The organism is Salinimicrobium sediminis (assembly GCF_900215295.1).
Lineage (GTDB): Bacteria > Bacteroidota > Bacteroidia > Flavobacteriales > Flavobacteriaceae > Salinimicrobium > Salinimicrobium sediminis.
In genome coordinates, this window is record NZ_OCMF01000004.1 from 115343 (window position 1) to 173013 (window position 57671).

General features: G+C 41.3%; 54 protein-coding genes (2 of these 54 running past the window's edge). 33 read left to right on the forward strand and 21 right to left on the reverse strand.

Annotated elements, in window-relative coordinates:
- The 8 genes from ypfJ to otsB form a co-directional block, all read right to left on the reverse strand.
- Positions 1-418: the beginning of a KPN_02809 family neutral zinc metallopeptidase gene (ypfJ, locus tag CRO16_RS13420; RefSeq protein ID WP_097056908.1), read on the reverse strand. Its footprint begins 425 nt before the window's first position; the window shows 418 of its 843 coding nt (coding positions 1-418); it begins with the start codon at positions 416-418; the stop codon falls past the left edge of the window.
- Between the two features lie 134 nt (positions 419-552).
- A complete protein-coding gene (locus CRO16_RS13425) occupies positions 553-1233 on the reverse strand; it encodes an ABC transporter ATP-binding protein (RefSeq protein WP_097056909.1) in 681 nt (226 codons plus the stop codon).
- A 2-nt stretch (positions 1234-1235) separates the two neighbouring features.
- Positions 1236-2498, reverse strand: coding sequence for an ABC transporter permease (locus tag CRO16_RS13430; RefSeq protein WP_097056910.1), 1263 nt, complete (start codon positions 2496-2498; stop codon positions 1236-1238).
- A 2-nt stretch (positions 2499-2500) separates the two neighbouring features.
- Positions 2501-3580 (reverse strand): efflux RND transporter periplasmic adaptor subunit, encoded by a 1080-nt coding sequence (locus tag CRO16_RS13435; protein ID WP_097056911.1) that lies wholly within the window; start codon positions 3578-3580, stop codon positions 2501-2503.
- 129 nt (positions 3581-3709) lie between these two features.
- A complete protein-coding gene (locus CRO16_RS13440; protein ID WP_097056912.1) occupies positions 3710-6124 on the reverse strand; it encodes a glycoside hydrolase family 65 protein in 2415 nt (804 codons plus the stop codon).
- Between the two features lie 22 nt (positions 6125-6146).
- Positions 6147-8924, reverse strand: coding sequence for a cation-translocating P-type ATPase (locus CRO16_RS13445; protein WP_218839740.1), 2778 nt, complete (start codon positions 8922-8924; stop codon positions 6147-6149).
- A gap of 37 nt (positions 8925-8961) precedes the next feature.
- Positions 8962-9387 carry a hypothetical protein gene (locus tag CRO16_RS13450; RefSeq protein WP_143544548.1) on the reverse strand — a complete coding sequence of 142 codons (426 nt, stop codon included), beginning with the start codon at positions 9385-9387 and terminating at the stop codon, positions 8962-8964.
- Positions 9388-9609: 222 nt separating this feature from the next.
- Positions 9610-11334, reverse strand: coding sequence for a trehalose-phosphatase (gene otsB / locus CRO16_RS13455; RefSeq protein ID WP_097056915.1), 1725 nt, complete (start codon positions 11332-11334; stop codon positions 9610-9612).
- A 175-nt stretch (positions 11335-11509) separates the two neighbouring features.
- Here otsB and CRO16_RS13460 point away from each other — a divergent pair, with 175 nt between their 5' ends.
- From CRO16_RS13460 to CRO16_RS13470, 3 genes are read left to right on the forward strand one after another with little or no spacing between them, the layout of a single operon-like run.
- Positions 11510-12289, forward strand: coding sequence for an MlaE family ABC transporter permease (locus tag CRO16_RS13460; protein WP_097056916.1), 780 nt, complete (start codon positions 11510-11512; stop codon positions 12287-12289).
- Positions 12282-13046, forward strand: coding sequence for an ABC transporter ATP-binding protein (locus tag CRO16_RS13465; protein WP_097056917.1), 765 nt, complete (start codon positions 12282-12284; stop codon positions 13044-13046). Before CRO16_RS13460 ends, CRO16_RS13465 begins: the two co-directional genes overlap by 8 nt.
- A 7-nt stretch (positions 13047-13053) precedes the next feature.
- Entirely contained in the window at positions 13054-14043 is a 990-nt protein-coding gene (locus CRO16_RS13470; RefSeq protein ID WP_097056918.1) for an MlaD family protein, read from the forward strand.
- Positions 14044-14096: 53 nt separating this feature from the next.
- Here the strand turns inward: CRO16_RS13470 and azu are convergent, their stop codons facing one another.
- Together azu and CRO16_RS13480 are read right to left on the reverse strand one after the other, a co-directional pair.
- Positions 14097-14663 (reverse strand): azurin, encoded by a 567-nt coding sequence (azu, locus tag CRO16_RS13475; RefSeq protein ID WP_097056919.1) that lies wholly within the window; start codon positions 14661-14663, stop codon positions 14097-14099.
- A 118-nt stretch (positions 14664-14781) separates the two neighbouring features.
- Positions 14782-15048, reverse strand: a complete 267-nt coding sequence (locus CRO16_RS13480) for a zinc ribbon domain-containing protein (protein ID WP_097056920.1) — start codon at positions 15046-15048, stop codon at positions 14782-14784.
- 224 nt (positions 15049-15272) lie between these two features.
- Here CRO16_RS13480 and CRO16_RS13485 point away from each other — a divergent pair, with 224 nt between their 5' ends.
- The 7 genes from CRO16_RS13485 to CRO16_RS13515 all read left to right on the forward strand — a co-directional run bounded on the left by CRO16_RS13485 (position 15273) and on the right by CRO16_RS13515 (position 21781).
- Complete coding sequence (locus tag CRO16_RS13485) at positions 15273-16310, forward strand: response regulator (RefSeq protein ID WP_097056921.1); 1038 nt, start codon at positions 15273-15275, stop codon at positions 16308-16310.
- 114 nt (positions 16311-16424) lie between these two features.
- The gene (locus CRO16_RS13490) at positions 16425-16892 is read left to right on the forward strand and encodes an Hsp20/alpha crystallin family protein (protein ID WP_097056922.1); all 468 of its coding nucleotides are present in this window, start codon (positions 16425-16427) and stop codon (positions 16890-16892) included.
- Positions 16893-17008: 116 nt separating this feature from the next.
- Positions 17009-17857, forward strand: a complete 849-nt coding sequence (locus CRO16_RS13495) for a universal stress protein (RefSeq protein WP_097056923.1) — start codon at positions 17009-17011, stop codon at positions 17855-17857.
- A gap of 12 nt (positions 17858-17869) precedes the next feature.
- A complete protein-coding gene (locus tag CRO16_RS13500) occupies positions 17870-18715 on the forward strand; it encodes a universal stress protein (RefSeq protein WP_097056924.1) in 846 nt (281 codons plus the stop codon).
- The gene (locus CRO16_RS13505; RefSeq protein ID WP_097056925.1) at positions 18712-19560 is read left to right on the forward strand and encodes a universal stress protein; all 849 of its coding nucleotides are present in this window, start codon (positions 18712-18714) and stop codon (positions 19558-19560) included. Before CRO16_RS13500 ends, CRO16_RS13505 begins: the two co-directional genes overlap by 4 nt.
- A 9-nt stretch (positions 19561-19569) precedes the next feature.
- Positions 19570-20418: a restriction endonuclease gene (locus CRO16_RS13510; protein ID WP_097056926.1), complete on the forward strand. Its 849-nt coding sequence runs from the start codon at positions 19570-19572 to the stop codon at positions 20416-20418.
- Positions 20408-21781 carry an MBL fold metallo-hydrolase RNA specificity domain-containing protein gene (locus tag CRO16_RS13515; protein WP_097056927.1) on the forward strand — a complete coding sequence of 458 codons (1374 nt, stop codon included), beginning with the start codon at positions 20408-20410 and terminating at the stop codon, positions 21779-21781. Before CRO16_RS13510 ends, CRO16_RS13515 begins: the two co-directional genes overlap by 11 nt.
- A 72-nt stretch (positions 21782-21853) precedes the next feature.
- On the opposite strand, the gene CRO16_RS13520 is transcribed toward CRO16_RS13515, so the two are convergent.
- Positions 21854-22144 carry a hypothetical protein gene (locus CRO16_RS13520; RefSeq protein WP_245859059.1) on the reverse strand — a complete coding sequence of 97 codons (291 nt, stop codon included), beginning with the start codon at positions 22142-22144 and terminating at the stop codon, positions 21854-21856.
- 143 nt (positions 22145-22287) lie between these two features.
- Here CRO16_RS13520 and CRO16_RS13525 point away from each other — a divergent pair, with 143 nt between their 5' ends.
- The 5 genes from CRO16_RS13525 to CRO16_RS13545 all read left to right on the forward strand — a co-directional run bounded on the left by CRO16_RS13525 (position 22288) and on the right by CRO16_RS13545 (position 25147).
- Positions 22288-22719: a hypothetical protein gene (locus CRO16_RS13525; protein WP_097056928.1), complete on the forward strand. Its 432-nt coding sequence runs from the start codon at positions 22288-22290 to the stop codon at positions 22717-22719.
- A 21-nt stretch (positions 22720-22740) separates the two neighbouring features.
- Positions 22741-23190 (forward strand): hypothetical protein, encoded by a 450-nt coding sequence (locus CRO16_RS13530; RefSeq protein ID WP_097056929.1) that lies wholly within the window; start codon positions 22741-22743, stop codon positions 23188-23190.
- A gap of 111 nt (positions 23191-23301) precedes the next feature.
- Positions 23302-23919, forward strand: a complete 618-nt coding sequence (locus CRO16_RS13535; RefSeq protein ID WP_097056930.1) for an SOS response-associated peptidase — start codon at positions 23302-23304, stop codon at positions 23917-23919.
- A gap of 72 nt (positions 23920-23991) precedes the next feature.
- Entirely contained in the window at positions 23992-24786 is a 795-nt protein-coding gene (locus CRO16_RS13540; RefSeq protein ID WP_097056931.1) for a HipA family kinase, read from the forward strand.
- Positions 24764-25147 (forward strand): DUF3037 domain-containing protein, encoded by a 384-nt coding sequence (locus CRO16_RS13545; RefSeq protein WP_097056932.1) that lies wholly within the window; start codon positions 24764-24766, stop codon positions 25145-25147. The genes CRO16_RS13540 and CRO16_RS13545 overlap by 23 nt, the downstream gene beginning before the upstream one ends.
- A 58-nt stretch (positions 25148-25205) precedes the next feature.
- Here the strand turns inward: CRO16_RS13545 and wrbA are convergent, their stop codons facing one another.
- From wrbA to CRO16_RS13565, 4 genes are all read right to left on the reverse strand, one after another.
- Entirely contained in the window at positions 25206-25811 is a 606-nt protein-coding gene (wrbA, locus tag CRO16_RS13550; RefSeq protein WP_097056933.1) for an NAD(P)H:quinone oxidoreductase, read from the reverse strand.
- 158 nt (positions 25812-25969) lie between these two features.
- A complete protein-coding gene (locus CRO16_RS13555; RefSeq protein ID WP_097056934.1) occupies positions 25970-27229 on the reverse strand; it encodes an aminotransferase class I/II-fold pyridoxal phosphate-dependent enzyme in 1260 nt (419 codons plus the stop codon).
- Positions 27230-27427: 198 nt separating this feature from the next.
- Complete coding sequence (locus CRO16_RS13560) at positions 27428-28468, reverse strand: PLP-dependent cysteine synthase family protein (protein ID WP_097056935.1); 1041 nt, start codon at positions 28466-28468, stop codon at positions 27428-27430.
- An 87-nt stretch (positions 28469-28555) separates the two neighbouring features.
- The gene (locus CRO16_RS13565; protein ID WP_097056936.1) at positions 28556-30625 is read right to left on the reverse strand and encodes a S9 family peptidase; all 2070 of its coding nucleotides are present in this window, start codon (positions 30623-30625) and stop codon (positions 28556-28558) included.
- Between the two features lie 126 nt (positions 30626-30751).
- Between CRO16_RS13565 and CRO16_RS13570 the strand changes: the two genes are divergently transcribed.
- The gene (locus CRO16_RS13570) at positions 30752-31081 is read left to right on the forward strand and encodes a YbaB/EbfC family nucleoid-associated protein (RefSeq protein ID WP_097056937.1); all 330 of its coding nucleotides are present in this window, start codon (positions 30752-30754) and stop codon (positions 31079-31081) included.
- A 145-nt stretch (positions 31082-31226) separates the two neighbouring features.
- Here the strand turns inward: CRO16_RS13570 and CRO16_RS13575 are convergent, their stop codons facing one another.
- Together CRO16_RS13575 and CRO16_RS13580 are read right to left on the reverse strand one after the other, a co-directional pair.
- Positions 31227-32255 (reverse strand): threonine aldolase family protein, encoded by a 1029-nt coding sequence (locus tag CRO16_RS13575; RefSeq protein WP_097056938.1) that lies wholly within the window; start codon positions 32253-32255, stop codon positions 31227-31229.
- Between the two features lie 38 nt (positions 32256-32293).
- Positions 32294-34693 carry a zinc-dependent metalloprotease gene (locus tag CRO16_RS13580; protein ID WP_097056939.1) on the reverse strand — a complete coding sequence of 800 codons (2400 nt, stop codon included), beginning with the start codon at positions 34691-34693 and terminating at the stop codon, positions 32294-32296.
- Positions 34694-34785: 92 nt separating this feature from the next.
- Between CRO16_RS13580 and prfB the strand changes: the two genes are divergently transcribed.
- The 4 genes from prfB (at position 34786) to CRO16_RS13600 (ending at position 39522) form a co-directional block, all read left to right on the forward strand.
- Positions 34786-35884, forward strand: a protein-coding gene (gene prfB / locus CRO16_RS13585) for a peptide chain release factor 2 (RefSeq protein ID WP_143544550.1) whose coding sequence is annotated in 2 segments (ribosomal slippage) — positions 34786-34848 and positions 34850-35884 — 1098 coding nt in all. Because the reading frame shifts where the segments join, the coding sequence is not laid out codon by codon here.
- Between the two features lie 155 nt (positions 35885-36039).
- Complete coding sequence (gene arsC / locus CRO16_RS13590; RefSeq protein ID WP_097056941.1) at positions 36040-36384, forward strand: arsenate reductase (glutaredoxin); 345 nt, start codon at positions 36040-36042, stop codon at positions 36382-36384.
- 76 nt (positions 36385-36460) lie between these two features.
- Entirely contained in the window at positions 36461-36850 is a 390-nt protein-coding gene (locus tag CRO16_RS13595; protein ID WP_097056942.1) for a hypothetical protein, read from the forward strand.
- Positions 36851-36987: 137 nt separating this feature from the next.
- Positions 36988-39522, forward strand: coding sequence for a TonB-dependent receptor domain-containing protein (locus tag CRO16_RS13600; RefSeq protein WP_097056943.1), 2535 nt, complete (start codon positions 36988-36990; stop codon positions 39520-39522).
- Positions 39523-39628: 106 nt separating this feature from the next.
- On the opposite strand, the gene CRO16_RS13605 is transcribed toward CRO16_RS13600, so the two are convergent.
- Entirely contained in the window at positions 39629-39859 is a 231-nt protein-coding gene (locus CRO16_RS13605; RefSeq protein ID WP_102016845.1) for a hypothetical protein, read from the reverse strand.
- A 138-nt stretch (positions 39860-39997) separates the two neighbouring features.
- Between CRO16_RS13605 and fumC the strand changes: the two genes are divergently transcribed.
- Together fumC and CRO16_RS13615 are read left to right on the forward strand one after the other, a co-directional pair.
- The gene (gene fumC / locus CRO16_RS13610) at positions 39998-41395 is read left to right on the forward strand and encodes a class II fumarate hydratase (RefSeq protein ID WP_097056944.1); all 1398 of its coding nucleotides are present in this window, start codon (positions 39998-40000) and stop codon (positions 41393-41395) included.
- Positions 41396-41532: 137 nt separating this feature from the next.
- The gene (locus CRO16_RS13615; RefSeq protein ID WP_097056945.1) at positions 41533-41934 is read left to right on the forward strand and encodes a hypothetical protein; all 402 of its coding nucleotides are present in this window, start codon (positions 41533-41535) and stop codon (positions 41932-41934) included.
- Here CRO16_RS13615 and hutH read toward each other — a convergent pair.
- Positions 41904-43409 (reverse strand): histidine ammonia-lyase, encoded by a 1506-nt coding sequence (hutH, locus tag CRO16_RS13620; RefSeq protein WP_097056946.1) that lies wholly within the window; start codon positions 43407-43409, stop codon positions 41904-41906. The two genes, CRO16_RS13615 and hutH, sit on opposite strands and share 31 nt — an antisense overlap.
- Entirely contained in the window at positions 43406-44938 is a 1533-nt protein-coding gene (locus CRO16_RS13625) for an NAD(P)H-hydrate dehydratase (protein WP_097056947.1), read from the reverse strand. Before CRO16_RS13625 ends, hutH begins: the two co-directional genes overlap by 4 nt.
- Before the next feature lie 140 nt (positions 44939-45078).
- On the opposite strand from CRO16_RS13625, the gene gcvT reads away from it, so the two are divergent.
- The 9 genes from gcvT to CRO16_RS13670 all read left to right on the forward strand — a co-directional run bounded on the left by gcvT (position 45079) and on the right by CRO16_RS13670 (position 52974).
- On the forward strand, positions 45079-46161 hold the full coding sequence (gene gcvT, locus CRO16_RS13630; protein WP_097056948.1) for a glycine cleavage system aminomethyltransferase GcvT: 1083 nt from the start codon (positions 45079-45081) through the stop codon (positions 46159-46161).
- Between the two features lie 3 nt (positions 46162-46164).
- Positions 46165-46983, forward strand: a complete 819-nt coding sequence (locus CRO16_RS13635) for a sugar nucleotide-binding protein (RefSeq protein ID WP_097056949.1) — start codon at positions 46165-46167, stop codon at positions 46981-46983.
- A 72-nt stretch (positions 46984-47055) separates the two neighbouring features.
- Complete coding sequence (locus CRO16_RS13640) at positions 47056-47346, forward strand: 4a-hydroxytetrahydrobiopterin dehydratase (RefSeq protein ID WP_097056950.1); 291 nt, start codon at positions 47056-47058, stop codon at positions 47344-47346.
- Between the two features lie 65 nt (positions 47347-47411).
- Positions 47412-48140 (forward strand): YebC/PmpR family DNA-binding transcriptional regulator, encoded by a 729-nt coding sequence (locus tag CRO16_RS13645; RefSeq protein ID WP_097056951.1) that lies wholly within the window; start codon positions 47412-47414, stop codon positions 48138-48140.
- 46 nt (positions 48141-48186) lie between these two features.
- Positions 48187-49074 (forward strand): cation diffusion facilitator family transporter, encoded by an 888-nt coding sequence (locus tag CRO16_RS13650; protein ID WP_097056952.1) that lies wholly within the window; start codon positions 48187-48189, stop codon positions 49072-49074.
- A 132-nt stretch (positions 49075-49206) separates the two neighbouring features.
- Positions 49207-49935, forward strand: coding sequence for an NYN domain-containing protein (locus CRO16_RS13655; protein WP_097056953.1), 729 nt, complete (start codon positions 49207-49209; stop codon positions 49933-49935).
- An 82-nt stretch (positions 49936-50017) separates the two neighbouring features.
- The gene (locus CRO16_RS13660; RefSeq protein ID WP_097056954.1) at positions 50018-50860 is read left to right on the forward strand and encodes a pirin family protein; all 843 of its coding nucleotides are present in this window, start codon (positions 50018-50020) and stop codon (positions 50858-50860) included.
- 296 nt (positions 50861-51156) lie between these two features.
- Entirely contained in the window at positions 51157-51543 is a 387-nt protein-coding gene (locus CRO16_RS13665; RefSeq protein WP_097056955.1) for a hypothetical protein, read from the forward strand.
- Between the two features lie 18 nt (positions 51544-51561).
- Positions 51562-52974 carry a PQQ-dependent sugar dehydrogenase gene (locus CRO16_RS13670; RefSeq protein ID WP_218839741.1) on the forward strand — a complete coding sequence of 471 codons (1413 nt, stop codon included), beginning with the start codon at positions 51562-51564 and terminating at the stop codon, positions 52972-52974.
- A 112-nt stretch (positions 52975-53086) separates the two neighbouring features.
- Here CRO16_RS13670 and ccsA read toward each other — a convergent pair whose 3' ends face one another.
- The gene (gene ccsA, locus CRO16_RS13675; RefSeq protein ID WP_097056956.1) at positions 53087-56299 is read right to left on the reverse strand and encodes a cytochrome c biogenesis protein; all 3213 of its coding nucleotides are present in this window, start codon (positions 56297-56299) and stop codon (positions 53087-53089) included.
- A gap of 126 nt (positions 56300-56425) precedes the next feature.
- Between ccsA and CRO16_RS13680 the strand changes: the two genes are divergently transcribed.
- Together CRO16_RS13680 and CRO16_RS13685 are read left to right on the forward strand one after the other, a co-directional pair.
- On the forward strand, positions 56426-57190 hold the full coding sequence (locus CRO16_RS13680; protein ID WP_097056957.1) for a Rossmann-like and DUF2520 domain-containing protein: 765 nt from the start codon (positions 56426-56428) through the stop codon (positions 57188-57190).
- A protein-coding gene (locus CRO16_RS13685; protein WP_097056958.1) for a KdsC family phosphatase crosses the window boundary here: on the forward strand, positions 57174-57671 show its 5' portion. The gene runs 15 nt beyond the window's last position; the window shows 498 of its 513 coding nt (coding positions 1-498); the start codon lies at positions 57174-57176; its stop codon lies off the right edge, out of view. The genes CRO16_RS13680 and CRO16_RS13685 overlap by 17 nt, the downstream gene beginning before the upstream one ends.

The following is a 57671-nucleotide window of genomic DNA, read 5'->3' on the forward strand; positions in this document are numbered from 1 at the left end:
CAAAAAACCGAAGATCCATGTACACTTTTTCATCTGCCGGACAATAAAATGGACCGGCAGCCGATGATGCTCCCCCACAGCCCGTGTTGACTGCCTCGCTGAACAATACCATTCCCGGTTCGGGATAATCTGAACCTTCCTGCTCAAAAAGCCGGTTCCAGACATCCTCTGTGTCGGCTAATACAATAGCCGAATAATCTCCAAGTTCTATTTCTTCTGAAGTTAATTCTCTTTCTTCCCCGGCTGGGGCTTGTTGCTGTTGTAACTGGTTGAGGATCTCTCCTGCATCTCCCCCCGTAAATAACTGGATAGCAATAAAGATAACGGCAATAATTCCGCCTCCCGCTGCTATTTTTCCGGTGGAACTACCTCTGCGATCCTCGACATTAGAACTTTTCCTGCGGCCTCTCCATTTCATCTTGTGTGATTTTCACCACAAATTATAATTTTTTTTCTCCTGATGTTGTTGGTGTTTTCTTAATTCTCCTGTTCAAGACGAATATCTGTAGCATAAAATTTTAGGATAACTTCCCAAATTATTTCTGCAAAACCTTAATTCAGGCTAATGATCCTGCCATCTTCCATGGTAATGATACGATCGGTTTGATTGGCAAAATCCAGGTCATGGGTTACAATAAGCAAAGAAAGCCCCTGTTCATCACTTAACTGCCTGAAGATCTTTAGTACATTATCTGAATTATGGCTGTCAAGGTTTCCTGTTGGTTCATCTCCCATGATGATGAGGGGATCATTAATTAGAGCCCGGGCAATAGCCACCCGCTGTTTCTCTCCTCCCGAAATTCGTGAAGCTTTTTTCTGCGCCAGGTGACTTATATGTAGCATTTCTAACTTGTGAAGTGCATTTGCCCTTATCTGCTGCGGGGAACATTCGGCAAGTTTGCGGGCGGGGAGCATGACATTTTCCAGAACACTAAATTCGGGTAACAAATAATGGAACTGAAAGACAAAACCTATATGTTTATTCCTTACAAAAGCAAGTTTGTTGGGTGGTTGTCCTGTGAGCAACTCTGCATTTAAAAATAATTCTCCCTGGTAATCCCGGTCCATGGTAGATAAAATGTAGAGAAGTGTAGATTTCCCGCAGCCAGATTTTCCCATAATTGAAACAAATTCTCCTGCTTTTACATCAAAGTTGATATCCTTAAGCACATGAAAATCTACCGGTTTCCTGAAATGTTTATCGATATGCCTGGCTTCAAGGATTGGTTTCATGACTATATTCCCGTTATGATCCTCACAGGATCAATTCTTTTAGCCTTGCGCGAAGGGAGATATCCGGCAAGAAAGGTAAAAAGCATAGCGAAACATATTCCCATCACATAAAAGCTGAGATCAAAATTGACGGGGTAAGTTTCTACAGTGGGCAGAGCTTCAGTTTCAAAGGGAGTATGACTTATTAGCAAAGAAATTCCGTAGCCAAGGAGAAGGCCTAATATTCCTCCCAGAAATCCTATGATCAACGCCTGACTCATAAAAATAAGCTGGACATCCCTTCCCGAAAATCCTGTAGCTTTTAAAATGGCAATATCATTCATCTTTTCATAGATCAACATATTTAAAATATTATAGATCCCGAAACCTGCGACAATAAGAAGAGTGATGGAAACAGCATAGGTAATTAAATTTCTAACGGTAGTTCCCGTTTCAAATTGGGCATTAGCAGTTTTGACATCAATTGCGGTAAGTCCAAACTGCTCTTCTATGAACCGCGAAATAGGAACGGCATCTTCAATATCGTATAACTTTACATTTATATCTGTGATGTAATTACCCGGTTCCCCAAGAATATTCTGAACGGTTTTAAGATTGGTGAAACTCTGCACATTATCTATCTCTATGATCCCACTCTGGTAGATCCCTACTATCTTTAAAGGAAAAATATCCCCTTTTACAGTGGTTATTTGTACCCGGTCTCCAATTTCCAGAGCTAATTTATCTGCCAGTCCCGCACCTAAAATAATTCCGTTGGAAGTATTATGAAGGTCTGAGGCACTCCCTTTGACAATATAATCCCCTAAATTAAAAAGCTCCTCCTCCTTTAAAATTTCGACTCCTGAAAGATTTCCACCAAGTTCAATAGAACCGGCTATATAGAAGACCTGTGTTTTTATTTGGGGAATTGCACCTCTTATCCTTTCGTCGGTATTCAGGAACTTCATTAGCGGTTCAGCATTGTGGATCTTCTTTTGAGACAGTTTCGGTTTTACAGAATGCACCACGTTGAACCCATTTTTAAGATCCTGAAAAAGGGTAACAGGTTGTTCTGCCGTGGGTTCGATTTCATTATAGATATGAATATGCGGAGTTTGATTAAGAATCAGTTCATCCAGCATCTGGTTAAGGCCGGTCATGAAACTAACAAGAGTAATATAGGAGCCTATTCCAAAGGTGACTCCCAGAGCTGCAATAAGCGTTTGCCTGAACTTGCTTAGCAGGTGCGTTTTTGCGATGCTGAGTATTACCCTGTAATTTCTCATTTTTAGGGAGATAGTATTTCTGTTTCTTTGGTGATCCCATTTAAAATTTCTACAGAATCTATACTTTGAAGGCCTGTATTTACAGGAATTAGCCCCTCCTTAGTTTTGACCCTGTTTTGTCCTATAAGATATTTGCGGGGAATTACCAGAGCCTTTTCCTTTTGAGCCACCAATATATTAGCTTCTCCTGATAATCCCGGAAGAAGCACCCCGGGAGCTTCTTTAAAAACTGCCTCCACCAAAAAGGTTTGATTTCGCTCATCTTTGCGGGGGTAGATCTTGAAAACCTCGGCCTTAAAAACCTCCTGAGGATAAGCATCCAGGCTCAAATAGACCAATTGCCCCTGCTTCACCTTTACAATATCTTCTTCATCTACCAGCATCTCCACAAGAAACCTGTCCACACTTCCCACAGAGACCAGCGGCTGCGTAGTATTTACTATCTCTCCCGGATTTTTATGAATAGCATACACTTTACCGTCTATTTTACTGCGAATAGTAAAGTCGGTAGTATTCACCAATGAAGCCGAATAGGAATTCTCTGCCTGTTTTAGCTGGGTTTCCAGTTCTTTTTGAGTCAAAACATATTTGTTCTGCAGCACTTCCAGGGCAGCTTTTGATCTATCCAAAGCCAGCTTTCTGCTCTCAAGATTGGAACGTGATCCAATTTGCTGCTGCCAAAGCCGTTCCTGTCTTCTGAAATTAACGGAATCATCCTGAAATTGATGCCTGGCAACCCTTATTTCCTCCTTAAGGTTGGACAAAACAGCCGCACCTCCGTTATAATTTTCTCTGGCTAATTGTAAGGCTAAAAAGGCATTTTTGGACACCAATTGTGGATTCGTATTGACGATCTCCAGCAGGATCTCTCCTTTTTTTACCGTATCCCCTTCCTCCACCAGGATCCTGTCAAGTATTCCGTTCACAACAGCGAATGCCTGGTACAGGCTATCGGGTTGAATAACAACTGAAGCATAAACAGATTCGGTGATGGTGGTTTCCACGGGATTTATGCTTTCCTGCTCATTATTGCAGGAAAGGAAAAAGATCATTACTGCTGCAGGTATCGTGCGCCAATTCATTGATTCGCTTTTGATCAAATTTAGCTGAAAATCATCCTTTTTTGAATGATATTCATCAGCTTAAGGAGTAAAGATCCCTGGTGTGATCTTCCCAACGAAAAAACATCACTAAGACTAACTTATCTTAAGCTAAACCTCCTTTTTCCGGTAGGTAAAAGTTTTCTCCTCCCCTTTTCTCATTTTGAATTCTTCCTCATTGACGACCACTCTAATATCGTCTTTCCAACCACCATTGCTCTTTAGGGAAAGGCTGTCCTGCGTAAGTGTTACTTCCAGCCAATGCCTGCGGTACCTGCATCTAAAACTTATCTGCTTTACGTTGGAAGGCAATCCTGGATTGAAATAAAGACGTTCCTTTTTGAATTCCATTCCGGTATAGCACCTGTGAATCAGATCAACTGTCCCGGCCATCGCTCCAAGATGAATTCCTTCAGCCGTAGTACCGCCCTGAATGTCTGAAAAGTCACTGAGCAAGGCTTCTTTGAAATCATGCCAGGATTCTTCGCGGTGAGACCTTGCGTACACCCAGGAGTAAACCACCTTACTCAAAGTAGAGCCATGAGAAGTAATCCTCTGATAATAATCAATATTGAGTGCAATTTGCTCTTTTGGATCAAAATTATAACCCATGAGATCAAAGAGTTCCTTCAGCTCTTCTGAAGAAAAAAGGAAAAAGAGCATAAGAACATCCGGTTGTTTTACCGCCTTATAATTACTCACATCATCACCTTCCTTCTCCAGTATTCGGTCCAGTCTCATTGTTTCCCCAAATTTACTGCGGTAGTGTTTCCAATCTAATTCCTTTAATTTGTCAAAACCTTCAAATTGTTCAATGATTTTTCCATCTTTTACAAAAGGAATTAACATGTTACAACAAATAGTTTTCCAGCGGGATAGTTCTTCTTCGTTGATCCCCAGTAATCTGAGAAGATCACCTGCCCTGCGATCGTTGAGCTTCTCAATTACAAGCAGAGCATGTTGAAGCGTCCAAACTGCCATTACATTGGTATAGGCATTATTACGAAGACCGGGAGCTGACGAATTGGGATAGGAGGTGTGATATTCATCGGGGCCTACTACCTCATGGATCTCGTATTTTCCTTTTTCTTCATTATAAGAAACCTTACTTGCCCAGAATTTGGCGATTTCAAGCATTAATTCTGCACCGTAAAAGGACAGGAATTGCAGATCTCCGCTTACCTGGAAGTACTGCCAAACATTATAGGCAATGGCCGAATTAACGTGCCTTTGTAAATGGGTATGATCCGGTAACCAGTTCCCGGATTCGGGATTGAGGTGTAAAACCTGCGTTTCTTCTCTCCCGTTGCTACCACTTTGCCATGGGAACATCGCTCCTTTATATCCTTCTTTTGCTGCCGCGAAACGGGCCTCCGTCAATCTCCTGTATCTATACATGAGCAGGGCGCGTGTAAGTTCAGGAATACTAATATTGTAAAAAGGAAAAATAAAAAGCTCATCCCAAAATATATGTCCGCGATAGGCTTCGCCGTGCCAGCCTCTGGCGGGAATACCCACATCTTCATCTATGGTCTTTAAACTAAAAGTTTGGAAAAGATGAAATATATGGAGCCTTAGCAACAGTTGATCATCGTTACCGTCAGCTTCCAGAACTATATCACTCTGTCCCCAAAGCTCCTCCCACGCCAGCTTGTGATAGAACAGCAATTGATCAAATCCAGGGGTTCTTTTCACCGATTTCTTTGCCTCACAAAGAGGATCAGCAATTGCCATATCTCTTGAAGTATAAATACTTACCAGTTTTTCCATTTTAATGACTTTGTTTTCGAGGGCATGAAAGTTTAATTCCTGTGCAACAAAGTCCTCCTCAATTATATTGGTTCTTTCAACTGAAGGCTCATATAAGTCAAAACTAATTTGTGTCCTGCAGGCCTGGACCATTACGATTTCTGACTGGCTGCTTCTTACCTTCAGATAAATCCCGTCTTCCTCAAAGCTTCCTGTCCCGAGCGGGATGAGATGCTGCCCATTGAGCGCTCTGTATCGTGCTACCCCGGAATTCATGACCTGCCCGTTCAAAGCCGACTGGATCGTGAGTTGTCCCTCCCAGTTGAGCGGTTGTAGCTGCCATTCAATTGCGGCCAGGTGCATTTCTGACATGCTCACTATTCGGCTACTGTTAATTTGTGTTTCTCTGCCTTCTTTATCGCGAATCCTCATCCTTCTATCCAGAATCCCTTCCTTTAGATTCAGGGACTGCTCAAGGTTCAAAACCTCCACAGCATCAATATCCAACCAATCCCCATTAGCAACTTTAAATTTCAGCAGCGTCCAGTCGGGCCAATTTACCAGATCCTCGTTTTCAATTACTCTTCCGGCAATGGTTGTTTCCAGCCTATTATATCCACCGGCGAGATAAGTACCCGGATAATGGTTTCCCCCGGCCACAGCACCTTCAGCAGCAGCCCGTGTAGCAAAATACCCGTTACCAACAGTACACAAAGCTTCTCTTAGAGGCTCCTCCTGGGGGGAATAGCCGGAATATTTTATAATCCAGTCTTTCATCTTATTTACAGCAATTTCCGGGTTAAAAATCTTTATAAAAAACCTTTATGATTTGTATGATAAAGGTTGGCAGAACACTTGCGATGATGATCAACACCCAATGTTTAACCTGTAAAGGCTTTAGATCTAAAACTTCAGCCACTACAGGAATGAAATATGCTGCAAGTACTGCAGCCGTACAAAATATTACCGCCATCCAGACATACTTATTTCGGGTGACCTGGTTATTTAAAACTGGTTCACTTGCATTCCTCATATTCAGGACGTGTAGAAACTGGGAAAAAGCCAGACTCAAAAATGCAATATTGTTATTGACCCTCATGTTTTCCTCCCAATAGAAGTGGGAATAAAAATAGGCTCCTGTTACACTTGCGGCTATAATAATTCCGTAAGCAATGATCTGCACCCAGTTCTTACGAGCAATAATAGGTTCTTTAGGATCTTTAGGAGGCATCTTCATTACGTTTGGAGTACCTTCTCCTATTCCGAGTGCAAGTGCAGGAAAAACATCTGAAAGCAGGTTAAGGAAAAGCAACTGTAGAGGTAGAATAGGAAGAATAAACAGGGAAAAACTGACGAGTGCGATAAGAATGATCTCTGCAAGGTGATATGAAAGCTGATAAAGTACAAACCTCCTAATATTTCCGAAGATGATACGCCCCTGTTCAACAGCTTTGACAATAGAATTAAAGGAATCGTCTTTTAGCACCACATCTGCCACCTCCTGGGCCACCTGGGTGCCTCGTTTTCCCATAGCGATTCCAATATTTGCCTTTTTAAGTGCCGGTGCATCGTTCACCCCGTCACCCGTCATGGCCACTATTTCACCAAGCTCCTGAAAATGGCTTATAAGATCTAACTTCTGCTTTGGATCCACACGTGAAAATATGGGAATATTGACCAATTTATCCTGATCATTTTCCTTCAGCTCCTTTTTCAAGTCTTTTCCATGTAATACCGGCACCTCATGTTCTTCTTCTGAAAAGATCCTCACCTCGCGTCCCACATTTTTGGCAGTTCCGGGATGGTCTCCCGTCACCATCACCACTTTAATTCCGGCATCTTTACAGGTCTTTATCGCTGTGGCTACTTCCCTGCGCGGAGGATCCAAAAATCCCAACAAACCAACAAAAATGAGTTCGTGTAAAAAATCTTCAGCTTCTTCTCCTGCAGGCAGCTCTTTTATTTTTTTAAAGGAAAATCCCAACACCCGCAGGCCGTCCTCAGACAGCTCATTATTTCTACTCTTCCACTTCTCCTTTTCCTCTTCTTTGAATTCCTCTTTTTTACCATCTATAAGGATGTGTGTGGAACGCGATAAAATGGCATCTGTAGATCCTTTTCCTGCGACGTATAGCTCCTCATTCTCCCGGTAAATTGTTCCCATCACCATGGATTCTGAATCAAAAGGATCATGCAACTCCCGCTGCAATCGCTGGAGATCCCGGTAGAATTGAGGATCATAATTGTTTACAAAATCGAGTAAAGCAATTTCCAGAGGATCTCCTTTTGAAATATTTCCCTGCGACTCTGGTGGGGAATCGTGCTCGTTATAATCGGGGATTTCCTCATTCTCACTTGCTTCAATTGAAGTTTCCGGCTCCCCGATGGTGGCATCATTGGCAAGAACGGCGATTTCGAGCAACTCTTTCAAATTAGCTTTCACACTTTGCTGCTGCTCCCCCTCCAGTTCGGGTTTATCTCCATTCCAATTAACCTTTAACAACTGCTCCTGGGGAAGACAAAAGGTGTGGACAGTGAGTTCATTTTTGGTAAGAGTACCTGTCTTATCTGTAAAGATCACCGTTGTCTCCCCCAAAGTTTCAACAGCACCAAGGCTCTTGATCAAAACATTTCTTTTGGAAAGCCTCACCATTCCGCGGGCAAGGGCAATACTGGCAACAATGGGTAAACCTTCCGGAATAGCAGCAATGGACCAGGCGATGGAAGTTTGCACCAGTTGATAAAGATCCTTGCCAGCCAGCCAGCCAAGAACGAAAAAGGAAGTAGCCATTGCAAGAATTACCCAAATAAGTTTCCTGGTAAGTTTATTTAGCTTAGAATTCAAGGGAGTGTCTTCCTGCTTTTGATCCTCTACCAAAGCTGAAATGTTACCTACCTCTGTATTCATTCCGGTAGCAATGACCAGTGCAATAGCAGTACCTGCAGTAACGGCAGTGCCTTTATAAACAATGTTTCTACGATCCGCCACCTGCAGTTCTTCCTGTAAAACTTCAGAAACTTTTTCCACCGGTACAGATTCTCCTGTCAATGGCGATTCATCCAATTTTAATTCAGTAGCTTCTAAAATCCTGGCATCGGCAGGGATCAAATCCCCGGCTTTAATTTTAATAAGATCCCCCGGGGTTATTTTTTCGGCATCAATATCTTTTTCTTCTGAATTTCTAATTACAACAGCTCCCGTCTTATCCAGCTTTTTAAGAGCCTGCATGGATTTTTGAGCCTGAAACTCCATCCAGAATCCTAAAATTGTATTGATGAGTAGCACTATAAAAATGGCAATACCCTCGGGAATATCTCCAAAAATAAGGGCCAGAGCAGCCGCCGCAAAGAGTAGATAAATAACAGGATTGTTAACCTGAGAGAAAATTATATCCCAAACACTGCGGACTTCTGCCGCCTTCAGTTTATTTAATCCGTAAATGTTTAGCCTTCTTTCTGCTTCCTCTTCAGTAAGTCCTTTGTCACAGTTGGAGAGTAGATCTTCAGCTACCTCTGCCCCGGTTTTTCGGTAAGCTTCCGGACTTCTAAGTTCTTGCTCTTTTTCATTTTTCCCCATCGACACATACATTATAAAAATAAAATCAGAGAGGCTTTTACGAGATGGATCTTTCTTTTCTCTTATATTTTATAAGCAATTCAAAAGCTCTATCTGATAAATCTCTTTTGTAAAGGAGTTCAAAGTATTTCTGCAAAAATTTTTTCTCTTCAAGGTAAAGCCAGTGTTGTTTGGTGCCTTTAAATTGTGAACGAGCTAACTTTTCCAACCAGAGGAAAAAAGGCATGTATTTTATTATATTCCCACAAGAGCAATGTTTATCTGCATTTTGGTTTCTTATGTTAAAGGAACATTTCTTTAACTTTAGATCCAATTCTTCTCTTTTTTCAAAAAGGCTCCAAACCTTATTTATGAGATCACTTTCTTTCGCAGGAAGCAGATAATAAATTGATTTATACAAGTCCATAAGACGCTGATTACCTGCAATCAAAGTATTTAACTGATATAATAGGCCGGCTTGCATAACATCACATTTTAATTTTTCACCACTTCATCTAATCAATGCTGAACGAATGCACTCTGAATTGATTTCAAGATCTCAATTCTCTGAATTTAAGACATTAATGTGGAAGATAAAATGATTAATATCACTATACCCCTTATTTTACCCGTGAAGACTTAGGGACTGTTTAGGCAGCAATAACAGTAAACCAAAAGAGAATGTATAAGACAAGCTAATGCCTTTCTATAATAAATTCCTGAAAAAGATCTTTACTTCATCCAAATCCTTTAGAGAATAGTCGGCATAGGTTTTTTGGCTATGCTCCCCCACTAAAATTCCCAGGCCATGCTGTACTTCCCTAAAGGCATCTTCATCTGTTACATCATCTCCTACATAGATCGAAAATGGATCTTTCTGGTCTGATAATTCTTTCTTTAGGAATTCCACTGCTTTTCCTTTATCCCAATCAATATCGGGCCTTATCTCAATGACCTTCTTCCCTCCTGCTCCTGTAAGTTTCGGGTAATTTTTCAATACCCTATTTACCTCATCCTTTACTTCCTGTTCCAGATCAGATTTCACCTGCCGGTAATGAATAGCCAGGGTGAATTTTTTGCGCTCAAAATCTACTCCTTTTATTTTCTGAAGCTGCTCCCGCAAGACAGGTTCAATTTCATCAAAAAGAGGCAGGATTTTTTGAGCTTCCTCGTTTTCTTTAAAAAATCCATTAGGGCCTGAGATCTCATAGCCATGACTCCCGGCATAATAAAGATCGGGCAGGTTCATTCGTTGCTTAACATCAGCCATTCCACGGCCACTAATTACTGCAATACAATACCGTTTCGAAAGTTCCTTTACCAAACCTCTCATTTCTTCAGAAATGGCTGCATCTGTATGGTGTTCTACTATGGGCGCCAGGGTACCGTCGAAATCCAGGAATAACATAGGTTTATGCCGGTTGATCTTCTTCTTTATCTCCGGAAAATCTTTCAATGCTGAAGGAAGATCTTTAGGTTCCCTGGTTTTTTTAGGGGCAGGATTGGAAATTACCTGTTGTAATTGTTCCAATAGTGTATCCACGTCCTTTTTCTTTAGCAATTCTGTACCCGGAGATTTAATTGTTGCGCTGCCACAGGCCAATCCCAATAAAACAGCTTCTTCCACCGGGTGCCCAAGAGACAGGCTATAGACCATTCCTGCCACCATGCTGTCCCCTGCACCTATAGAACTTACGTGCTCAACCTGTGGTGCAGGAAAATGTTTGATCTCTTGACCAGTAGCCAGCAATGCTCCCTCTGCTCCTAAAGAAAGCACTACGATCTCAACAGGGTAATGGTCTAAAATTTTAGACAAAAGTTGCTTCTGTTGTTCCAGTGTCTCTGCCGGTTCTCCTGTGATGTCTTTTAGTTCTTTTTTATTTGGTTTAAGGAGGTAAACTCCTTTTTCCAGGACTCCCTTATAGGATTTTCCGGAGGTATCAAGGACGAATTTTAATCCGCATTGATTTGCTCTTTCAGCAACTCTTGCATAAAAATCTGGTGGAGCACCGGGAGGAAGGCTACCGCTTGCTACCAAAAAAGCTCCTTTTTCACAGGTATCAACCTTTTTGAGCAAAGCCTCGTAATCATTAGGTTCTAATTCGGCCCCGGGAAATCCAAAACGGTAAAGGTTACCTGTGGAGGTTTCGGTTATGGCAAAATTCTGCCTTAGATCTTTCTTCACCTCAACGGGATCTTCTTTTACCCTTTCCTTCTTCAGCAGATCAGAAAATAGTTTTCCGGTATGCCCACCTTTTGTATATACCGCAGTAGATTCTCCTCCCAATCTCTTGATCACCCGCGAGACATTAATTCCGCCTCCTCCCGGGTCAATAATGGGTTTTTCGCACCTCATTTTTTCACTGGGTTCCAATTTTTCTGTGGTCGAATAAATATCCAGGGCTGGATTGACAGTTAAGGTTATGATCATCTTTAAGAAGGTTCGATTCTACATTCTCCCTAAATTACAGATAAGTTTGAACATTATAAGAAAACCCGGGGATTTTCGGTTTCCTCACCTGCATTTCTTTTTTTGGCTCGGTTAAACCTGAGAGAAATCATAGTAGGCTGTTAAAAACTATTGTAGCTTTATAAAAATTCCCGGTATGCCAGGAAGTTTTTCCATAGCCGCAAATGCCTCCTCCTTTTTCACGGAAATTGGAGCCCTCTCGCATTTTGCCGGAAGATTTTTTAAAGAGCTCTTCTCCCGTCCATTTGAATTCAGAGAATTTTTGCGCCAGTGCTATCAAATGGGAAATAAATCTCTCGTCCTGGTAGCTATTACCGGGTTTATCCTGGGCCTGGTGTTTACGTTGCAATCGCGCCCTACCCTGATGGAATTTGGCGCCGTTTCATGGATGCCCTCCATGATTAGCATTTCTATTGTAAGGGAAATTGGTCCTGTGATCATTGCCCTCATATGTGCCGGACGTATTGGCTCCAGTATTGGCGCAGAATTAGGTTCTATGAAAGTTACAGAACAGATAGATGCCATGGAAGTATCAGGGACCAATCCATTCAAATTTCTTGTGGTGACAAGGATTTTTGCAGCCACTTTAATGCTACCTATTCTTATTTTGATAGGGGATTTTGTGGCGCTTGTAGGTTCTGCATTGGTCGAAAATGTGAAAGGGGATGTATCTTTCCTCCTTTACTTCAACCAGGTTTTTGAAGCCCTGGAATTCAGCGATCTCCTCCCAGCCACAGTGAAGTCTTTTTTCTTTGGTTTCGCCATAGGACTGGTGGGATGTTTTAAAGGGTATAATAGCAATAAGGGTACTGCGGGAGTAGGTAAGGCAGCAAACTCTGCTGTGGTGTTTACTTCCCTGCTTCTATTCGTTATCGATTTTATAGCAGTTTTTGTTTCAGATGTGATCTATGGATGATTTATCAAATAATAGAGCAACTTCAGGAAGGACCGAGGTGATTTCCATTAAAGGTCTTTATAAGAGCTTTGGGGAAAACGTTGTGCTGGACGATTTTAATATGAACATCTATGAAGATGAAAACCTGGTCCTCATGGGGAAATCTGGTTCCGGAAAATCTGTCCTGATAAAATGTGTCATAGGTTTGATGCAACCCGATAAAGGAAAAATAGAGGTCCTTGGAAAGGATATCACCAAATTGGGGCAACAGGAAATGGATGAACTAAGGGCCGAAATTGGATTTCTCTTTCAGGGAAGCGCACTTTATGATTCAATGACGGTAAGAGAGAACCTGGAATTCCCCCTACGCCGACATCGGAATAAAATGAATGGTAACAGAACAAAGGATCTTGTGATGGAAGCTCTGGAAAATGTAGGTCTGGCTCATACCCTTGATCTTATGCCTGCAGAACTTTCAGGAGGAATGCAACGCAGGGTTGCATTAGCAAGAGCCCTGATCCTCAAACCTAAGATCATCTTTTATGATGAACCTACGACAGGATTAGACCCTATTACAGCTAAAGAAATCATACTACTTATGCTGGATGTGCAGAAGAAATATAATACTTCTTCTCTAATTATCACCCATGATGTGGATTGTGCACGTGTGATCGCCAACAGGATCATACTTCTTTATGAAAAGACAAACTATGCCGAAGGTACTTTTACGGAATTGTCTACTTCCCCAGATCCTAAAGTGAAAGCCTTTTTTAAATGACAGTAAGATGAAAAATTCAAATTCTCAAAACCTTAGACTGGGGATCTTTATAATAGCAGGAATCCTCATTTTTGTCGCTGCAGTTTATTTTATTGGAAACCGCCAGCACCTCTTTGGAAATAACGCCAGGATAAGCTCTGTCTTTAAAAGTGTCAATGGTTTGCAGGTGGGAAATAATGTGCGTTATGCAGGAGTTAATGTGGGAACCGTAAGAGATATTACCATTGTTAACGACACCAGCATCTTAGTGGATTTCATTATTGAAGAAAAGACCATGCCTCTTATTAAAAGAAATTCGGTGGCTACCATAAGTTCAGATGGTCTGGTAGGCAGTATGATCATTAATCTCACCCCCGGGGAAGAATTCTCTTCGGAAACTATTAGAGGCGGGGATACTTTACAATCAATAAGTAAGGTAGCTACTGCCGATATGCTCACCACCTTAAATACTACTAATGAAAATGCTGCTTTATTGACCGCAGATCTATTAAAAATAACGGCAGCTATCAATGAGGGAAAAGGAACTTTAGGTGTTTTGATTAGAGATGAGCAAATGGCCCAGGATATAAGCAGCAGTATGGCCGAGTTAAAAAAAACCACTCAGGGTGCCGCTATAACAGTAAACAAATTGAACAGGCTAATCTCTCAATTTGATATGGAAAATAGTGTGGCAGGAGTCCTTTTTAAGGACACACTTCCTGCCTTAAAGGTTAAGGAGGTGATAGTAAGTCTGGAAAAATCGGCCGGGGAAATAGAACAAATGACCAGTAACCTTAATAAATTCTCTGAAGAGATCATAAATAATGAAGGTGTACTTGACTATGTGCTTCACGACAGCACTTTAGTAGAGCAAATAAATGCCACCCTTGAAAATGCTGAAGCTGCCAGTAAAAAACTTGATGAGAATATGCAGGCGTTACAACACAATATCCTCTTTCGAGGCTACTTTAAAAGGCAGGCCCGTATAAAAGCAAGAGAGGAAGCAAAAAGGGATTAATAAAAAAGGCTTCCTGTTTTAACAGAAAGCCTCTAAAGAAATTTTAAAGAATTTTATTCCACAATGAATTTACCCTGCATTTGTATGTAATGCCCGGGGAAGCTACAAATAAAGTCATAGGTCCCAGCTTCGGGAGCGGTAAATTCAATAGATGTTTCTTCTCCTCCTCCTATCATTTCGGTATGAACAATAACCTGATCAGTATCTTCGGGGATATATTCATTTCCACTTGCGCTTGCAGCTTTGGTTGCAAAATCTACAATATCGGTTCCTTTTTGTAAAAGCACGAAATTATGGCCCATTGCATTCTCCGGCAATTGTCCCACATGCTTTAATGTTAAGCGCACCGTTTCCCCTGCCTTTACTCTTATCTCCTTAAGATTGAACTGCATTTGATCATTCCCGGTAAGATTTACCTGTACAAAGCCATCCTGTCTCTCAATACCTTCAGCAGCTGTGCCTGCAGTATCAGTGGCAGTGTTTGTGGGGTTGGCAGTTGTGCTTCTTTCAACTGTTCCTTCTTCACCAATAGTTATAGTTTCCTGCTCTTTCTTTTCATCACCACAGCTTACCAACAACACGGTAGCTAAAATCATAAGAAATCTCTGAATATCCTTCATATTACTTATTTTAAATTAATAATTATACCTCCATTTTTGAAGTATCTTCAAAGGTAAAAGAATTTCCATAAATAAAAGGATAACCTTAGTTAAGGAAAGTTAAAGAAGTTTTAAACGCCTACAGGATATGTGTCATTTTCCAGCGTTTAAGATCGGGAAGTTTTCTAATAGCCGCTTCTGCTTCCTCCAGGCATAACCCATCATGGTGCCTGGCCATTTCCAGGAGTTTTTTCTCCATATCCTGAATACTCATATGGTGATCCCTGAACTCTCCATCTTTAAAACAGTCGTAGCAGTATTCTGCACTTTTACTCTGGTCACGATTGGTACCTCTGGCCTTAGGGGAAAAAGGGAGTCCGCAGCACTGGCATATCATAGAATTCATAAGATTAATTTTTCTCTCCCCTCCCTTTTAGAATTAAAATGGATTCAGGCTTGGGAGAATGATTACTAAAGATAAAAAATCAACCATCAAATAACTATACATTTTTTACTAAAAATTTTACAAAATCCATAATCCTGCCGTATCTTAATGCTATTAAAATTCTGCCTGAATATTATCTTCATTAATATTTATTCCGGCAAGCCATATTACTGAATTTCAACAAGATGGAAAAAGTTATTCTACTTATTGAAGATGATCAGATTCTTGCAGAGAACACTAAAGAATTGCTGGAACTCTCGGGATATAATGTGATTACTTCCCCTGATGGAAAATGCGGATTTAATAAAGCTTTGACCCAAGAGCCGGATTTGATAATTTCGGATATTATGATGCCCCATTTGGACGGTTATCAAGTCTATGAAGCTCTCCAGCAACATCAAAAAACAGCTAAAATCCCCTTTATTTTTCTTTCGGCCCGATCAAACCTGTGTGATATTCGAAAAGGGATGAATTTGGGGGCAGACGATTATATCCCCAAACCCTTCGATGAAAGAGATCTCCTTGTCGCTGTCGAAAAAAGACTTGAAAAAAAGGAAAAACTCTGTAAAGAAAAAGAAGCAACTAAATATAGTAAACAGAATCAGCTTGAAGAGCTAAAGAAATTTTTCCGGACATATGGAGAACAACAGGAGGCAGAAAAGGATGAAGAGATCTTTCTTGAAGGCCGGTCAGCTTCCAGTGTATATCTTTTGGAGTATGGATTGGTAAAAACCTTTGAGCTCGACGAGTGGGGAAAAGAATTAATCACCGATGTCTGTCAAAAAGGGGATTTCATAGGCTTCTATAGCTTTAAATCCCATTCTTCTCTTCCCGAAAGTGCAACTGCACTTGAACGCAGCATTTTGTTCAGGATCTCTCATCACGATTTTGTGGATATGCTTAAGCAAAATCATGATCTTAGCCTTGAATTTGCCGAACTTCTCTCCAATCACCTTATCACTCTTAAAAACCACCTTTTGGAAATGGCCTATGGTTCTGTTCTCAAGAAAACGGCGAGTACCCTGCTTGAATTTGTGAAAAAGACCAATGGAGGCCTCCAACCCTTACTTAAAGTCTCCCGTGGAGATATGGCCAGTGTTGCCGGAATTTCTACAGAAAGTTTTATTAGAAGTCTTTCCTCTTTAAAGGCCGAAGGAATTATTGATATAATTGGCCGCAACATCAGGATACTCGATCTTCAAAAACTTAAGAATATTCACTAAAAATGATATGCTAATATCTTCTTAATTATTTGACTGCCTGACATTTATCATGAAGCCATAAACCTGCCTTTTTTACTTTAGTACTGCATGAATGTCTAATTTAAAAAAAAAGTTATGTCACTTATCAAGTCAAACAAGCGCAGGACTCCCAGGTTGAGTAATGTCTTTAGAAATGATCCTTTTTTTTCCGACCTAATGGATCGAAAAAGTATGTTTGAAAATTTTTTTGACACTAACGGCGACTTCGATATTAGTCCCGCAATGAACATCAAAGAGAAAGAAAAAGAATTTGAAGTTGAACTTGCAGCGCCAGGCCTCAGAAAAGAGGATTTTAATATTACCCTTGATGAAGGGATCCTTACTGTTTCTGCCCAAAAAGAGGAAAGCAAAGATGAAGAAAAAGAAGGATTTATTACTAAGGAATTTAGTTATAACTCTTTTTCAAGATCTATAAGTATTCCAGAAAGTATTGATGAAGAAAAAGAGGTCACCGCCAAATATGAAGATGGTGTACTTAAATTAAAACTTCACAAAAAAGAAAATATGGAGCCCAAAAAGGCACGCCGCATCAACATTTCCTGATCTCATAAAAACAAAAGAGGGATGGGATTTCTCATCCCTCTTTTATTTATTGGCACAATGACATAAATCATTATTTAATCTACTGATTTCCCGTAACTTTAGAAAAATCCTTCCCTATGAGAAAGATAGTCGTGCCAACAGATTTTTCAGAGAACGCCTTTGATGCCCTTAAATATGCTGCCGAGTTGTTTAAATACGAAAGGAGTGAGTTCTTTCTTTTGCACGCTTATGCCGATGAAGTCTTTGAAGAGGCCGACGACCTTTCCAGGGAATTTCTTGAAGAACTAAAGAGCAGAATAAAAAGTAAAGCAGATGCAGAGTTGGAAAAAACCAAATCCCGAATTCTGGAGATCTTTCCCAATCCCAAACATGAATTTAAGACGGTTTCTGCTTTTGGACTACTTATAGATGAAGTCAACGATCTCGCAGAAAGGGAAAATGCAGATCTAATTATTACTTCCACCCGTGGAGTCTCTGATGACCGCAAACTTACCTTTGGAAGCAACTCCCTACAGATTATTAAATATGTTCAATGTCCTGTTCTCAGCATACCCGCAAGCTACAGCTTCAGAGACCTGAAAAGAGTATTATTCCCCTCCAATTTCATGTTACCTTACCAGCGCAGAGAATTAAAGTTGGTAGGGGATTTAGTGCGATCCATATGTGCAGAGATACATTTGCTCTACATTTCCAAATATCCGCAAGAAACTTTGAGACAAAAAGAACATAAAGCGGCAGTCCTGGAGCAATTTTATAACATAAAGATTACTGAACATTTTGAAGAACTGGATGATAAAGCTGAAGTTATTAAAAAACTTATCCCCCAGTTGAACATCGACCTGTTGGTACTCGTAAACTCGCGCCACAGTTACCTTGAGAATCTCCTATACACTTCGACTATAGATAAAATAGGATTTGACCCAAAAATTCCATTTCTGGTACTTCAAAATTTTTACCGTTTATAAATTTTCAGACCGATGAAAAAGATCCTGCTTCCCACCGATTTTTCTGCAAATGCACTTAATGCCATTTGTTATGCTATGGAACTTTTTGCCGGGGAAGAGTGTTTGTTTTTCCTTCTCAATACCTATACTCCTGTACTGTATGATAATGAATATTTAACTTATAGCAGCACACAACCCACATTAACAGAAATCTACAGAAATAAATCCCAGCAGGGTCTTGAGCGGGTACGGCGAAGAATACTGCGAAAGTATAAGAATGAAAATCACCATTTTGAACTGGTTTCTTCATTTAATCTCCTTAGCGATGAATTGAAGGAAATTGTAAAGGAGAAAAAAATTGATCTTGTGGTAATGGGTACTAAAGGAGCCACCGGTGCCGAAGAAATCTTATTTGGCACTCATACCGTTCATGCTATAAAAAAGACGCGCTGCCCTTTACTGGCAATTCCTGCTCATTTTGAATACCGGCCGCCAAAAAACATCCTGTTCCCAACAGACTATGAGACTGAAATTCCCGGGGTACTTAAGATCATGCGCAATATTGTTGATACTCACAACTCTGCCATAAATGTGCTCCATGTGTATTCCGAACTGAATCTTACTGAAAGTCAGGCGGGCAGGAAGAAAGCATTGGTACGAGCCTTTAAGGATAATAAACTTAACTTTTTCAGTATTACCGATAAAACCGTCACCCGCGCCATCTATGATTTTACTGAAGAAAATGAAGTTGATATGCTCGTAATGGTCAACAACAAACATTCATTTTTTGAGAACCTTCTCTTCCGTCCGGTGGTAAATGAAATTGGTTTTAATGTGAAAGTGCCTTTTTTGGTAATTCCGTCAAATAAGAAATCATGAAAAAGATCCTTTTACCCACAGATTTCTCGCAGAATGCTTTTAATGCGATCACCTATGCTTTGGAAATGTTTAGGGAAGATAAAATCACTTTTACCTTTTTACACGCCTATAAGGTTTTTGAATACCACGAGAAAAGTAAGCTAACCGCAGAGCCGGGTGAAAAGAATCTGGAGAAGGTAAGGAAGGATACAGAAAAAAAACTTGAACAGCTTGCCGAAGAATTTTCCTTGAAGGCTGGCAAAAACCACACATTTAAAACAGCTGTTCACAACCTGTTGCTTGTTGATGCCATAAATAAAGAGCTAAGAATCCATAAACAGGATCTAATTGTAATAGGCACCCAGGGAAAGACCGGTAATAAAGAAGTTGTTTACGGCAGTAATACTATTAACATCATGGAAGATGTGGAAAAGTGTCCCGTCCTTGCTATACCTGCGCATGTTTCTTTTAAACCGCCTACGGAAATTGTTTTGGCGAACAGTTTTAAGGTGGAGCTTACTCCTACAGACCTGGATTTTTTGATTGGTTTAGCACGAAAATATGGGTCTGCTATTCGAATTTTACATATCGCTGAAGAAGGCGGATTAAGCAGATCTCAAAAATACAACCGGGCTCAGCTTCAGGAAAAACTTGAAGGGGTAAGACATTCCTTCCATTTTCTGGAATACCTCAGTGTACCAATAGGCATTTATTCATTTTTGGAAAGCAGAGGGAGTGATATGATCGCATTTATTAATAAAAAACATACGCTCGTACAGAATCTTTTACTACAACCTTTGTATAAGAACCTTGCACATTATTCTAAGGTACCGGTACTGGTTTTACATCAACCCGAAAAATCCTAAAATTTTGCTATGAAGATCCTTACTGCTTCGGGAGAACGACCTGATTATTCAAAAGAAAAAGTTGCAGGCTCTCTAAGAAGGTCGGGTGCAAAGGAACACGTCATCCAGGATATCCTTAAGACTCTGGAAAAGGATCTTTATGAAGGAATGAGCACAAAACAGATCTACAAACTGGCTTACAAACTTTTAAAATCACAGGATGGACTAACAGCTTCCAGGTACAAACTTAAAAAAGCAATTTTTGAACTGGGACCTACCGGTTTTCCTTTTGAACGATTTATTGGAGCCGTTTTAGAACACAGCGGGTACAAGGTGGAAATTGGTAAAGTGGTACAGGGAGCCTGCGTCCCCCATGAAATAGATGTAATTGCAGTAAAGGATGAAAAGAAGTTGTTTATTGAATGTAAATTCCATGGTGAACAGGGAAGAAATTGTAATGTGAAGATCCCCCTGTATATTCATGCCCGCTTTCAGGATATCAGGAATCACAGGTCTCAAAAAGGAGAAAATGTACAGGTCTATAACGAGGGTTGGGTTGTTACCAATACCAGGTTTACTAAAGACGCACTCCAGTACAGTCACTGCGTTGGTTTGCAGCTCTTAAGCTGGGATTACCCTAAATACCAGGGTCTTAAAGATCGCATCGATCATCTGGGTCTTTATCCTATTACTGTATCTTCTTTGTTATCAGGCAGGGAAAAACAATTCCTTTTAAGCAGAGATGTTGTTTTATGCATGGAACTTTTGGATAATCAGTTTCTTCTGGACCAACTGGAAATATCACCGGGCAGGAAAAAGAAGATTTTAAAAGAAATGGAAGAACTATGTAATTCGGGAATGGCTTATCATGAAAAATAATGTGCAAATACATTTCTTAGGTGCTTCGGGAACTGTGACCGGGTCAAAATTTCTTTTGCAAGCCTTTGAAAAAAATATTCTTATAGACTGCGGAATGTTCCAGGGGCTTAAAGAGCTTCGGGAAATGAACTGGAATAAATTTGCTTTCCCGCCTGGGAAAATCGACCTGATATTACTTACCCATGGACACCTGGACCATACCGGAGCTTTACCACGGTTAATTAAAGAAGGCTTCAAAGGTCAAATCATAGGAACCTCTCCTACTCTGTCTATCGCAGAAATTATTTTGACAGATAGCGCAAAGATCCAGCAGGAGGATGCAGAGAGAGCCAATGAAGAACATTACTCTCATCATGAACCCGCTTTACCTTTGTATGACGAAAAAGATGTAGCACAGACAGTCTCTCTTTTTAAGACGGTAAAACCCGAAGAATGGTTTGAAGTTTCCGAGCATATAAAATACAGGTTCAGACCAAATGGACATATCCTGGGCTCCACTTATATTGAACTGGAAATAGGAAAGAAGATCTTTGTATTTTCGGGCGATATTGGTCAGGATGAAGATAGCCTGCTCAATCCCCCTCTAAAACCACAACGTGCCGATTTTCTCTTTCTGGAAAGCACCTATGGAGATCGCTTACATCCTGATGAGGATCCCGATATCATCTTAAAAACTGCTATAGAAACGACCCTTGAACAGCAGGGAATACTTATTATACCAAGTTTTGCGGTGGAGAGATTACAAACTCTTATGTATCGTATCTATAAACTCAGGGACAGGAATTTAATTCCCAAGATTCCGCTTTACATTGACAGTCCCATGGGTAATGAAGTGCTTACGGTTTTTAGCAGGTTCATGTCATGGCATAAACTATCTCACGATGAGTTTAAACGGATGAAAAAATGTTTTAAAGTCATAACCCAATACAAGGATACCTGGAATACTATTGAAGATCCATCTCCTAAGGTCGTAATTGCAGGTAGTGGGATGGTTACGGGGGGACGCGTACTTACCTATCTGCGTTTTTTCATTGAAGACCCAAAAACAATAATTTTACTCACAGGTTTCCAGGCCGAAGGCACCCGGGGAAGACAACTATTAGAAGGTTTGCCTGAAGTAAAGATTTTTGGAAAATATTTACAGGTAAAAGCGGCAGTGGAAAGCATCAACAGCCTTTCGGCTCATGCAGATCAAAACGGGCTGCTGAACTGGATCTCTGGGATTGAGAATGTGCCGGAAAGGATTTTTCTAATCCACGGTGAAAAAAAGGCAGCAGATGTACTTAGGGTAAAGATTAGGGATAGATATAACTGGAAACCTGAGATCCCTCACCTTGGGCAGGTGGTAACCGTTTCTGTTTAAAACAAAAAGATCCGTGATAAGCTCACGGATCCTTCCAAGGCACTTATGTGCCGGGTTCTTCGAAAGAATAAATTATTCTACAGAAGTAGTATCTGTAATGTCTTCTACTACGGTACCGCCGGTGCTTGTAGTATCAACAACTTCTTCAACTTCAACTTCCTCAACTTCTGGAGTCTCTGGAGTTTCGATAACTTCTACTGCACTTTCTTCAGTGGTTTCAGTAGTAGTTTCTTTACAAGAAGTAAAACTAAATACTAATGCGATAACAGCAAAAGTCAAAAAGGATTTTTTCATTTTAAATGAATTATTAATTGTTTGAGGCGCCAAATGTATATCATTTTTAGACTCATAATACATATTCAAAAATTATTTTTAGTTAAATTTTTAAGACCACAAAACTTCCTTAAAAAATACCCTTTTTGAGCCTGCTAAATTTTAAATTCTTGACATTTGTCATCTTATTAAAATATTTATTTTTTACCTTAATAACTTAAACGTAAGGATTTATGAACCGGAATACTTCCAGAAGTTTCTCGGCAAACGAGAAAGAGATAGAGAGATTGCTTCAGGAAAACAGGAGCTGGAAAGAGGAGTTGTCCTATATTTCTGAGGAGATCAATTTCCTCATCCTTTTCCTTACGGCAGATATATTCAGAAAAAACGTTTTGAACCTGTATGAAAAGCTTCAACTATTTTACAATGATCTACAGGAGATCAAAAAAGAAAACATAGAATTGATAAGAGAAGTACATAATCACAGGTACGATATTGAAGGTATTCTGGAATGTGAAGACATTAGCTGTGAAGTGTTTTATCACGAGGAACATATAAAATTGGGTCAAAGAATACAAGACTTTGCCGATAATTTCAAGGTTCTTAAAATGGACATCTATCTCTATACTGGCAGTAATCTTAGAAAGACCAGTAAAGAGACCTAATAAAACATAATTTTTTTCATCATGGAAAATAAGGCTCACCATTACCGGTACATTGAGTGGAAATCACCCGATGAAATGCATTTCTCCTCGCTGCAGTGGAAATCTGAACTCAACTTTATTAAGGATGAACACAGGTTCTTTGAGGATATGCTCAAAGAATATACTATGCCTATTATAGAATCTCAGCTGTTTACGGTGGTTAGAGAACTTATTCAGCAACTGGACCATTCCCGGAAAGATCTGGTACTCCTGGAGCAAAAGGTTAATGACCATAGCAACAGGTTACAAAAATTACTGGAAGATATTGACACTCCCCGTGAAGGCAGGATCTATAGAGATGAACATAAAATTCTCCTTAACGAAGTAATCCATTTTTCAAGGCAATATAAGCGCCTGAAAAAGGATATTTTTGAAGCTGTAACCAAGGCATTAAAACAACAAAGACAAAAAAGACTTTTACCTAAAGAATAATGGTGTAAAAGCTTATTTTAACTCAACAGGGCCTGCTCTTATTGCAGGCTTTTCTATTGCAGAGGTTCTTTGCCATCCCGCAGATTTCCATATCTTTAAAAGAAACTTCCCATGTGTTTCAGGACCAGGCTTAATGCTAAAATTATAGAGATAGAAAAAGCTTTTGAAGCCCGATTTATGGAACCGGGCTCATATCAGCCGCAGGAAGAGATCAATGGCTTTGATTTCTCTTCCAATCCTGTGATCACCGATTATGCTCCCGGGGAGATCCTGTTATACAACTGGGGTCTCATTCCTGGTTGGGCTAAAAATGACAACCTGAAGAAATCCACTCTCAATGCCCGAATTGAAACTCTCACCGAAAAACCTGCTTTTCGTAATTCAGTAGAAAATCGTTGTCTGGTAATCGCAAACGGTTACTATGAATGGCAATGGCTGGATGAAAAAGGAAAACAAAAACAGAAATATCTTATCACTCCGGTAAAAGAGGAAATTTTTGCCTTCGCAGGGATATACTCTTCATGGAGAGATCCTGTAACCCGAAATTTTCTGAATACTTATTCTATAGTGACCACCAGGGCAAATGAGCTCATGAGTGAAATTCATAACAATAAAGAAAGAATGCCGGTAATTATACGTAAGGAAGACCGGCAGGCGTGGCTGGAAAAAAAACCGGTTGAAAATTTTGCATTTCCTTATGAAGTAGAATTAAAAGCCACAAAAATTTAAATCCTATAAAACCTGTTTCAACTGCAGAACAATTTTAAATTTGTTCCGGAATTTGCACCCAAAACACCCTTAATGGGAAAAATTGAAGATATAAGAACGGTTACGGTTTGTCGTTATATTGCTCCTTTACGGGAAGGAGGCTCTCTACCTGCCCTTGCCGAAGCAGATGATGATTTTAAATACGTCCTGAAGTTTCGTGGCGCAGGCCATGGCGTAAAAGCTCTGATTGCTGAATTTTTAGGAGGAGAGATCGCCCGGCTGTTGGGCCTCCCGGTGCCTGAACTCGTTTTTGCTAATTTAGATGAAGCATTTGGGAGGACTGAAGGAGATGAAGAAATACAGGATCTACTTCAAGGCAGCAAAGGTTTAAACCTTGCCCTTCATTTTCTTTCGGGTGCCATTAATTATGATCCGGCGGTAAATACTATAGATGAATCTACAGCCTCCAGAATTGTTTGGCTGGATGCATTTATTACGAACGTAGACAGAACCTATAGGAATACAAACATGTTGATGTGGCACAAGGAGCTCTGGCTTATTGACCACGGCGCCTCGTTTTATTTCCATCATTCCTGGACCGACCTGGAAAAACAGGCAAAGACTCCTTTCAGCTTGATCAAAGACCATGTTTTACTGCCACAGGCCACACAACTTGACACTATTGATGCTGAGTTCACCAAATTACTTTCAGAAGAAAATTTAAAAGATATCGTTGCAGGTTTGCCCGATCAATGGCTGCAATGGCAGGAAACAGAAGAAACTCCCGAAGAGATACGGGCAGCCTATCTCCAATTTTTAAAAATAAGGCTGGAGCACTCTCACATTTTTAAAAAAGAAGCACAAAATGCAAGACAAGCACTTATATGAATATGCCGTCTTAAGGGTGGTACCACGGGTGGAGCGGGAAGAGTTCCTCAACGTAGGGGTAGTTGTGTTTTGCAAAAAAGAGAAATACCTCAAGGTTCGCTACCTGCTCAATTCTGAAAAACTGCTCATGCTCTGTTCCGATTGTGATATAGAGCAGCTGGAAAAAAACCTGAGGTCTTTCGAAAGGATATGCCGGGGAGACAAAGAAGGCGGACCTATCGCGCAAATGGATGTGGCTTCAAGGTTTAGGTGGTTAACCGCCGTTCGGAGCTCAGTGATCCAAACCTCCAGGCCTCACCCCGGGCTTTGCATTGATCTGGACAATACTCTGGACCGGTTATTTACTGAATTAGTTTTATAAAAAAAGCTGCCTCTCCGGCAGCTTCCTAAAATTATATATTTCAAAAGTTAGGTTTTAATCAGGACCCTTTTTTCACCCATTGGGCCAATTGAAGGGTTCTTTTAGTCTGGTGACCAACAGCTTTTTTCACTTTTTCACCCATTTCATCTTTTCCGGCGGTGACACTTACTCCGTAAGGGTTTCCTCCTGCATTAAAAATAGCTTCATCTGTATATCCAGGGGCCGCAACTATTGCACCCCAATGGAACATGGTCTTGTACAAAGATAGGAGCGTTGATTCCTGACCTCCGTGAACATTACTTGCACTGGTCATACCACTAACTACTTTATTGGCCAATTTTCCGCTAAACCATAATCCGCCGGTAGTATCCAGGAATTGCTTTAACTGGGAAGGTAGGTTCCCGTAACGGGTAGGAGCGCTAAAGATATAGGCATCTGCCCATTCCAGGTCATCCATGGATGCCTCCTTAACGTCTTTGGTGGCTTCAATATGCTTCTTCCAGTCTTCATTTGCTGCAATTGCTTCCTGTGGTGCGAGCTCCTTCACTTTTCTAAATCTTACTTCGGCGCCATTCTCATTTGCTGCAGCTTCTGCCCATTTTGCCAGTTGATAATTGGTTCCTGTAGAGCTGTAATAAATCACTGCCAGTTTTAGATCTTCCATTCTTATATATTTTAATATTAAACTTCCTTTTCCTTATTAATATAAGCAACAGTAAATTCCTTTCTATTAAACTAATTATAAAGTTACAGGCTCCAAAAAGGGCAAAAAAAATCCCCTTCGAAAAAGGGGATTTTTAGCAATTATATTTTAGTATAAAATTATTTCTCCATAGCAGCGGCTACTCCTGCAGAAAGCCTGCGGTAAGTCCCATTTTCCAGACGTTCCCTAATTGCAGAAAAAGCAGCAAGGGTTTCCTCTATATCTTCCATAGAATGAGTCGCAGTAGGAATTAATCTTAGCAGGATCATTCCTTTCGGTATTACCGGATACACCACAATCGAGCAGAAAATTCCGTAATTCTCTCTAAGGTCATTAACCAGGGCCATAGCTTCAGGAATACTTCCCTTAAGATAAACAGGAGTCACACAACTTTGGGTAGTTCCAATATCAAATCCGCGGTCTTTTAAGCCATTTTGAAGGGTATTCACATTCTCCCAAAGCTTTTCTTTAAGCTGAGGCATGGTTCTTAGCATTTCAAGACGTTTTAGTGCTCCAATAACCAGCTGCATTTGCAGGGATTTGGCGAACATTTGCGAACGAAGATTGTATTTAAGATAATCTATGATCTCCTGGTCTGCAGCTATAAAAGCTCCGGTACTTGCCAGGGACTTGGCAAAAGTGGCAAAATAAACATCTATTCCATCCTGCACTCCCTGCTCTTCACCTGCTCCTGCACCGGTAGCCCCAAGGGTACCAAATCCATGTGCATCATCAACAAGGAATCTGAAGTTATACTTTTCCTTTAGGGCAATAATTTCTTTAAGTTTCCCCTGCTCTCCTCTCATTCCGAAAACTCCTTCAGAAATAACAAGGATCCCTCCGCCGGTTTGTTCAGCGATCTTTTCGGCACGTTGCAGGTTCTTCTCGATACTCTCCATATCGTTATGCTTATAGGTGAAGCGCTGACCTAAATGCAGGCGCACCCCATCTATAATACAAGCATGAGCATCAACATCATATACAATAACATCTTTTTTGGATACCAAAGCATCGATGGTTGATACCATCCCCTGATAACCAAAATTGAGCAGGTAAGCAGCCTCTTTAGAAACAAAAGAAGCAAGTTCGTCCTGAAGTTTTTCATGCAGGTCTGTATGTCCACTCATCATTCTTGCGCCCATTGGGTATGCAGAACCCCATTGAGCAGCAGCTTCAGCATCTACTTTTCTAACGTCAGGGTGATTGGCAAGCCCCAGGTAATCATTAATACTCCAGGTGATTACATCCTGTCCCCGAAATTTCATTCGGTTGGAAATAGGTCCTTCAAGCTTTGGAAATACAAAATACCCTTCTGCTACCTCACTCCATTTCCCCAAAGGCCCTTTGTCCTTATATATTTTATCAAATAAGTCTGCCATTTTTTATATTTTTTGACTTCTGCAAAAGTAGTAAATTAATAGCAACTGCATAATCCTCCATACCTAAGACTGCTGAAAAACATGTTCTAAGAACATAATTTAACACCGGCTGCTGCTGAAGGGTAATTACAACTCTTTAACGAAAAAAAAAGAAGGTATATTTCTATACCTTCTTTTTCTTTTCAAGCGGAAAATCATTTACTTGATAAATTCTATTTGATTTGCAGCTTTTTCGTGTTTACTATCAAAAAAGCCCTGCTCATTCATCCATTCATCACTAAATACCTTGCTCATATAGCGGGAACCATGATCGGGGAAGATAATGACGACCTTGCTGTTCTTGTTAAATTCTCCTTCTTCAGCGAGCTGGCGGGTGCCCTGTAGTGCAGCCCCGCTGGTATAACCTACAAAAAGACCTTCGGTTATTGCCAGCTGCCTCGCAGCATGAGCACTATCCTCGTCGCTTACCTTCACAAATTTGTCAATAGATTCAAAGTCGGTTGCAGTAGGGATAAGGTTTTTTCCAAGGCCTTCGATTCGGTAGGGATAGATCTCCGCAGCATCAAATTCTTTGGTTTCATGGTATTTTTTAAGAACAGAACCATAAGCATCGATTCCTAAAATGCGAATCCTGGGATTCATTTCTTTCAGGAACCTTGCAGTACCCGAAATTGTTCCGCCGGTTCCGCTGCAAGCCACAAGGTGAGTGATCTTACCCTCGGTTTGTTTCCAGATTTCAGGACCGGTGCTTCGGTAATGAGCTTCTATATTCAGTTCATTGAAGTATTGGTTGATATAGACAGAACCCTTTATCTCATCATGCATCCTCTTTGCTACCATATAATAGGATCTGGGATCATCTGCCGAGACATTGGCAGGACACACATATACTTTGGCGCCCATAGCCCGCAACATGTCGATCTTGTCTTTGGAGGATTTCGAACTTACCGCAAGAATACATTCATAACCTTTGATCACACTCACCATGGCAATACTAAATCCGGTATTTCCGGAAGTGGTTTCAATGATTGTGTCACCGGGCTTTAAAATGCCTTTTCTCTCGGCCTCTTCAATAATGTGTAGTGCTATTCTATCTTTAGTGGAGTGCCCCGGGTTAAAGGCTTCAACCTTGGCATAAAATTCTCCTTCTAAATTCTGGATGATACGGTTTAAGTGTATTAGGGGCGTATTACCGATTAACTGTAATACGTTATCATAAACCTGTAAATCTTCTCTCATAAATTGAAGTTATTTACATTAATCGCATTTGAAAAAATCTCCCAGCCACGATCACAAAACGGAACAAATTTAAGTCAAATATTTGAATTATTCGTGTATTCCCTCTAAATCCAATAGAAACGCATACTCTTCTGCCACTTCTCTTAAGGCTTCAAAGCGTCCTGATGCTCCTCCATGCCCCGCATCCATATTAGTATGAAAAAGTAAAATATTGTTATCGGTTTTTAACTCCCTGAGTTTTGCAACCCACTTGGCCGGCTCCCAATACTGCACCTGAGAATCATGTAAACCGGTAGTAACCAGCATATTTGGGTAATCCTGCGCCACTACATTGTCATAAGGAGAATAGGATTTCATATAATGATAAAAAACAGGATCATTAGGATTTCCCCATTCATCATACTCTCCTGTGGTTAATGGAATGGTCTCATCGAGCATAGTAGTGACCACATCCACAAAAGGTACAGATGCAATGATGCCTTTGTACAGCTGCGGTGCCATGTTGGCCACAACTCCCATAAGAAGTCCTCCGGCCGAGCCCCCGCTTGCATACATATGATCTGCAGAGGTATAATTCTCTTTAATGAGATGAAGTGTGCAATCAATAAAATCTGTAAATGTATTTTTCTTCTTCAGGAGCTTTCCATCTTCATACCACTGCCTTCCCAGGTATTCTCCTCCCCTTACGTGAGCAATTACAAATATAAATCCTCTATCCAGTAAACTTAGCCTAACATTCGAGAAGTAAGGATCAATGGTAGAACCATAGGATCCATAGGCATACTGCAGAACAGGATTGGTTCCATCCCTTTTCAATTCTTTACGGTGTACCAGGGTCATAGGGATCTTTGTACCATCCTGTGCTGTCGCCCAAATCCTATCCGACACATAGTTCTCCTTTTTAAATTTTCCGCCGAGCACCTCCAGTTCTTTTTTCACATCCTTTTCACGGGTTCTCATGTTGAAATCCACCACCTGAGTCGGAGTGATCAATGAGTTATAGGTGTACCGCAGGATCTCCGTATCAAAATCAGGATTGGTACCGGTAAAGGCTGTGTAGGTCTCATTTTCGAAAGGAAGAAAATAAGAATCTGTTCCATCCCAACGTCTTATATGGATCTTGTTAAGACCGTTGCTCCTTTCGCTTACTACCAGGTAATCTCTAAAAAGGTCGATATCTTCCAGCAATACTTCTTCCCTGTGTGGGATAACTTCTTCCCAGTTCTCAATGGAGGGATTATAAACTGGGGCTTTCATAAGTTTGAAATTTGTCGCTCCATCTTTATTGGTAAGTATGTAAAAACATTCCCTGTAATGAGCAATGCTGTATTCAAGACCTCTGATCCTTGGCTGAATGACCTTAAATTCTCCGTGAGGATCATCTGCAGATAAGACCCTGTATTCTGAAGTAAGGGTGCTGTCTGATCCTATGATGATGTAGCGTTTGGATTTGGAATTATAAACATACGTGTGGAAGGTTTCATCTTCTTCCAGGTATACTAACTCATCATCCTTTGCTTTGGTTCCAAGCCGGTGCTTAAAGATCTTGTTACTTCTTAAAGTCTCTTCATCTTTGCGGGCATAAAAAAGGGTTTTATTATCATTTGCCCATGTGGCGCCTCCGGTGGTATTCCTTATTTTTTCTGAATACACCTCTCCTGTCTCAAGGTTCTTAATGTATAAGGTGTATTTTCTCCGGCTAACTGTGTCCACAGCATAGGAAATAAGCTTATTATTAGGACTTACACTTAATCCTGAAAGTTTATAATAATCATGGCCTTTAGCCATTTTATTGACGTCAAAAAGAATTTCTTCAGGCGCGTCAAGGCTTTCCTTCTTTCGGGAGTAGATAGGATAATCCTTTCCTTTTTCAAACCTGGTGATATACCAGTAACCATTAAGTTTATAGGGAACCGAAGAATCATCTTCCTTGATCCTGCCTTTTACCTCCTGAAAAAGATTTTCCTGAAGCTCTTTAGTATGAGCAGTCATTTGCTCATTATAAAGATTTTCCTGGGTTAAATAGTCAAGGACCTCGGGATTCTCACGCTCTCTTAGCCAAAAATAATTATCAATTCTAATATCCCCATGTTTCTCGAGTTCAACAGGCACTTTTCTTGCGCGGGGAGCAATCCTTTCGTTCTCAATCACTTTCATTCTTCAAATCATTTTTTTTCAAGCTGCAAAGTTACACTTTCTTATAAAGAAAACTTAAAATCTCCTGTCTTAAGTTATGTATTATGTCTTTTTAGGTAGTTTTGCTGAAAGCAAAAACTGAAGACTATGTTTGGAGATATGATGGGTATGATGAATAAGATCAAAGAGACCCAAAGAAAAGTTGAAGAAACAAAGGAAAGACTAAAAACAGTCCTTCTGGACGAGCAGTCTGCCGACGGATTATTAAAAGTAACGATTACTGCCAGCCGGGAGATCAAAAATATTGAGATTGCCGATGAGCTCCTGCAGGATAAAGAACAACTTGAAGATTACCTTGTACTTACATTGAATAAGGCAGTTGCCCGTGCTACTGAAGTCAATGAGGCAGAACTTGCTGCCGTTGCCAAAGAAGGCATGCCCGATATTCCCGGAATGAACGATATGCTGAACGGATAGTATATAGTAGTTAGTATTGAGAATTGAGTAGTGAGAATTGAGATATGAGATATGAATGAGGTAAAATTCTGCTCTACATTCTTACTCCTCAGACCGTATTGAAAAAATACCCTCCAGAAATGACATTTTTGGAGGGTATCTTTTTTTATAGTTTAATTTTCCTGAGCACTTCCCTAAACCTGTCATGCATTTCTTCGGAATAATCCAGGTGAGTAACTATCCTCAATTTCCCCTGCCCCATATTGCTGATCCTGATATTCTCTTTTTTAAGTGCCTCCATAAAATCAGCTTCATCTGAAAAATTCTTAAGGTAAAAGATCACGATATTTGTTTCCACCGGCTCTACTTCGGCAACATAATCCTGCTCCCTAAGGGTTTTACCCAATTCTGAAGCTCTCCTATGATCTTCTGCCAGTCTTTCCACGTGATGATCTAAAGCATAAATTCCGGCGGCAGCCATAAAACCAATCTGCCGCATTCCGCCACCTAAAACTTTTCGCACCCGCATCGCATTTTTCATGATCTCCTTGTTCCCAATGAGTACGGTACCCAGTGGGGTGCCAAGACCTTTTGAAAGACAAACAGAAATAGTGTCGAAAACTTTTCCATAATCTTTAGGATCTTCTTTTGTAGCTACCAAAGCATTAAAAAGTCGGGCGCCGTCAAGGTGTAAGCCCAGGTTGTGCTCATCACACACTTTCCTTATCTTTTTTATTTCCACAAAATCATAGCAGGCGCCTCCACCCTTATTGGTGGTGTTTTCAAGGCACACCAGGGTAGTTAAGGGAGAGTGGTAGAAGTCTGGCGGATTAATATTTTCCTCCACCTGCGCCGCAGTGATCATCCCGCGTTGCCCATCCACAAGCTTACACGATACTCCGCTATTAAAGGAAGCCCCTCCGCCTTCGTAATTATATACATGAGCCCATTTATCACAGATCAACTGATCTGCCGGCTGAGTATGTAACTTAATGGCTGCCTGGTTAGCCATGCTGCCGGTTGGAAAGAACAAAGCTTCCTCCATCCCAAACATATCGGCCAGTTTTCGCTCCAGTTTATTTACTGTGGGATCTTCCTTATATACATCATCCCCTACTTCGGCATTAATGATCGCCTCCATCATTCCGGGAGTGGGTTTTGTTACCGTATCACTTCTTAGGTCAATTTCTTTCATTTGTTTATATGGATAAAATAATTTTGTTCAACTGAATTTTAAAAATTGCCGATTGGAGAACCATCGGGAATTTGTGGCGCCACAAGTAAGGCTTTAAATGCTGCAGGATCTTTTCTAAAAGACTTGATATCCTCAATAAATTGCCTGAACATCACCGGATTTTGCTTAATATTTTTTTGGAGCCATTCTTCCAGCTCAATGAGCTGAAAATTGGTAATCGCTTTTACCTGGGGCACAGCATCTTTATGAACGGCCAGGTTCATTAAATGCTGAAGCACATTATGATTGATGGAATTTTGAACCTCCTGCAAATAAGGATCTCTTATTCCGGCCTTAATAGTTTCGGTCACGAGGTCTTCCAGGACTTCAGCAAGACCTAATTGATCCTCATCCAATGCTTTTTGCTGTACCAGCCGGGCAGCTCTTTCAGGATGAAGCAACAGCGATAACGTCATATCTGCCGCGGTAGCAGCCGCTCCCAAAGCATCAAAGGCCACCCCTGTGTTACTTTTAAAAGATTCCCGGGATCTGGAATAACCAAAGGCCCTGGGTGGAAAAAGATTAAGCTTCTCTTTTGGAATAGCTATTTCTTCGGCATCCAGAGTTCTAAGAAGGACATCCAACGCCTGCTCCTGAACATCCTCGTCCAGGCTTTCCACAACCGTTTCTTCAATTCCCTTTACGGCGTATGAATAATCAAGACCTCCAATATGCTTTACAGCGGCTTCGGTTTGATAGCGATGGAAGAAATATAAAGGCACAAATACATCTTCCAAAACTGAATAAGGTTCTCCTGTGCGGATATTATCAACAGAAAAATTGGCAATTGCCTTCTTTCTTACCTCAAGGATCCTCGCCAATTCCCGGGCAGCATCATCAGCATTATCCCAAAGATGGGCATTGACGTGGGCTCCACCTGCAGCCCTGGCATCATTATCACTTATAAATTGTAATCCTTTTTCCTGAGCTTCAGCCAAAACTCCTGTCAAAAATTGCTTTTTTGACACCCCTTCAGGAATGGCCCCATAAGAATATTTTACCGTTACCTTGTCCCACTCGCCTATTCCTGTATCATACGCATTTTTAAGATCAGGCTGCCCGTTTTCCAACCTGATCATTGGGTGAGGATAATCCATTACAGAAGAATTGTCATTGGTACTTGCTGCAAAATTATGAGCAAAGCCCAAAGTGTGTCCCACTTCATGAGCAGATAGCTGCCGAATCCTTGCAAGAGCAAGATCCATCATTTGATTGTAATTATCATCCCTTTCGGCAAAAGGTTTATTCAGCAATGCCTGCGCGATCATGAGATCCTGCCTTATTCTAAGGCTTCCCAGGCTCACGTGTCCTTTAATGATCTCTCCGGTTCTTGGATCAATCACACTGGCGCCATAACTCCATCCCCGGGTAGACCGATGCACCCATTGGATCACATTATATCGCACATCAAGAGGATCTGCATCTTCAGGCAGCATTTTCACCTGATAGGCATTTTTGTACCCGGCAGCGTCAAAAGCTTCTGCCCACCATTTCGCACCATCGAGTAGAGCCGATCTCACCGGCTCCGGAGTGCCGGGATCAAGGTAATAGATAATTGGCTCAACCACTTCACTTTCTGCAGCCCCGGGCTTTTTTTTATTCAACCTGTGGCGAATTATAAATCTTTTTTCAAGCGGCTCGTATACCGGAGAGGAATAGTTAAAATAGGACATGAAAATCGCGCCGCTACCAGGAAGGAAAGGTCGCATTTCGAAGCCTTCTCCGGGAAGTTTCACAAAGGAATGATGTAAGCTTACCGTAAAGTTTTGGAAATTAGGAGTAACACTGCGCAATGCACCACTATTTGCTTCCCCTTTGAAAGTGAGCATGGTCTCAAATTCCACATTTTCAGGAAAAGCTTTGGTGCCCTCCAAAAACAACGCACTTTTGGATTTGTCTACATTAAAATTCCCGTGGTTGCCTTGTTTTAAACGGGAAGCTACTCCATGAGCATCTTCAAAAAGGAACGGAGTAAGATCAATTATGTATTTCCCATCTACCTCCTCTTTAATTTCAAATCCATAAAGAACGGATCTTGCGAAAGCTTCTTCTACACTTTTTTTCTCTGCAGCATTATCTGTTATTGCCCTGTATCGCAGATTGGGTTGCACCAGGAGCAGCTTATTTCCTGCTTTTTCAAACCTAACCACTGCTTCACTGCCTAATTGGCCTCTATCCAACCCTATATCATTAGAACCTACTCCCGTTGCAAGGGAAGGCACATAAAGAAAATCTTCATTGAGCTTCTCCACTTCCAGGTAGATCTCATCATTTTTCGCTGAATAATAAAAATCAAAGTAGCCTTCATGATTTACAAGGTCTTCCTTGCTTTTCAGAAATTGAGATTGGGCGCTAAGTATTATACTGAACGTTAAAGCAATAGTGGCAAGGATTTTCATTGGAAGAATTTTGAGTGGCTTAAAACTATAAAATAATCGTAAAATAGTTTTCGGGAAGACTCACAAATTCTATTTTTGTTAAAAATTAAAGTATGCTTACTATAGATACTATTAAAGATCTCAAAGATCGCCTGGTTGCGTTAAGGAGGTATCTTTGACGTTGATGCCAAAAAAATAGAAATTTCTAATCAGCAGGAGAAGACCCTTGCTCCCGATTTCTGGAACGATCCCAAAAAAGCCGAATTACTCCTCAGAGAGATCAACTCCCAAAAAAAATGGGTAGATGATTATGAAGAGGCTGTAACTCTTGTGGATGACCTCGAAGTGCTTTTCGAATTTTTTAAAGAAGGTGAGGCTACAGAGGAGGATGTAAACGAAAGGCATGAAAAAGCCAAAAATCTAATCGAAGATCTTGAATTCAGGAACATGCTTTCAGAAGAAGGTGACAGCCTGAGTGCGGTGCTGCAGGTGACTGCGGGTGCCGGCGGAACTGAGAGTTGTGACTGGGCAGAAATGCTTATGCGAATGTATCTTAGGTGGGCCGAAGACAAAGGTTATACCGTGAAAGAACTCAACTACCAGGCAGGGGAAGTGGCCGGAGTTAAAACAGTAACGCTTGAGATCGAAGGTGAATTTGCATTTGGTTGGTTAAAGGGTGAAAATGGGGTACACCGTTTGGTGCGCATCTCCCCTTTTGACAGTAATGCAAAACGCCACACTTCCTTTGCCAGTGTTTACGTTTATCCGTTAGCCGATGAGTCTATTCAAATCGAGATCAATCCTGCAGATATTTCCTGGGAAACCATGAGATCTTCGGGTGCAGGAGGGCAAAATGTGAATAAGGTAGAAACTGCCGTAAGACTTAGGCATGCACCTTCGGGCATTGTCATAGAAAATTCTGAAACCCGTTCCCAGTTAGATAACAAGAACAAGGCAATGCAGTTGCTAAAAAGCCAGTTGTATGAAATTGAACTTCAGAAACAACAGGCACAGCGAAGGGAGATTGAGGACTCAAAAATGAAGATCGAATGGGGATCTCAGATCAGGAATTATGTGATGCATCCCTATAAATTGGTTAAAGACGTTCGCACCGGGGAAGAAACCGGAAATGTGGATGCTGTGATGGATGGAGATATAGACAGCTTCCTGAAAGCATTTTTAATGATGATGGGACAGAAGGTCGAAGAATAGTGATCAGTGATCAGTGATCAGTGGTCAGTGGACAGTGGACAGCGGACAGTGGACAGTGGACAGTGGACAGTAATTTAGAATTAATAACTCGGAACTCAAAAACATGCAACCGACTACAGGCTTAACTCATAACTTATAACTCATAACTGTAAAAAATGATAATTATATACCATAACCCCCGCTGCAGCAAATCCAGAGAAGGAGTAAAAGTCTTAGAGGCTTCCGGTAAAGATTTTAAAGTAAGGGAATATTTAAAGGATCCACTTTCTGAAGATGAACTAACGTCTTTACTCCAAAAGCTGAACATGTCTCCCATAGAACTCGTGCGGACAGAAGAGAAGATATGGAAAGAAGAATACCGGGACCGGGACCTGAGTGATAAGGAATTGATCAGGGTAATGGTTGAAAATCCAAAACTTATCCAACGTCCTGTGGTGGAAAAAGAAGGAGCTGCAATTGTGGGCCGCCCCTCTTCTAACATCGAAAGACTGTTATCTTAACATGTTTTACAACGGTTTTAACCCGCAGTTAACCGGATAAACTATTGTTCTTCAATACTTTTGTAAAAAAGGTATTATGGTAACGATTAACAAAACATATAAATTACTTCTTTTAATTTCAATAGCGTTCTTAACCTCTGCTATAACCTATTCGCAGACCAGAACGCAACCTGAAGCTTCTCAGGAGCTCCAAGAAGCTGCTAAAGAACAGGTTGAATACTGGGAAAATGAACTCTCTCTTACTGCCAAGCAATCTCTGCTTATGGAGCATAAGATCATTGAATTTGTCTTCAAAAAAGATAATGTAATACAATCAAACCTGGACAAGAAAGAAAAATCAAGACAGCTTCTTGAGCTTAAGGAATTAGAAAACCGCGATATGAGGGATATACTTACCAAACCTCAGTTCGACCGCTACCTGATGCTACAGGAGCAAAAAATTCAGCAGCAGAATACTGATAATTAATACAGAAAGAGAACCAGCCTCTTTCCTTAAGCACTTCAAGATCAGGTTTATTAAAAGTTTAACGCTATTTTGTTTAAAATTTCTCTCTAATCTTTAAACCTTCTTCCGATTTACAGGTCAAACTAGAAAAACCAGGTATGACCACAAATTCGAGCAGGCACTTATGGAGTAGTGTCTTAATCTTTTCTTTTCTTTTAATAAACACCTTTTCAGCTTTAGCCCAAAGAAATCTGCACACCGTCACAGGAAAAGTGACCGATGAGCAGGGGACACCGCTGGAATATGCAACAATATCTTTTCAGAATCCCAGTGATCCCAAAAACCTCACAGGAGGAATTACAGATCCCCAGGGAAATTTTTCCATAGATGTATCGGCAGGCACTTATGACATTACAGTAGAGTTTATCTCTTTTGAACCAAAAACCTTCAGTAATCGGGAAATTACCGGAGACGTCAATATGGGAAATATTGTACTTGGCATGGCAGCCGGGGAACTCGGGGAAGTCGTAGTGACTGCCGAAACCACTCAGGTGGAGGTAAGACTGGATAAAAAGATCTATAATATTGGAAAAGATCTTACTACCGCAGGAGGAACAGTGGCAGATGCTCTTAATAATGTACCCTCAGTCTCTGTAGACGTAGAAGGGGGAATTAGTTTAAGAGGAAACGAAAATGTGCGTATCCTTATCAACGGAAAACCATCGGCCATGGCAGGTTTTGGGAATACCGATGTACTTTCCCAACTTCCTGCAGATGCTATAGAGCGTGTGGAAGTGATCACCTCCCCTTCTGCCAGGTATGATGCCGAAGGTACCGCAGGGATACTCAACATTATCCTTAGAAAAGAGAACACTCTTGGCTTTAATGGTTCTGTTTCAGCAAGGGCGGGTTATCCCGATCAGGCGGGACTTTCCACTAATCTTAACTTAAGGACCGATAAATTCAACATTTTTAATACCACAGGCTTCCGTTATTTCGATGCACCCGGAAATTCCTTTGCCGATACACGTTACTTCGATTATACCAATGAGGATGGAGAGTTGGTATCTCCAAGATTTGATCGTATCATAGAAGATCGTGAGATCGAAAGACTCAACCGAAACTTTAATACCAGCCTTGGGGTAGAATATTACCTTACCGACAGGTCTTCGGTTACAGCAACCGGTTTTTACAGGTACGGGGAAGACGAAGATGTTACCACAAACCTTAGCAGAATGTTTGAGGACGGTGCAAGATCTCAGGAAACCCGCAGAGTGGAAGAGGAAATGGAAGAGGATAACAGCTACCAAATTTCCTTGAACTACATGAACAGGTTTGATGACAGCGGCCATCAATTAACTGCCGATCTTCAATTCGAAAAAGATAAAGAAACCCAGGTGGGGGATATCAACGAAACCATTGATTTTAACCTGGGAGAAGAATTACCTTTTTATCCAAGAGAACAGACTTTTACTAAAGAAGATCAAACAGAATATTTGATACAGGCAGATTATGTGCGACCTATTGGAGAGGAAGCCCAGTTTGAAGCCGGATACCGGGGTAATTTTGAAGAGCAGATCACCGATTATTCCCTCTTGCTGGAAGATGAGGAGACAGGAGATCTAATCCAATCTCCCCTTTCAAATATGTTCACATATACCGAAAATGTAAACTCCCTGTATTCTCAATATGGAAACAAGTTTGGAGATTTTTCCTTCCTGCTTGGGCTACGTTTAGAGAACACCCAGTTAAAGGGTGATATACAGTCTGAACTTACTGCAGAGGAACTGGAAGAAGAATTCGGCATCCCGATTGACACCCAGTTCGACAATAATTACCTGGGACTTTTCCCTACAGTCAACCTTATCTATGAAATAGGAGAAAGAGAAAATGTTACCGTGGGATATAACAGAAGGATCAACCGTCCCCGCGGCTGGTTTATCAATCCTTTTCCTTCCAGGTCGAGCCGAACCAATATATTTCAGGGAAATCCAAATCTGGAGCCCGCCTTTTCTAATGCCTTTGATGTTGGTTATTTAAAGAGATGGGATAAACTCACTTTTACATCCTCAGTTTATTATCAACATGAGACAGATTCTTTTGAGCGCGTGGAACAGGGAACAACTGCAGCCGATGGGACACAGGTAATTCGTACCATCCCAATTAATCTCGCTACCAATACCCGCCTTGGTGCCGAAGCCGGGATTCTCTACAATCCTGCAAGATGGTTAAGACTAAACGGGAGCTTTAACTTTTTCCAGTTTGATACTGAAGGAGAATACAATAATGTAGACTATAGTGCCAAAAACACAAGTTACTTCGGAAGGTTTAGTTCCAAGGTTTCCCTACCTTGGAAAATCGACTGGCAAACCAATGCCTTTTACCGGGGAGCTTCTGAAGGCGCACAAACTGAAACCGAAGGACTGCTTTCCATCGATATGGCTTTGAGCAAGGAATTATTTAATGAAACCGCTTCCCTGACGCTAAACGTAAGAGACCTTCTAAACTCTCAAAAAAGAGAATCCTTTACTACTACCCAATTCTTTGAAAGAGAAAGCGAATTCCAGTGGAGACAAAGAAGTGTAACTTTATCTTTCACTTACAGATTCAATCAACAAAAAAGAGATCAGCAAAGAAGGGAGCGAGGAGAAGGAATGAATGATGAAGACATGGATAATGGAGGAGAATTCTAATTCAATCTTCCATAGGTAAAATGAAAAAGCCGTCGAAAATTCGACGGCTTTTTCATTTTATCATTTCCTTCAATAAAGGACAAAAAAAAGGACTTAAAATAAGTCCTTATACTTTTTCACGTTCCAGTCTTTTCTTTTCTTTCTTTTCATCCAGCATTTCTTTGACAGCTCCGCCAATCCAGTACGGGATAATGCCAATTAGAAAAACCATTACCCAAAACCCTAACAGGCCGATGACGAGAAAAGCAATAAATCCCAGATATTGATCGAATTCAAACATGTTTTCCTTGTTTTTTGAATCTTTGTCAAAGATAGCAACTCCTGTTAGTTCTCCCAATAGTTTTTATTTTATTTTTCCAGGCTTCATTTTCAAAGCTTTCGTTCAGATTTTTTCTCTTTTAGTTCATATTTTTATTCTCATTTCGGGCTAAAGATTTTACTGAAAATGTAAATTTGTAACAAATCACCAGTCATTATGAAATATAGAATAGAGAAAGATACCATGGGGGAAGTAAAAGTCCCTTCAGATAAATTATGGGGCGCGCAAACTGAACGTTCCAGGAACAATTTTAAGATTGGCGCTCCGGGCAGTATGCCCCTTGAGATCATTTATGGCTTTGCATATCTTAAAAAAGCAGCCGCTTTTACAAACTGTGAGCTGGGAGCGCTGTCTGTAGACAAAAGAGATCTTATCGCCAAGGTATGTGACGAGATCCTTGCCGGGAAGCACGATGATCAATTTCCATTGGTGATATGGCAAACGGGAAGCGGCACCCAAAGCAACATGAACCTTAACGAGGTGATCGCAAACCGTGCTCAACAATTAGCCGGAAAAAACATTGGGGAAGGTGAAAAGGTCCTTTCTCCAAATGATGATGTGAATAAATCCCAGTCTTCTAATGACACTTTTCCAACAGGTATGCACATTGCGGTGTATGAAAAGATTGTAAAAGTGACACTGCCCGGGGTTAAGAAATTGAGAAATACCCTCAAGAAAAAGTCAGAAGAATTTAAGGATGTGGTGAAAATAGGCCGTACTCATTTTATGGATGCTACTCCCCTTACCCTTGGGCAGGAATTCAGCGGCTATGTTTCCCAGCTTGATCATGGAATTATTGCTCTTGAAAATACCTTGCCTCACCTTTCTGAACTTGCTTTGGGAGGAACAGCCGTGGGAACTGGGTTAAATACTCCAAAAGGTTATTCAAAAAGGGTAGCCGAATTTATAGCGAAATTTACCGACCTGCCTTTTATTTCGGCACCTAACAAATTTGAAGCCCTGGCTGCTCATGATGCATTTGTAGAAACCAGCGGGGCCTTAAAAACTCTGGCAGTTTCTCTTAACAAAATAGCAAATGACATTCGTATGTTGGCATCGGGCCCCCGCAGTGGAATTGGCGAGATCCTTATTCCTGCCAATGAGCCGGGATCTTCAATTATGCCCGGAAAAGTTAATCCTACCCAGGTGGAAGCCCTTACAATGGTATGCGCACAGGTAATAGGAAATGATGTTACTATAAACGTAGGAGGAATGCAGGGTCAGTTTGAGCTCAATGTTTTTAAACCTGTTATGGCTGCCAATATTTTACAAAGCGCCCGTCTCTTAGGAGATGCCTGCGCTTCTTTTGATGAACATTGTGCAGTAGGAATCGAGCCTAACAAGCCCAGGATCCAGGAATTGCTGAATAATTCCCTCATGCTGGTGACCGCTCTTAATACTAAAATAGGTTATTATAAAGCTGCAGAAATTGCAAACACCGCTCATAAAAATGGTACCACCCTTAAGGAGGAAGCCGTGAATCTTGGATATGTTACCGCCGAAGATTTTGATGAGTGGGTACAGCCTAAGGACATGGTAGGTGGTTTGAAATAAGATCCCTGAAAATCATTCACCGGGACCCTTCCAAAATGCCATTTTTGGAAGGGTCTCTTTTTTTACATTAATCCTAAGACAGGCGAGACGCAATTTAAATATTTATACTATTTTCACGCCTGAAATCCCTACTACGAATGATTGATAAAATTGAATTGGACTGCGGTGTTCTCCGTGTTCAGGACAGGATCCTTATTAATGAAATGAACGAAGGCGCACTTCTGGATGTGGAAACAAACAGAAGGATATTGAAAATAGGAACCGAGATATTTGAAAATGAAGTATTTGGCTATATTTCTCACCGGGTCAACTCCTACGCAGTTAATCCTATGGTTTACCGGGATTCTGCAGAGCATCCTTTACTTAAAGCCATTGCCGTGGTTTCCCAAAGTGAAATGAGACGTGAGAATGCCCGTATAGAACAACAATTCTACACCAACAGGAATTCCTTTAAGATCTTTAGCACCCTGGAAGAAGCTATGGATTGGATGAAGGAGGTAATAGGCAGTTATTCAAAAGAAAAATCCTTTAGTGAATAGCTTTCCAGGAAATCTTTGGATTTCTGAATAAGAGGCGACATCACAACATCTTCTTTTACAAGCGGAACCTCTTTTCTAAACTCGGTGATCAACTTTTGTAGAATGGGAGAAGTCTTGTGAGGGTTTCTATAGGAAAGCGCCTGGGACGCATTAAACAACTCAATTGCCAGGACGGTCGAAACATTTTCAACCACTTTTACAAGTTTTGTGGCTGCATTTGCCCCCATGCTCACATGGTCTTCCTGTCCGTTTGAAGAAACAATAGAATCTATACTTGCAGGGGTACATAATTGTTTATTCTGGCTAACAATACTCGCAGCTGTATATTGAGGGATCATGAATCCGCTGTTCAATCCGGGGGCATCCACTAAAAATGCAGGACCTCGCAATCCCGATACCAGCTGATAGATCCTTCTTTCTGAAATATTTCCCAGCTCGGCCATTGCAATCGCCAGGTAGTCCATAGCCAAAGCCAGGGGTTGTCCGTGAAAATTCCCTCCGGAAATGATCTTATCTGCATCCGCAAAAATATTCGGATTGTCTGTTACTGAATTGATCTCGGTCTTAAAAACCTTGTACACAAAATCCAAAGTATCCTTACTGGCTCCGTGCACCTGCGGTATACACCTGAAGGAATATGGATCCTGCACGTTTTGCTTCACCTGTTTAGCGATCTCACTCCCGGATAAGATTTTCCTTATCCTTTCAGCAGTTTTCACCTGTCCGCGGTGAGGTCTCACCAGGTGCACCAGCTCGTCAAAAGGAGTAATATTGCAGTCGTATGCATCTACAGACAGAGCTCCGATAACGTCTGCCCACATGGAAAGTTTTGTTGCTTTTAGGACCGCCTGCACTCCGTGCGCACTCATGAATTGAGTGCCGTTAAGCAAAGCCAGCCCTTCCTTGGACTGAAGGGTTATAGGTTTCCAACCAAACTTCTTCAGCATTTCTTCGGAAGGCACAATTTTTCCGTCGAGATAAACTTCTCCTTTTCCAATGAGGGGAAGCGATAAATGCGCAAGTGGCGCAAGATCGCCGGAAGCTCCCAAAGAACCCTGTTCATAGACCACCGGCAAAATATCATTATTAAAAAACTCCACAAGCCTGTCTACAGTTTCTCTTGAGACCCCGGAATGACCATAGCTTAACGACTGGATCTTTAGCAACAGCATTAGGCGAATTATAGGTTTTGACACCAATTCTCCTGTTCCGCAGGCATGAGACATTACCAGGTTTTCCTGGAGTTTGGTAAGATTTTCAGAAGAGATCCTTACGTTGCAAAGCGAACCAAAACCGGTATTGATCCCATAAATAGGAGCCTTGTTCTCCTTCATCTTCTTATCGAGATATTTACGGGCTTTATCAATGTTGTAAATAGCTTCTTCGCTTAAGGCAAGGTTCTTTTCGTTATCGATAATTCCTCTTATTTCTTCAACATCAAGAACAGAAGAACTTATATAGTGACAATCTCTCATTGTTTGGGGTTGGTTTGTTCGGTTTCAAAAAGGTCAAAAATGGCGGCTCCTGTTTTTTTGGCAATATCTCCTGCAAGAGTGCTCTCGTAGCTTAGCTCTGCAGCCGCGAGGTCTCCTGCTTTACCATGTAAATAGACACCCAGGACAGCTGCCTGTAAAGGTTCATATCCCTGCCCTATTAATGCAGTTATTACTCCTGTAAGCACATCTCCACTACCTGCTGTAGCCATGCCCGGATTCCCGGAGGTATTGATGAAAATATTTTCAGAAGTTACCGTAAAGGTATAGGCTCCTTTTAGCACCAGAATGATCTTGTACTTAGTAGTGAAATCCTTAATCTTTTCAAGTTTGTCGAAATCATCTTTCCACTTTCCTATAAGCCGTTCCAGCTCCTTTGGATGAGGGGTAAGCACAGAACCTTCTGGCAAAAGCTTCAGGAACTCAACATTTTTGGAAAGTATATTTAAACCATCGGCATCAATGACCATAGGTATTTTATATTGTTTTAGAAGCCCCTCGAACGCGGTAACCGTTTCTTCTTTAGTACCCACTCCTATTCCGAAGCCAATTACTTCGGGATCAAGGTCAAAGTCGATACTGCTCAAGATTTCGAGATGAGGATCTGTGAGCACCATGGCTTCCGGCACCAGGGTTTGAAGGATGTCATAACCACATTTTGGAGCATAAATGCTTACCAGCCCTGCACCGGCTCTTAAAGCTGCAAGTGCAGTAAGACTCACGCTTCCTATTTTTCCATAGCTTCCTCCAATTATCAGGGCATGACCATAGGTCCCTTTATGGGAGAATTTATTGCGGGGCCTGTATAAGGCTTTGGCTTCAGGCTTTGAGATCAACTGAGCCGAGCCGGGAGTATTCTGAAGGAATTCGCGATCAAGAGCAATGTCAATGACCTGCAGTTCACCCACAAATGGCGCAGTCTCGGGCATATAAAATGCCATTTTTGGTACCTGAAAAGTTATAGTGAAATTGGCTCTAATTATACTCTCCTTATCCTCAACTGCAGCATCGGCCATAAGTCCCGAGGGCATATCTACGGCCAGTACAAAGGCTTTGGAATTATTGATATGCTTTACCAGGTTTGCCACCCATTCCACAAGAGGGCGGTTCAACCCTACTCCAAAAATGGCATCTACAACAAAATCTCCATAGCTTATTTCGGGAAAATCGGCTTCAGATTTTAGCAGCACCGGCCATTTTTTGGTCATATTTTTAACGCGGTCATAATTCACCAGGAATTCCTGTGAGCGTTGATCGCTGTAATTCACCACATATATGGTAACGTCATAACCTGAATCAATGAGCAGCCGGCCAATGACCAACCCGTCACCTCCGTTATTACCTATTCCGCAGAAAATCTTGATTGGGATCTGTACCCCCTGTAATCGCCTGTGGATTTCATTAAAAACCATGGTAGCAGCTCTTTCCATAAGATCTACAGAAGAGATCTCCTGCTTTTCAAGAGTAAGCCTGTCGGCTTCTTTAATTTGACTTGCACTGAGGATCTTCATGGAAGCATGATTTCAAAATTATTACAAATATAGAATTTCCTGACTGCTCATTCCGGCAAAGCTTTATTTCTGTTTAAATTTTCTTCAAACCTATTCATTCCATGCTGAAATAATTAAATTTGCGCAAATTGATTTAAAATATGAAGAATACAGCCCTAACCTCTACTCATATAGAACTGGGAGCCAAAATGGTTCCTTTTGCGGGTTATAACATGCCTGTTTCCTACGAAGGCGTAAATGCAGAACACGAAACCGTAAGAAAGTCGGTCGGTGTTTTTGATGTTTCTCATATGGGGGAATTCCTCATTACCGGAGAGCACTCCCTGGATTTGATCCAGAAGATCTCTTCCAATGATGCTTCAAAACTTACAGACGGTAAGGCGCAGTACAGCTGCATGCCAAATAGTACCGGCGGGATTGTTGATGATCTAATCATCTATCGTTTCAATGCCGAGAAATATTTACTTGTTGTAAATGCTTCCAATATCGAAAAAGACTGGAACTGGATCTCTCAGCACAATTCCATGGACGCAACCATGAGAGATCTGTCTGACGAATATTCTCTGCTCGCCATCCAGGGGCCTAAAGCTGCAGAAGCCATGCAGTCCCTTACCGATGTAAATTTAACAGATATTAAATTCTACTCTTTTGAGGTTGCACCGTTTGCGGGTGTGGAAAATGTCATCATTTCGGCCACAGGATATACCGGAAGCGGTGGCTTCGAGATCTACGTAAAAAACGAAGATGCCCAGAAGGTTTGGGACCGCGTTTTTGAAGCAGGGGCAGAATTTGGTATTAAACCCATTGGTCTAGCTGCCCGAGACACATTGCGTCTCGAAATGGGATTCTGTCTTTACGGAAATGATATTGACGACACTACTTCCCCTATAGAAGCCGGACTTGGATGGATCACTAAATTCACAAAGGATTTCGTTAATTCTGAAGCTCTAAAAGAGCAAAAAGAAAACGGGCCGAAGCGAAAATTGATCGGTTTTGAAATTGAAGAGCGCGGAATACCCCGCCAGAGCTATGAAATTGTAGATGACAATGGCAAGGTTATTGGCAATGTAACTTCAGGAACCATGTCTCCTTCCCTTGAAAAAGGAATTGGAATGGGTTATGTTCCTGTAGAATATGCCACCCCGGGAAGTAAAATTAATATACAAATTCGTAAAAAAGCTCTTCCTGCTACGGTGGTAAAAATGCCATTTTATAAAGGATAGTTTTTGAAAAAAATATTGATCTTAGGGGGAAGCGGCTTTATAGGGAACAGCCTGTATAAAGAGCTTTACCCCTACTTTGATACACACGCCACCTATCTCTCAGAAAATGCCTTTTTCGATAAGAACCAAAAGTTTCATCAGTTCGATATGGAGCGGGAAAGCATCAGTATTCTGCTGGAAAACCTGCGCCCTAATGTGATCATTTCTGCCCTCCGCGGAAACTTTGATGCCCAGGTGCATGCCCATTTTGAAATCATAGAATACCTGCTGAAGCATAAGAACACCAAACTTATCTTTCTTTCTTCGGCAAACGTGTTTGACGCTTTCACTAATTACCCTTCTTATGAATACGATAAGACCCTGTCGCAAAGCGTCTACGGAAGGTTTAAGATCAAAATTGAAAATGCGTTGCTGCGACTTCCCAACAACAAATATGTAATTGCAAGATTGCCTATGGTGTTTGGAGCCAATTCTCCGCGGGTGAACGAAATAAAGCGCCAGCTAAAGGAAAATGAAGCTATAGAGGTATTTTCAAATGTTGTGGTGAATGCTACTTCTGAAGCAAAACTCACTCAGCAACTTCATTACATCATCAACAGAAATCGGCAGGGAGTATTTCACCTTGGCAGTAATGATCTTGTCCATCACAATGATCTTATTACAGATATCTGTGAAACTTTAGGCGAGAAGAAACCATTGGTTAAGAACGTTTTCGATTCTAACTTTGACAGGTTCTTGGCAGTTATTCCCAAAGATAATCTCCTCCCAAAGAACCTCCAGATCTCCATCCAGGAAGTAGTAGCCAGCACCCTGGTTAGCTGATTGTTAATCTTCTACTAATTGCTCCCTTGCCAGTGGCAGGTTGTGTAACTTTAAATTTTAATACCTGAAGTTATGGAAATACTGGATAAATATGAGATCAACAGGAGACTGGAAGATCTTGAAGGTTGGGAGTATAAGGATGACGCAATCCACACCTCTTTTCAATTTGAGAATTTTAAAGAAGCCTTTTCTGTCATGGTACGAATAGCTTTTGAAGCCGAAGCTCAGCAACATCACCCAGATTGGTCTAATGTTTACAATGAACTCCAAATTTCGCTCTCTACCCATGATGCCGGCGGGGTGACCGAGAAGGATTTTAAACTCGCCCGCGCCATTGAAAATATAGTGGACTCTGGCGAATAATCTTTTTTAGGAGCTTGATGATTTTTCCTATTTTTACGGCTCGTTAATACCAGTAACAATAAGAAATGGGAAGAGCATTTGAATTCAGGAAAGCGCGAAAGATGAAGCGATGGTCTGCTATGGCCAAAGCCTTTACCCGCATTGGAAAAGATATCGTAATGGCTGTAAAGGAAGGCGGCCCCGATCCCGATACAAATTCCAGGCTAAGAGCAGTGATCCAGAATGCCAAGAGTGTCAACATGCCCAAGGACAATATTGAACGTGCTATTAAACGCGCTTCAGATAAAAGTCAGGGCGATTATAAAATTGTACTTTTTGAAGGTTATGCTCCTCATGGCATTGCCGTGCTTGTAGAAACTGCTACAGACAATAATAACCGCACCGTTGCTAATGTGCGTTCCTACTTCAATAAATGCGACGGGAACCTGGGAACTTCAGGCTCTGTTGAATTTATGTTCGATCATACGTGTAATTTCAGAATTGCAAAAGATGGCCTTGATGCCGAAGAACTGGAACTTGAATTAATCGATTTTGGTGCCGAAGAAGTTTTTGAGGACGAAGACGGTATAATTATTTATGCTCCTTTTGAAGCTTTTGGAGCGCTTCAGAAAGAACTGGAAAGCCGTGACGCAGAGATCATATCTTCCGGTTTTGAGTACATTCCGCAGGTGACGAAAAAATTAACTTCCGAAGAAGCTGCCGATGTGGAAAAACTTCTGGAAAAGCTTGAGGAAGATGATGATGTACAGCATGTATATCACACAATGGAAGAATCTGAAGAAGAGGAAGAATAATAACAGAGGCCGGTGAAAACCGGCCTTTTAGCTTCTACTTTACCCCATGAAAACAGAACTACACGCGAAGGCGGTGAAAGCTGCATATTTCAGCATTTTTGGAAATGCCGTTCTTGCCATTATCAAAGGGGTAACCGGTATTTTTGGAAATTCATATGCACTTATTGCAGATGCTATTGAATCTACTACAGACGTTTTTTCCAGCCTGCTCGTCCTATTCGGCCTAAAATATTCGGCCCGCCCGGCAGATGAGAATCACCCCTATGGCCATGGCCGCGTGGAACCTCTTATCACCTTTGCTGTAGTGGGTTTCCTTGTGGTATCGGCAACTATTATTGTTATGGAAAGCATTGAGAACATTCAGACTCCTCATAAAGTTCCCAAACCTTACACACTTATAGTACTCGCAGCGATCATCCTTACAAAAGAGATCTTCTACAGGTTCATCAATAAGAAAAGTGACGAGACCAAAAGCAGCTCCTTAAAAGCTGACGCCTGGCATCATCGCAGCGATGCCATCACTTCCCTAATGGCTTTTATTGGTATTTCTATAGCGCTCTTCATGGGCAAAGGCTATGAAACTGCCGATGATTGGGCAGCTCTTTTTGCATCGGGCTTTATTCTCTATAACGCCTATTTGATCCTGCGCCCCGCCCTGGGTGAGATCATGGACGAACACGTTTATGATGATATGGTGGAGGAAATTAGAGAAATCTCCCAAAAGGAAAAAGGTGTTATTGAGACGGAAAAATGTTATATCCGAAAAACCGGAATGACCTATCACGTGGACCTTCATGTCATCGTGGATGGAGAGCTTTCTGTCAATGAAGGTCATAAGATCTCTCATGACCTCAAGGATCGCCTGTTGCATGAAATGCCCGAGATTGCAGACATTCTTATCCACATTGAACCCGATAACATAAAACACTCTTAAAAATGCCATTTTTGGCACTTCTAAATTTTCAGGATTTTCTGCTTTCCTAAAAAAATCTTAATCCAGCCAATGCTTCGGCAGGGTCGTGGTCAATTCCCTATCTTTATAGGATAATCAAGAAAGTTAAAATTAATGGATACAAGATTAGCGGTATTAATAGACGGCGACAATATACCTTCTGCCTATGTAAAGGAAATGATGGAAGAGATCGCCAAATACGGCAACCCCACGATAAAAAGAATTTACGGTGACTGGACCAAACCTCATCTGGTCAAATGGAAAAATGTATTGCTTGAAAATGCAGTGACTCCAATACAGCAATACGGCTACACCCAGGGCAAGAATGCCACCGACTCGGCTATGATCATCGATGCGATGGACATACTTTACTCCCAAAAAGTGGACGGGTTTTGCCTGGTTTCGAGCGACAGTGATTTCACCCGTTTAGCCACCAGGTTGCGGGAAGCAGGAATGAATGTAATTGGGATTGGAGAAAAGAAAACCCCAGATCCTTTTATAGTGGCCTGTGACAGGTTTATCTACATCGAGATCTTAAAGAATCAGGCGAAAGAATCCAGCAAGGAAAGAGAAACGAAGAAGAGTGACTACGATAAGATCACCAATAAAGTGATCAAATTGATCGCTTCCACGATCTCTGATGTTGCCGATGATGACGGATGGGCCTTTTTGGGTGATGTGGGCAGTCTGCTTCAAAAGAAACAGCCAAACTTCGATTCCCGTAACTACGGATTTCAGAAATTAACCCCTATGATCAATTCAATTGACAGGTTTGAGATCGAATCCAGGGAAAACCAGGGAAGAGGGAAATACAAACTTATTTACGTAAGAAATAAGGAATAAAAAATGATTCAGGTTTAAGGAATAAGGTCAAATACCTCTTGAAGTAAATCCAGAACTTTAAATTTTAAATTGGATTCATGCTATGCGAACAATTAAAAGAACCTATAAGGCCGAATACAGGCCGATTGCCGATCTTATCACTTATTCTCCTATGCCTACCAGGTCGCTGAGGATGATCGACCCATTCCTGTTCCTTAACCACCATGGGCCGCAGAGATATTCTCCGGGAAACAACGGTTTACCCTTTGGACCTCATCCCCACCGCGGAATGGAAACAGTCACTTTTATTCTGGATGGCGACATTGCCCATAAAGATTCCGGCGGAAATAACAGCGTGATCGAAAGCGGCGGCGTACAATGGATGACTGCTGGAAAAGGCCTTACTCACGCCGAAGTTTCTTCTGAAAAATTTAAAAAAGAAGGTGGACCTCTGGAAATTCTGCAGCTATGGGTAAACCTGCCTGCAAAACTTAAAATGACCGATCCTAAATATAAGGGCCTTCAAGAAAAGGATATTCCTGTAGTCTCTTTAGACGGCGGAAAAGTAAAAGCTCAAGTCGTTTCGGGCAAGATCGATAATACTTCCGGAGGTTTCGAGACCATTACAGATATTCACCTCAGTACCCTCTTCTTTGAACCTGAAGGGGTCTTTTCTACAAAAGTACCCATAGATCACAATATTCTATGTTATGTGATCAAAGGTGAAATCAGGATAAACGGAGAGATCATTCAGTCGCTGCATCTGGTGGAATTCAACAACGATGATGAAGACCTGAGAATAGAAGCATTGGCAGAATCTACTGTCTTATTTGGTCATGCCAAACCTTTTAATGAACCCGTGGTTGCGCAGGGACCGTTTGTAATGAATACCATGGAAGAAATAGAACAGGCATACCAGGATTACCAGCAGGGGAAATTTGATTAATTATTTTCATGTTGAGCAAAAAACTTCATGACTCTCTTCTATGTCATATTTTCAGGTAGATCATCTGAAACAGCCTTTTTAGCATGTCTTTTCTTTTAACTTAATAAATGAAAGACATGTAAAAATTATCTACTTAAGTAATAAAATTCATTTAATTATTATTAATTTTATAGATAAGTCTTATCGCTTAATAAAGCGACGCTATTAACCTTCCTCTCCCCTGTACTGGTTAATATATTTTTATACCGGCCCCAATTTTCTGTTATAAATGATTTGTGAAACTAAATAATGGAATTATGGACAGAAAAACTTTTATCCGGAAAACAACAGCAGGTTTGCTTTTAGGAATTCCTGCGATTACGATCCTTGGTTGTTCAGGTTCAGATGATGGGGGAGATTCTAATCCCAATCCGAACCCACCTTCCCAGGCCAATTGCCTCGAAAATGGGACCAACAGTAATGTAGCCAGTTCAGCTGGTCACAGCCACAGTTTCACGGTACCCAAGGAAGATGTTTCTGCAGGTGTAGAGAAATCCTATGTCTTAAGTAACGTTAATTCCCATACTCATCAGGTAACGATAACCGCTGCACAATTTGCCACTTTACGGGGCAACAGTTCAATTACCGCAACTTCTACGTCCGATAGCGGCCACACTCATGCTGTGACTGTTTCCTGCGCTTAATTCAAAAAATATTGGATCATGAAATGGAAATGTGAAGAAGAAATAATTTTTCTCAAATCGATAAAATTCTCTTTTAACGGGATTAAGCAATTTGTAGCCCTGTTACTTCTTTTGAGCACTTTGTCGGGATGTGATAATGATGATGATTCCACACGCAGGGAACCTGAACCCGAAATGGCAATGGACCTGTTACTCGTGGCAGAAGGAATGATTTCCCCGGTGGGTTTAACTGAAGCACCCAACGACAGTGGCTGGTTATACGTCATTGATCAGGCAGGAATGGTTTGGATTATTGACGAGAATGGCGATCTAATGGAAGAGGCATTTCTCGATGTAAGCGACAGGATGGTCAGCTTAAACACAAATTATGATGAAAGAGGACTGTTAGGATTAGCTTTTCATCCTTCCTATGACTCTAATGGAAAGCTTTATGTCTACTACACTGCCCCGCCAAATGCCGGTGGACCTGCCGAAGGTGAAAGCTGGAATAATATTAGCCGGATATCAGAATTTACAATATCCGCAACAGATCCTTCCATGGTGAACATTGGTTCGGAAAAGATCATTCTGGAGGTAAATCAACCCCAGGGAAACCATGAAGGAGGAACTATAGCTTTTGGAATCGATGGTTATCTTTACATTTCAATAGGTGACGGTGGAAACTCCAATGATGTTGCTCCGGGGCACGTGGAAGATTGGTACGAAGTGAATGCAGGGGGCAATGGGCAGGACATAGAGGCTAATTTATTGGGAGATATTCTGCGCATTGATATTGATGGTGGAAGCCCATATACCATTCCCACAGATAATCCCTTTGTTGGTCAAACCGGATTGGACGAGATATACGCATATGGTTTTCGGAATCCTTTTAGGTTTTCCTTTGATATGGGAGGCTCCAATTCTCTTATCGTAGGGGATGCAGGCCAGAATCTGTATGAAGAGATAAATCTGGTCCAGAAAGGCGGCAATTATGGATGGAATGTAAAGGAAGGTACTATTTGCTTTGATGCTTCAAACAACGAAAATATTCTTGATTCCTGTCCGGATGTTGATGTACATGGAAATGAACTTGTGGATCCCGTTATCGAAATAGCCAACGCTTCAAATCCCGGAGGGGGAATTACAGTCACAATCATTGGAGGAAACGTATATCGGGGTTCGGAGATCCCAGAGCTGAACGGTAGATATATATTCGGATCCTTCTCGAGTGATTTTGAACCTAAGGGTGAATTATTTGTTGCCACTCCATCAGGCACAGGCCCTTGGTCTTATGAATCCTTAAACCTTGAGAGTTATCCAGACAACCTGGGATATTTTGTAAAGGGATTTGGGCAGGACATGAATGGAGAAGTGTATGTAACAGTTTCATCGACATTAGGGCCCGATGGTACAACAGGAAAGATTTTTAAAATAGCAATGGTTGAGCAATAACCAGACAAACGAACTATTGAAATAAAATTGTACGGACTTATTTCTTGCGATTCTGGCGTTTAGGAACACACATGAACTAAAACAAAAATCCTGCTTTTCAGCAGGATTTTTGTTATTCATTCTTCTTCTTTTTCTTATTCATCTTCTCCAGCGTAAGGCGGCTGCGGTTTTTCTTCTTGTAGTGTTTTTTAAACCTCCAGTAGGAAACAGCACCCAACAATCCAACAACAGCAATAGAATAATACACAAAGGTCGGGGTGATCACCTTATCTCCACTTGCATAGGAATGAAGGCCGGAGAGATAGAAGTTTACTCCAAAATAGGTCATCATAATACTGGCGAACGCTACAATTGCCATAAAGTTGAATAACCAGCGGCTTCTCATCCCCGGCACCAGGCGCATGTGGATCACGAAGGCATAGACCATTATACTTACCAGGGCCCAGGTCTCTTTGGGATCCCAGCCCCAGTATCTACCCCAGCTTTCATTTGCCCATTGTCCTCCCAGGAAATTTCCAATAGTAAGCATGACCAGACCTATGGTAAGGGCCATCTCAGTAATAATGGTAATTTCTTTAATGGTGAGATCCATCTTCTTTTTGTTCTTTTTTGTGGTAAAGATCATCAGAAGCAAGGCTACAGCTCCCAGGATCATCCCCAGCGTAAAGGGCCCGTAACTTCCTACGATCACCGATACATGGATCATCAACCAGTAAGAATCCAGTACAGGTGCTAAATTGGCTATTGAAGGATCCATCCAATTCCAGTGAGCGATCATGAGGATCATTGATGTCACAAAAGCAGTAGAAGCGATGGTAAGATCACTTTTCCTTCCAAAAAGCAACCCAAAGAGCATAGTTGCCCATGCCACATAGATCATAGACTCATAGGCATCACTCCATGGAGCATGACCTGAAAGATACCAGCGGGCAATAAGACCAGCCGTATGCAGGATGAACAGGATAATAATGACCACCTTGCTCACGGTTATTAAACCCCGCATGATCTTACTGTCTTTAAAGATCTGGAAGATCACAAAGACCAGCATGATCACCCCGGCAAACATATACCAGGAGAAAAGATTTCTAAAGATGTCATACTTGTTGTAAATGATCTCAGTTTCGATCCTTCTTTCGGAAGGAATTACCTCTGCCCCAAATTTTTTCTGAAAACCTTTTATGCTATTGAGCAGCTCGTTCGCCTGTTCGTAATCCCCTGTTTCCTTTGCCGAACGAAGAGCTGTAAAATACATGGGCAGAATTTGCCTGGTGTACACGGAGTCCATGCCCTTGAAACCGGCCTCGGCTGCTTCGGGAAAGGAGACCCATTTGTTATTTTCATCTCCGGGAATTGGAAATATCCTCAAGATCTTTCCTTGCAATGCATTGTAAAGCAGGTTCACCCTTCTGTCGGTCTCAATAAAATCTTTATCGAACTGGTTTGGAACTGCTGCCTGGTATGCATTCTCCAGGTAAGGACTTAGTTTGTAATTCCCCTCCTTATCAAAAAAGCTGGTTAGAGCCAGGTATTTTTGATCTTCGGGCACTCCTACAATATGGCGAATACTGTCATTATCTTTCTTAACATTGATCACCGGCACATTATACCAGATGGTAGGATTTTCAGTCATCGAAACAATTACCTGGTCTGAGGTCAAACCTTCGTAATCATCACTTTTACTCAGCTTCCGAAGCAATTCAGAAGAATAGGTATTCACAGGCTTCATCCTTCCGCCGGCATCCTGTACTACAAGTCGCCCGAATTCCGCGGCATGTTCTTCAGAAACAACATTGGCTTTAATGATGGAGTCAATTCGTGCTTTTGGAATAACCAGTGGGTTCTCATGCTCATGCTCCTGTTCCTGTGCAAAACCGGAAACCGAAGTGAAAAGAATTACCAATAAAGCCATGATCTTAGCTTTCTTTTTCTTCACTTTCTCAAGCATGACTTTGAGTTCTCCAAAACGGGAACCTTTAGCAAACAGGATCCACATCAAACCGATATAGAGCAATGTATAACCAATATAGGTGATCCAGGTGCCCCAATAATCATGATTTACAGAAAGTACAGTTCCTTTCTCATCGGGATCAAAGGAAGCCTGGAAAAACCTGTATCCGCGGTGATCAAGCACGTGGTTCATGAAAATCTCGTAATCAAAATTTTCCTGCCCTTCATCAATTACGGTCACCTTACTTTTAAAGGAGGAGTAGCTATTCTCCGTTCCCGGATATTTTTCAGCGATGAAATCATTAAGTTTTATTGAAAACGGAAGTTCATATTCCTTGGAACCATACCGTACGTAGAATTCCAGTCCGCCAAGGTTGAGCTTTATTGGATCATTGATCCTGCCCTGCCCTCCCAGCAACTTCACTGTTTCAGATTCTCCATTAGTGGTAACCCTTACAACAGCAGCGTCCTGTTGACCTTCAGTCTTTTCTTCTGTAGGAATGATATCATATTTTCCTCTCACTACAGGCTCAGGAAGCACGAACTGCATTCCGGCCATATTGTATAACGACCTTAGCACTAATGGCTGGATGGTGTCTGCCTGCACTTCTCCCTGCTGTTGATCGGCCATTCTAAGATAAGAACCTTCAAAAGGTGAAGAGATGAAATAATCACCATCCTCAAAGGTAATATTAATAGCACCTTCGGTAGGCTTATTCAGCGTAAAGAGCACATTATGTATGCTGGAGACCTCCCCTTCCTCAAGGTAATGATCGTGACGATCTCCACCTCCTGCTTCCACGATCTTAAGGTAGTTTTTACCTTCGGGATCTTCAACAAGACCTTCTTCGGCGCCGTGAATAAAATCAATGATCTCAAGCTTTACCGGCTGCCCGTTATAATCTGTATTGAAGGTATGTTCATTGGAAGCTCCGGGAGCCAGAAGCAGCGCCTCTTCCACTACCCTTCTTCGTGGTTGCCCATCGATCTCCCCATCAATAAAGGTGGTCAAAAATGTCTTTTCTGAAAGGAATGTATTTTCTGTAGCGCCTTCTCTAATGGGCATCATTCCTTCGTAACTAATATATCTTGTGACAAATGCACCAACAAGTATCAGAATGAAGGAAAGGTGAAGTAACAGGGAGGACCACTTTTCCTTTTTATGCAATTTAAACCGGAAAATATTTCCCGTGAAATTCACGACGAAGAGCGCCATGATCACTTCAAACCAAAGTGCGTTGTAGATCCAGACTTTTGCGGTAGCCGTACTGTACCAGCTTTCAATAAAAGTTCCAAGCCCAAGAGCGATAGCAAAAACGATAAAAAGAAAGGCCATTAACCGGGTGGAAAATATAATGGAGGCAATTTTTTTCTGCATGGAGGCGTTGCTTTAGAAAACGCTGCAAAAGTAGGATTTTTTTATGAATTAAAATTATCTTAAAGCCGCATTATCAATAAGGCAGCAGCAGCGGAATCGTTGAAAAAATTTTGGTAATTTAGCCGCATGATCGAGGTCGTACTTTTAGGTTCCGGTAATGTAGCTACACATCTTTTTAAAGCTTTTTCGGCTGCGGAAGGAATTCATGTAAAACAGGTCTATAATCACTCAAAAAACAGTCTTGCCTACTTTCAGAATAAAACTGAAATTACCACACAAATCTCTGAACTTTTTGAAGCAGACATTTATCTTATGGCCTTAAAAGATGATGTCATTCCAACTGTGGCTGCACAACTTCAGGATAAACAGGGATTAATAGTTCACACCTCGGGATCTGTTGCTCTTGAAGCTCTTAACGGCTGTAAAAGAAAGGGAGTGCTATACCCGCTACAGACTTTTTCGAAAGAAAATGAGGTAATTTATTCAGAAATTCCTTTTTGTCTGGAAGCTAATACTCCCGAAGATCTACAGTTACTTAAATCTCTTGCTGAAATGATTTCCGGAAAGGCTTACGAGATCAATTCACAACAGCGCAGGAAGCTGCATCTTTCGGCAGTTTTTGTTTGTAATTTTGTGAATCATCTTTATGCTGTAGGAGAACAGATCTGTCAAAAAAGCGAAATTCCATTTGATATTTTGAAGCCTCTCATTGCCGAGACCGCACGTAAAGTTCAAAATGCCTCTCCTGCCAAGGTGCAAACCGGGCCGGCCATAAGAAATGATCAATCTACAATTAAAGGACACCTGGAACTCCTGGAGTCCAACGAAAACAAAAAGATCTACGAACTACTAACTTCTGCAATCCAAACCTTTCATGGAAAAAAGTTATAAAGAATACCTTGCCAGGATCAACACATTCATTTTTGACGTTGACGGCGTACTTACAGATGGTTCCATTCAAATAAGCACCTCGGGCGAATTGTTGAGGACGATGAATATTAAGGATGGGTACGCGATGAAATATGCCCGGGAGAAAAATTACACGATCTGTGTGATCTCCGGCGGAAAAAATGAAGGAGTTCGCCTTAGGTTAAAAGGCCTGGGGATCACGGATATCTATCTTGGCTGCCCTGATAAAGTGGAGCAAATGGAAGAATTTTTTGATATTTATGATATAGATCCTCAGAACGTACTTTATATGGGTGACGACCTGCCCGATCTTTACGCTATGAAAAAGGTGGGATTACCCTGCAGTCCACAGGACGCTGCCCCCGAAATCAAAGAGATCTCCAAGTACATTTCCCATAAAAAAGGCGGTAAAGGCTGCGTGCGTGATGTTATCGAGCAGGTATTGAAAGTACAGGGTAACTGG

What these genes read in the sequence shown, in the direction of transcription:
- CRO16_RS13625 (WP_097056947.1), bottom strand. Translation starts at nt 44,938, where the DNA reads ATGAAGATCCTCAGTGCAAGTCAAATTAAAGAAGCCGACAGGCTTACT.
- CRO16_RS13600 (WP_097056943.1), top strand. Translation starts at nt 36,988, where the DNA reads ATGACCACAAATTCGAGCAGGCACTTATGGAGTAGTGTCTTAATCTTT.
- CRO16_RS13565 (WP_097056936.1), bottom strand. Translation starts at nt 30,625, where the DNA reads ATGAAAGTGATTGAGAACGAAAGGATTGCTCCCCGCGCAAGAAAAGTG.
- arsC (WP_097056941.1), top strand. Translation starts at nt 36,040, where the DNA reads ATGATAATTATATACCATAACCCCCGCTGCAGCAAATCCAGAGAAGGA.
- CRO16_RS13640 (WP_097056950.1), top strand. Translation starts at nt 47,056, where the DNA reads ATGGAAATACTGGATAAATATGAGATCAACAGGAGACTGGAAGATCTT.
- fumC (WP_097056944.1), top strand. Translation starts at nt 39,998, where the DNA reads ATGAAATATAGAATAGAGAAAGATACCATGGGGGAAGTAAAAGTCCCT.
- CRO16_RS13515 (WP_097056927.1), top strand. Translation starts at nt 20,408, where the DNA reads ATGAAAAATAATGTGCAAATACATTTCTTAGGTGCTTCGGGAACTGTG.
- CRO16_RS13535 (WP_097056930.1), top strand. Translation starts at nt 23,302, where the DNA reads ATGTGTTTCAGGACCAGGCTTAATGCTAAAATTATAGAGATAGAAAAA.
- wrbA (WP_097056933.1), bottom strand. Translation starts at nt 25,811, where the DNA reads ATGGAAGATCTAAAACTGGCAGTGATTTATTACAGCTCTACAGGAACC.
- CRO16_RS13425 (WP_097056909.1), bottom strand. Translation starts at nt 1,233, where the DNA reads ATGAAACCAATCCTTGAAGCCAGGCATATCGATAAACATTTCAGGAAA.
- otsB (WP_097056915.1), bottom strand. Translation starts at nt 11,334, where the DNA reads ATGATCATAACCTTAACTGTCAATCCAGCCCTGGATATTTATTCGACC.
- CRO16_RS13525 (WP_097056928.1), top strand. Translation starts at nt 22,288, where the DNA reads ATGAACCGGAATACTTCCAGAAGTTTCTCGGCAAACGAGAAAGAGATA.
- CRO16_RS13480 (WP_097056920.1), bottom strand. Translation starts at nt 15,048, where the DNA reads ATGAATTCTATGATATGCCAGTGCTGCGGACTCCCTTTTTCCCCTAAG.
- CRO16_RS13545 (WP_097056932.1), top strand. Translation starts at nt 24,764, where the DNA reads ATGCAAGACAAGCACTTATATGAATATGCCGTCTTAAGGGTGGTACCA.
- CRO16_RS13650 (WP_097056952.1), top strand. Translation starts at nt 48,187, where the DNA reads ATGAAAACAGAACTACACGCGAAGGCGGTGAAAGCTGCATATTTCAGC.
- CRO16_RS13470 (WP_097056918.1), top strand. Translation starts at nt 13,054, where the DNA reads ATGAAAAATTCAAATTCTCAAAACCTTAGACTGGGGATCTTTATAATA.
- CRO16_RS13580 (WP_097056939.1), bottom strand. Translation starts at nt 34,693, where the DNA reads ATGAAAATCCTTGCCACTATTGCTTTAACGTTCAGTATAATACTTAGC.
- gcvT (WP_097056948.1), top strand. Translation starts at nt 45,079, where the DNA reads ATGAAGAATACAGCCCTAACCTCTACTCATATAGAACTGGGAGCCAAA.
- CRO16_RS13530 (WP_097056929.1), top strand. Translation starts at nt 22,741, where the DNA reads ATGGAAAATAAGGCTCACCATTACCGGTACATTGAGTGGAAATCACCC.
- CRO16_RS13540 (WP_097056931.1), top strand. Translation starts at nt 23,992, where the DNA reads ATGGGAAAAATTGAAGATATAAGAACGGTTACGGTTTGTCGTTATATT.
- CRO16_RS13505 (WP_097056925.1), top strand. Translation starts at nt 18,712, where the DNA reads ATGAAAAAGATCCTTTTACCCACAGATTTCTCGCAGAATGCTTTTAAT.
- CRO16_RS13560 (WP_097056935.1), bottom strand. Translation starts at nt 28,468, where the DNA reads ATGAGAGAAGATTTACAGGTTTATGATAACGTATTACAGTTAATCGGT.
- CRO16_RS13575 (WP_097056938.1), bottom strand. Translation starts at nt 32,255, where the DNA reads ATGAAAGAAATTGACCTAAGAAGTGATACGGTAACAAAACCCACTCCC.
- CRO16_RS13570 (WP_097056937.1), top strand. Translation starts at nt 30,752, where the DNA reads ATGTTTGGAGATATGATGGGTATGATGAATAAGATCAAAGAGACCCAA.
- azu (WP_097056919.1), bottom strand. Translation starts at nt 14,663, where the DNA reads ATGAAGGATATTCAGAGATTTCTTATGATTTTAGCTACCGTGTTGTTG.
- CRO16_RS13615 (WP_097056945.1), top strand. Translation starts at nt 41,533, where the DNA reads ATGATTGATAAAATTGAATTGGACTGCGGTGTTCTCCGTGTTCAGGAC.
- CRO16_RS13665 (WP_097056955.1), top strand. Translation starts at nt 51,157, where the DNA reads ATGGACAGAAAAACTTTTATCCGGAAAACAACAGCAGGTTTGCTTTTA.
- CRO16_RS13680 (WP_097056957.1), top strand. Translation starts at nt 56,426, where the DNA reads ATGATCGAGGTCGTACTTTTAGGTTCCGGTAATGTAGCTACACATCTT.
- hutH (WP_097056946.1), bottom strand. Translation starts at nt 43,409, where the DNA reads ATGAGAGATTGTCACTATATAAGTTCTTCTGTTCTTGATGTTGAAGAA.
- CRO16_RS13645 (WP_097056951.1), top strand. Translation starts at nt 47,412, where the DNA reads ATGGGAAGAGCATTTGAATTCAGGAAAGCGCGAAAGATGAAGCGATGG.
- ccsA (WP_097056956.1), bottom strand. Translation starts at nt 56,299, where the DNA reads ATGCAGAAAAAAATTGCCTCCATTATATTTTCCACCCGGTTAATGGCC.
- CRO16_RS13500 (WP_097056924.1), top strand. Translation starts at nt 17,870, where the DNA reads ATGAAAAAGATCCTGCTTCCCACCGATTTTTCTGCAAATGCACTTAAT.
- CRO16_RS13435 (WP_097056911.1), bottom strand. Translation starts at nt 3,580, where the DNA reads ATGAATTGGCGCACGATACCTGCAGCAGTAATGATCTTTTTCCTTTCC.
- CRO16_RS13465 (WP_097056917.1), top strand. Translation starts at nt 12,282, where the DNA reads ATGGATGATTTATCAAATAATAGAGCAACTTCAGGAAGGACCGAGGTG.
- CRO16_RS13495 (WP_097056923.1), top strand. Translation starts at nt 17,009, where the DNA reads ATGAGAAAGATAGTCGTGCCAACAGATTTTTCAGAGAACGCCTTTGAT.
- CRO16_RS13670 (WP_218839741.1), top strand. Translation starts at nt 51,562, where the DNA reads ATGAAATGGAAATGTGAAGAAGAAATAATTTTTCTCAAATCGATAAAA.
- CRO16_RS13445 (WP_218839740.1), bottom strand. Translation starts at nt 8,924, where the DNA reads ATGGGGAAAAATGAAAAAGAGCAAGAACTTAGAAGTCCGGAAGCTTAC.
- CRO16_RS13510 (WP_097056926.1), top strand. Translation starts at nt 19,570, where the DNA reads ATGAAGATCCTTACTGCTTCGGGAGAACGACCTGATTATTCAAAAGAA.
- CRO16_RS13440 (WP_097056912.1), bottom strand. Translation starts at nt 6,124, where the DNA reads ATGAAAGACTGGATTATAAAATATTCCGGCTATTCCCCCCAGGAGGAG.
- CRO16_RS13430 (WP_097056910.1), bottom strand. Translation starts at nt 2,498, where the DNA reads ATGAGAAATTACAGGGTAATACTCAGCATCGCAAAAACGCACCTGCTA.
- CRO16_RS13450 (WP_143544548.1), bottom strand. Translation starts at nt 9,387, where the DNA reads ATGCAAGCCGGCCTATTATATCAGTTAAATACTTTGATTGCAGGTAAT.
- CRO16_RS13485 (WP_097056921.1), top strand. Translation starts at nt 15,273, where the DNA reads ATGGAAAAAGTTATTCTACTTATTGAAGATGATCAGATTCTTGCAGAG.
- CRO16_RS13460 (WP_097056916.1), top strand. Translation starts at nt 11,510, where the DNA reads ATGCCAGGAAGTTTTTCCATAGCCGCAAATGCCTCCTCCTTTTTCACG.
- CRO16_RS13555 (WP_097056934.1), bottom strand. Translation starts at nt 27,229, where the DNA reads ATGGCAGACTTATTTGATAAAATATATAAGGACAAAGGGCCTTTGGGG.
- CRO16_RS13490 (WP_097056922.1), top strand. Translation starts at nt 16,425, where the DNA reads ATGTCACTTATCAAGTCAAACAAGCGCAGGACTCCCAGGTTGAGTAAT.
- CRO16_RS13595 (WP_097056942.1), top strand. Translation starts at nt 36,461, where the DNA reads ATGGTAACGATTAACAAAACATATAAATTACTTCTTTTAATTTCAATA.
- CRO16_RS13660 (WP_097056954.1), top strand. Translation starts at nt 50,018, where the DNA reads ATGCGAACAATTAAAAGAACCTATAAGGCCGAATACAGGCCGATTGCC.
- CRO16_RS13655 (WP_097056953.1), top strand. Translation starts at nt 49,207, where the DNA reads ATGGATACAAGATTAGCGGTATTAATAGACGGCGACAATATACCTTCT.